The sequence below is a fragment of the Aeromonas sp. s7(2024) genome (assembly GCF_040907825.1).
GTDB lineage: Bacteria > Pseudomonadota > Gammaproteobacteria > Enterobacterales > Aeromonadaceae > Aeromonas > Aeromonas veronii.
The window spans coordinates 1-57671 of record NZ_JBFOCM010000018.1 but is presented as its reverse complement, the minus strand read 5'-3'; the positions used below and the strand labels follow the sequence as shown (position 1 = coordinate 57671).

General features: G+C 58.6%; 48 protein-coding genes (1 of these 48 running past the window's edge). 21 read left to right on the top strand and 27 right to left on the bottom strand.

Translation table 11 applies throughout. The features are described from left to right. The 3 genes from AB5Y73_RS07955 to AB5Y73_RS07945 all read left to right on the top strand — a co-directional run. On the top strand, window positions 1-196 hold the 3' end of the coding sequence (locus tag AB5Y73_RS07955) for an alpha/beta hydrolase (protein WP_107683607.1). Its footprint begins 725 nt before the window's first position; only the last 196 of its 921 coding nucleotides appear in the window; its start codon lies off the left edge, out of view; its stop codon occupies window positions 194-196. A 75-nt stretch (window positions 197-271) separates the two neighbouring features. Beyond that, on the top strand, window positions 272-1021 hold the full coding sequence (locus tag AB5Y73_RS07950; RefSeq protein ID WP_076491287.1) for a DUF1266 domain-containing protein: 750 nt from the start codon (window positions 272-274) through the stop codon (window positions 1019-1021). Between the two features lie 3 nt (window positions 1022-1024). Further along, window positions 1025-3796 carry a hypothetical protein gene (locus AB5Y73_RS07945; protein ID WP_107683606.1) on the top strand — a complete coding sequence of 924 codons (2772 nt, stop codon included), beginning with the start codon at window positions 1025-1027 and terminating at the stop codon, window positions 3794-3796. Here the strand turns inward: AB5Y73_RS07945 and AB5Y73_RS07940 are convergent. Beyond that, a complete protein-coding gene (locus AB5Y73_RS07940) occupies window positions 3793-5466 on the bottom strand; it encodes an Hsp70 family protein (RefSeq protein WP_107683605.1) in 1674 nt (557 codons plus the stop codon). The two genes, AB5Y73_RS07945 and AB5Y73_RS07940, sit on opposite strands and share 4 nt — an antisense overlap. Before the next feature lie 189 nt (window positions 5467-5655). Here AB5Y73_RS07940 and AB5Y73_RS07935 point away from each other — a divergent pair, with 189 nt between their 5' ends. From AB5Y73_RS07935 to nifJ, 3 genes are all read left to right on the top strand, one after another. Beyond that, window positions 5656-6036: a DUF1622 domain-containing protein gene (locus tag AB5Y73_RS07935; protein WP_107683604.1), complete on the top strand. Its 381-nt coding sequence runs from the start codon at window positions 5656-5658 to the stop codon at window positions 6034-6036. Between the two features lie 205 nt (window positions 6037-6241). Then, on the top strand, window positions 6242-7882 hold the full coding sequence (locus AB5Y73_RS07930; protein ID WP_181294888.1) for an alpha-glucosidase: 1641 nt from the start codon (window positions 6242-6244) through the stop codon (window positions 7880-7882). Window positions 7883-8111: 229 nt separating this feature from the next. Further along, on the top strand, window positions 8112-11657 hold the full coding sequence (gene nifJ, locus AB5Y73_RS07925; protein WP_181497119.1) for a pyruvate:ferredoxin (flavodoxin) oxidoreductase: 3546 nt from the start codon (window positions 8112-8114) through the stop codon (window positions 11655-11657). Between the two features lie 111 nt (window positions 11658-11768). Here the strand turns inward: nifJ and AB5Y73_RS07920 are convergent, their stop codons facing one another. Then, the gene (locus tag AB5Y73_RS07920) at window positions 11769-13145 is read right to left on the bottom strand and encodes an MDR family MFS transporter (protein WP_181294887.1); all 1377 of its coding nucleotides are present in this window, start codon (window positions 13143-13145) and stop codon (window positions 11769-11771) included. Window positions 13146-13318: 173 nt separating this feature from the next. On the opposite strand from AB5Y73_RS07920, the gene AB5Y73_RS07915 reads away from it, so the two are divergent. Continuing rightward, window positions 13319-13921: an HAD family phosphatase gene (locus tag AB5Y73_RS07915; RefSeq protein ID WP_064339627.1), complete on the top strand. Its 603-nt coding sequence runs from the start codon at window positions 13319-13321 to the stop codon at window positions 13919-13921. 84 nt (window positions 13922-14005) lie between these two features. Here AB5Y73_RS07915 and AB5Y73_RS07910 read toward each other — a convergent pair whose 3' ends face one another. The 19 genes from AB5Y73_RS07910 to tapM all read right to left on the bottom strand — a co-directional run bounded on the left by AB5Y73_RS07910 (window position 14006) and on the right by tapM (window position 32314). Then, window positions 14006-14266 (bottom strand): hypothetical protein, encoded by a 261-nt coding sequence (locus tag AB5Y73_RS07910; RefSeq protein WP_107683601.1) that lies wholly within the window; start codon window positions 14264-14266, stop codon window positions 14006-14008. A 234-nt stretch (window positions 14267-14500) separates the two neighbouring features. Beyond that, a complete protein-coding gene (locus tag AB5Y73_RS07905; RefSeq protein ID WP_005347890.1) occupies window positions 14501-15298 on the bottom strand; it encodes a DUF1338 domain-containing protein in 798 nt (265 codons plus the stop codon). A 59-nt stretch (window positions 15299-15357) separates the two neighbouring features. Continuing rightward, complete coding sequence (gene astD / locus AB5Y73_RS07900) at window positions 15358-16827, bottom strand: succinylglutamate-semialdehyde dehydrogenase (RefSeq protein ID WP_107683600.1); 1470 nt, start codon at window positions 16825-16827, stop codon at window positions 15358-15360. 72 nt (window positions 16828-16899) lie between these two features. Then, window positions 16900-17919 (bottom strand): arginine N-succinyltransferase, encoded by a 1020-nt coding sequence (gene astA / locus AB5Y73_RS07895; RefSeq protein ID WP_107683599.1) that lies wholly within the window; start codon window positions 17917-17919, stop codon window positions 16900-16902. A 76-nt stretch (window positions 17920-17995) separates the two neighbouring features. After that, window positions 17996-19213, bottom strand: a complete 1218-nt coding sequence (locus tag AB5Y73_RS07890) for an aspartate aminotransferase family protein (RefSeq protein ID WP_058055649.1) — start codon at window positions 19211-19213, stop codon at window positions 17996-17998. Between the two features lie 276 nt (window positions 19214-19489). Continuing rightward, window positions 19490-20071 (bottom strand): aminodeoxychorismate synthase component II, encoded by a 582-nt coding sequence (locus AB5Y73_RS07885; RefSeq protein WP_107683598.1) that lies wholly within the window; start codon window positions 20069-20071, stop codon window positions 19490-19492. Between the two features lie 21 nt (window positions 20072-20092). Continuing rightward, on the bottom strand, window positions 20093-20308 hold the full coding sequence (locus AB5Y73_RS07880) for a hypothetical protein (RefSeq protein WP_005334997.1): 216 nt from the start codon (window positions 20306-20308) through the stop codon (window positions 20093-20095). A gap of 118 nt (window positions 20309-20426) precedes the next feature. Beyond that, window positions 20427-21431, bottom strand: a complete 1005-nt coding sequence (gene trpS, locus AB5Y73_RS07875) for a tryptophan--tRNA ligase (RefSeq protein ID WP_107683597.1) — start codon at window positions 21429-21431, stop codon at window positions 20427-20429. A 42-nt stretch (window positions 21432-21473) separates the two neighbouring features. Next, window positions 21474-22142, bottom strand: coding sequence for a phosphoglycolate phosphatase (locus AB5Y73_RS07870; protein ID WP_107683596.1), 669 nt, complete (start codon window positions 22140-22142; stop codon window positions 21474-21476). Then, on the bottom strand, window positions 22129-22803 hold the full coding sequence (gene rpe / locus AB5Y73_RS07865) for a ribulose-phosphate 3-epimerase (RefSeq protein ID WP_107683595.1): 675 nt from the start codon (window positions 22801-22803) through the stop codon (window positions 22129-22131). The genes AB5Y73_RS07870 and rpe overlap by 14 nt, the downstream gene beginning before the upstream one ends. 189 nt (window positions 22804-22992) lie before the next feature. Continuing rightward, on the bottom strand, window positions 22993-23865 hold the full coding sequence (locus AB5Y73_RS07860) for a Dam family site-specific DNA-(adenine-N6)-methyltransferase (RefSeq protein WP_107683594.1): 873 nt from the start codon (window positions 23863-23865) through the stop codon (window positions 22993-22995). Window positions 23866-23935: 70 nt separating this feature from the next. Next, window positions 23936-25516 carry an SPOR domain-containing protein gene (locus tag AB5Y73_RS07855; protein WP_118854695.1) on the bottom strand — a complete coding sequence of 527 codons (1581 nt, stop codon included), beginning with the start codon at window positions 25514-25516 and terminating at the stop codon, window positions 23936-23938. Beyond that, window positions 25506-26588: a 3-dehydroquinate synthase gene (gene aroB / locus AB5Y73_RS07850; protein WP_107683592.1), complete on the bottom strand. Its 1083-nt coding sequence runs from the start codon at window positions 26586-26588 to the stop codon at window positions 25506-25508. Before aroB ends, AB5Y73_RS07855 begins: the two co-directional genes overlap by 11 nt. Window positions 26589-26602: 14 nt before the next feature. Next, window positions 26603-27121 carry a shikimate kinase AroK gene (gene aroK, locus AB5Y73_RS07845; RefSeq protein ID WP_005335014.1) on the bottom strand — a complete coding sequence of 173 codons (519 nt, stop codon included), beginning with the start codon at window positions 27119-27121 and terminating at the stop codon, window positions 26603-26605. A gap of 191 nt (window positions 27122-27312) precedes the next feature. Next, complete coding sequence (locus AB5Y73_RS07840; RefSeq protein ID WP_107683591.1) at window positions 27313-29544, bottom strand: type IV pilus secretin PilQ; 2232 nt, start codon at window positions 29542-29544, stop codon at window positions 27313-27315. A 16-nt stretch (window positions 29545-29560) separates the two neighbouring features. After that, window positions 29561-30094, bottom strand: a complete 534-nt coding sequence (locus tag AB5Y73_RS07835; protein ID WP_058055642.1) for a pilus assembly protein PilP — start codon at window positions 30092-30094, stop codon at window positions 29561-29563. Beyond that, complete coding sequence (tapO, locus tag AB5Y73_RS07830) at window positions 30091-30690, bottom strand: PilO family type IV pilus biogenesis protein TapO (RefSeq protein WP_019446350.1); 600 nt, start codon at window positions 30688-30690, stop codon at window positions 30091-30093. Before tapO ends, AB5Y73_RS07835 begins: the two co-directional genes overlap by 4 nt. Beyond that, a complete protein-coding gene (gene tapN / locus AB5Y73_RS07825; protein WP_005353997.1) occupies window positions 30687-31265 on the bottom strand; it encodes a PilN family type IV pilus biogenesis protein TapN in 579 nt (192 codons plus the stop codon). The genes tapO and tapN overlap by 4 nt, the downstream gene beginning before the upstream one ends. Then, a complete protein-coding gene (gene tapM / locus AB5Y73_RS07820) occupies window positions 31253-32314 on the bottom strand; it encodes a PilM family type IVa pilus assembly protein TapM (RefSeq protein ID WP_162516418.1) in 1062 nt (353 codons plus the stop codon). Before tapM ends, tapN begins: the two co-directional genes overlap by 13 nt. Window positions 32315-32614: 300 nt before the next feature. On the opposite strand from tapM, the gene AB5Y73_RS07815 reads away from it, so the two are divergent. Then, complete coding sequence (locus AB5Y73_RS07815) at window positions 32615-35086, top strand: penicillin-binding protein 1A (RefSeq protein ID WP_042054572.1); 2472 nt, start codon at window positions 32615-32617, stop codon at window positions 35084-35086. 49 nt (window positions 35087-35135) lie between these two features. Here the strand turns inward: AB5Y73_RS07815 and oxyR are convergent, their stop codons facing one another. From oxyR to AB5Y73_RS07795, 4 genes are all read right to left on the bottom strand, one after another. Further along, complete coding sequence (oxyR, locus tag AB5Y73_RS07810; RefSeq protein WP_021229787.1) at window positions 35136-36035, bottom strand: DNA-binding transcriptional regulator OxyR; 900 nt, start codon at window positions 36033-36035, stop codon at window positions 35136-35138. A 157-nt stretch (window positions 36036-36192) separates the two neighbouring features. Continuing rightward, window positions 36193-37830: a methyl-accepting chemotaxis protein gene (locus AB5Y73_RS07805; protein WP_021229786.1), complete on the bottom strand. Its 1638-nt coding sequence runs from the start codon at window positions 37828-37830 to the stop codon at window positions 36193-36195. 176 nt (window positions 37831-38006) lie between these two features. Next, window positions 38007-38651 (bottom strand): DsbA family protein, encoded by a 645-nt coding sequence (locus AB5Y73_RS07800; protein ID WP_107683589.1) that lies wholly within the window; start codon window positions 38649-38651, stop codon window positions 38007-38009. A 75-nt stretch (window positions 38652-38726) separates the two neighbouring features. Beyond that, complete coding sequence (locus tag AB5Y73_RS07795; RefSeq protein WP_005354006.1) at window positions 38727-39587, bottom strand: Vmh family MBL fold metallo-hydrolase; 861 nt, start codon at window positions 39585-39587, stop codon at window positions 38727-38729. Window positions 39588-39713: 126 nt separating this feature from the next. Between AB5Y73_RS07795 and AB5Y73_RS07790 the strand changes: the two genes are divergently transcribed. Continuing rightward, a complete protein-coding gene (locus tag AB5Y73_RS07790) occupies window positions 39714-40613 on the top strand; it encodes a LysR family transcriptional regulator (protein ID WP_005362277.1) in 900 nt (299 codons plus the stop codon). A gap of 66 nt (window positions 40614-40679) precedes the next feature. Here the strand turns inward: AB5Y73_RS07790 and AB5Y73_RS07785 are convergent, their stop codons facing one another. Then, on the bottom strand, window positions 40680-41459 hold the full coding sequence (locus tag AB5Y73_RS07785; RefSeq protein WP_005335041.1) for a BPSS1780 family membrane protein: 780 nt from the start codon (window positions 41457-41459) through the stop codon (window positions 40680-40682). Window positions 41460-41761: 302 nt separating this feature from the next. Here AB5Y73_RS07785 and AB5Y73_RS07780 point away from each other — a divergent pair, with 302 nt between their 5' ends. Continuing rightward, on the top strand, window positions 41762-42583 hold the full coding sequence (locus tag AB5Y73_RS07780) for a peptidoglycan DD-metalloendopeptidase family protein (protein ID WP_107683588.1): 822 nt from the start codon (window positions 41762-41764) through the stop codon (window positions 42581-42583). Between the two features lie 88 nt (window positions 42584-42671). On the opposite strand, the gene AB5Y73_RS07775 is transcribed toward AB5Y73_RS07780, so the two are convergent. After that, window positions 42672-44009, bottom strand: a complete 1338-nt coding sequence (locus AB5Y73_RS07775; protein WP_107683706.1) for an MATE family efflux transporter — start codon at window positions 44007-44009, stop codon at window positions 42672-42674. Window positions 44010-44164: 155 nt separating this feature from the next. On the opposite strand from AB5Y73_RS07775, the gene mscM reads away from it, so the two are divergent. From mscM to AB5Y73_RS07720, 11 genes are all read left to right on the top strand, one after another. Then, complete coding sequence (gene mscM / locus AB5Y73_RS07770) at window positions 44165-47446, top strand: miniconductance mechanosensitive channel MscM (RefSeq protein ID WP_107683587.1); 3282 nt, start codon at window positions 44165-44167, stop codon at window positions 47444-47446. 24 nt (window positions 47447-47470) lie between these two features. Next, window positions 47471-48154 (top strand): glycerophosphodiester phosphodiesterase, encoded by a 684-nt coding sequence (locus tag AB5Y73_RS07765; RefSeq protein ID WP_107683586.1) that lies wholly within the window; start codon window positions 47471-47473, stop codon window positions 48152-48154. Between the two features lie 154 nt (window positions 48155-48308). After that, window positions 48309-50186 carry a methyl-accepting chemotaxis protein gene (locus tag AB5Y73_RS07760; protein WP_106842805.1) on the top strand — a complete coding sequence of 626 codons (1878 nt, stop codon included), beginning with the start codon at window positions 48309-48311 and terminating at the stop codon, window positions 50184-50186. 509 nt (window positions 50187-50695) lie between these two features. Further along, entirely contained in the window at window positions 50696-52480 is a 1785-nt protein-coding gene (gene frdA, locus AB5Y73_RS07755) for a fumarate reductase (quinol) flavoprotein subunit (RefSeq protein WP_047437968.1), read from the top strand. After that, complete coding sequence (locus AB5Y73_RS07750; protein ID WP_005335057.1) at window positions 52473-53207, top strand: succinate dehydrogenase/fumarate reductase iron-sulfur subunit; 735 nt, start codon at window positions 52473-52475, stop codon at window positions 53205-53207. The genes frdA and AB5Y73_RS07750 overlap by 8 nt, the downstream gene beginning before the upstream one ends. A 16-nt stretch (window positions 53208-53223) precedes the next feature. Beyond that, window positions 53224-53622 carry a fumarate reductase subunit C gene (locus tag AB5Y73_RS07745; RefSeq protein WP_107683585.1) on the top strand — a complete coding sequence of 133 codons (399 nt, stop codon included), beginning with the start codon at window positions 53224-53226 and terminating at the stop codon, window positions 53620-53622. 10 nt (window positions 53623-53632) lie between these two features. Next, window positions 53633-53989: a fumarate reductase subunit FrdD gene (frdD, locus tag AB5Y73_RS07740; RefSeq protein WP_005335059.1), complete on the top strand. Its 357-nt coding sequence runs from the start codon at window positions 53633-53635 to the stop codon at window positions 53987-53989. Between the two features lie 251 nt (window positions 53990-54240). Continuing rightward, the gene (locus tag AB5Y73_RS07735) at window positions 54241-54969 is read left to right on the top strand and encodes a nucleoside recognition domain-containing protein (protein ID WP_005335061.1); all 729 of its coding nucleotides are present in this window, start codon (window positions 54241-54243) and stop codon (window positions 54967-54969) included. After that, entirely contained in the window at window positions 54966-55433 is a 468-nt protein-coding gene (locus AB5Y73_RS07730) for a YjiG family protein (protein ID WP_005335063.1), read from the top strand. The genes AB5Y73_RS07735 and AB5Y73_RS07730 overlap by 4 nt, the downstream gene beginning before the upstream one ends. 25 nt (window positions 55434-55458) lie before the next feature. Then, window positions 55459-56583 carry a M20 family metallopeptidase gene (locus tag AB5Y73_RS07725; protein WP_107683584.1) on the top strand — a complete coding sequence of 375 codons (1125 nt, stop codon included), beginning with the start codon at window positions 55459-55461 and terminating at the stop codon, window positions 56581-56583. A 122-nt stretch (window positions 56584-56705) separates the two neighbouring features. Continuing rightward, a complete protein-coding gene (locus AB5Y73_RS07720; RefSeq protein WP_279499216.1) occupies window positions 56706-57668 on the top strand; it encodes an IS1595 family transposase in 963 nt (320 codons plus the stop codon). Window positions 57669-57671: the final 3 nt, after the last annotated feature.

Here is a 57671-nt window from a genome sequence, read left to right as displayed (position 1 = left end):
CCATATCGTAACGGCGGAATATGATCCGCTGCGCGATGAGGGGGAAGCCTTCTATCGCAAACTGCTGCAAGTCGGTGTCACGGCTACCTGTCAGCGGCAACTGGGGGTTATACACGGCTTCTTCCAACTGGCCGGAGTCAGCCCCGCGGCGCGTCAGCTCATTGAACAACTCTCCGACTGGTTGCGTAACCAGTAACAGAGGATCAATTGCATCCATTTTCGCACGCCTTTATAGTTGCCAGCTGACTCAAACGCACCCTTGGTGAGCCCCATGTTAGATAGTACCAATCTTGCCCCACACGAACGATGGTGGCTGACTTTAACCTCCCCACAGATCGCCTTCCAGACCGAGTGGCGCGAGTATCTCAAACCCACCTCCCTGCGAGATGGCCTGGAGGAGAGGAATGCACTCGCCGACGACTGGGGCATTGAGAATCGCCTCGACTTGCACCGGCAGGTTCGTCAGCTGGCCTTTGGCGACTGCCACGGGCATCTCATGCTCGAGGAATACGGCGCCTTTCACTGCCTGCAACCGAGCCAGTGGCAAACCATGCGAGAGCGCGCAACCTCGCCGCGTCACCGCGCCTCACTCGACTTCGTGGCTCGTACCGCCCCCTATATCGGCCCCCATGGTGTGCAGGCATGGGACTATGGGCGCGCCTCGTACCTCACCCGGGAGGGGCTGCGTTTTGGCTGGGTCAGCGAGGAGGAGTTCGGCTTTATCCACAACCATCTCGCCCACCAGGCTCGTCGGCGTTACCATTCCTGGGAACAGTACACCCAAGCCTGGTATGCCGGCCGCTGCCTATGGAAATTCAGTCATGAAGAGGGGGAGCCGGAGCAAGCCGCCCAGGCTCTGCTACACGGCTGGATTGCCAGGGAGATGAGGACAATGCTGGCCGATGCGCTCAGGGATAAGGAGAACCCGATCCACGGACAGAGCTGGTACGAGGTCCCCCTACCCGACATAGATCAGCCCCAAAGCCTCATTGACCTCTTCAACAGCGATCCGCAGGAATAAAACATGGATATCTGGCAACGTCTCGGTCTTCAAGAGACCAACGATCTGGCCGCTATCAAACGCGCCTACCATATCAAATTGCGTGACTGCCACCCGGAAGACGATCCCGAAGGCTTCCGCCTGCTGCGTGAGGCTTATGAAGAGGCCAGCCGGCCGCGTCCAACCATGAGTGACGCCTCGAAGCCACAGACCGAGCTGGTTCGTCCGGCCGACGCCGCTGAACTGACCGCCCTGCTTGAACTGCTTGGCAATGCCAGCCGGCGATTTGTAATGACTGAATGGGATAAGTGGCAAACATCACTGCAGTCACTTTCGCTGGTTCAGCAGAGCCGGCTGTCGGACGAAGTGCTGCAACACATCTTTCAATGGCAATGGTTGCCAGCACCGGTGATCGAGCGTCTCTGGCAAGCGCTCGACTGGGCGTCACTGCTTCGCCTTTCCGGGGACATGCAAAAGAAGGGGGAATTTCTCGACTGGTGGCGTCAGACGCCGCTGGCAGCCCCTCTGAAGTGGCTTGCCACCCTTGATCATGCCCGTCAGCGCGCAGTGTTGGCCTTCTATCAGCCACTGCTGCTATCGCTCGAGGCAGGTGATCGCAATAGCGTGTTAGGGCTCATCTATCACTCAGCCCTCCCCATCGTCGGTGACCACCCGGACCTGCTTCGGCTGCAGTTGCGCGCGCTCCATGCCGCCGGTACTCACGGTGGTCCCACCCACCGTCTTGCGCTCACACTGGCTCTGCTGGAGCAGGATCACCTCAGTGAAGATGACTGGCACCTGCTCTCCGACGCCAGCCTGCGCTGCGGCAAGGAACAGCTGGTGATGCAGGTCGCCGAGGCACTGGAAGAGCAGGAATACGAGGCGCTGCTCGCCAATCACCTTATCCAGTGGCATCTAGACAGAGATCAGGAGCTGTCCCGCTGGCTACAGGCATTCGCCACAGCCCAGAAGTGGCCAACCTCACGCAGCGCCTATTGGGAACCCCAGTGGCTGATGCTGCCCTGGCAGCAGCCGGACCTGGTGGAAGAGTGGCTGCACGACCAGATGCTGGGGTTTGACAATATGCCGCTCACCGCCCTGGCGCTGGACGCGCTACCCGGCACACGTGGTGCCCTGGCACGCCTCTGGTGGCACAGCGAATATGGCACCTGGCAGGCACTGGAAGCAGCACTGACACAACCCGAGCTGGCCGAGGCCGAGGGCGGCTGGCGGTACCTCGCACACCTGCTGCAACGCCACGCTCGCCGCAAACTGGCCGAGCGGCCAGCACTGCCCCTGCTTGACGCACTGCTTGCCCGCTATGGCAGCGATGACTGGCTGAGTATCGCGCCCCCCAGTGCCGAGCAGATTGCCTGCGCCACGCCGGAGCAGTGGCTCGATTGCCTGCGCCGCTATCCGCTGCTGCCTGACTCCTGGTTCAAAGCAATCGCCCAGCGCGCAAGCAATGAAGGATGGGATGAGCGGATGATGCTGGGGATGCATCTGGGCGCTCGTCTCTCTCATCAACGCTTCTATAGCGATACGGCGCTCGCTGATGCCTGGCATGGCGAGAGCTGGCCAGGCTGTTTTCGCTGGGCGCAGTTCTACTATACCAGACCCTGGACGCCGAAACAGCATCTCGACGCCATTCGCCAGTCGGTGGGCTCACTGCCAACCAGTCAGGAGGACACACCGCTCTCCACCCTCCTGCGTCTCTGTGCCCAACCCACCCTATACCAAGCTGCCATCATGGACGCCTGCGCCCGCTGGCCGCAGCAGTACGTGTTGTCGCTGGAACTGCGCAACCAGGCAGAACTTCTTAAACACTCTGATGTCAGCGACGAGGTGCTTTTCGAACGAGCCCGCTTGAACGAACTACCCGCACTGGCAGCCCTGATCGATCGACGACTGGATAACGAACCGGATCTGGCCTGCACCATTGTGCTGTGGAACCTGCTGCTCAGCCACAAGGCAAGCAATGAGTCCTATGGCTATATTTTGACGCCACTGCGCGAACGGCTCGAAAAACTGCGCCAGGCACAGGGATTAGCATTGGAAGTCTACCCCTATGCCGAAGAGTCACTAATTTACGCTTACCTGCAACAGGACCCTGACAATATCACCACGCTGGAAGAACTTGAGAAATACCGCCCGAACGAAGCGGCAGCCAGGTTTGTCTATCCCGTTTGTTATGCCCTGGCCATGCTGGCTCATGATTTTGGCAAAAATGGCTTTCAGGCCCGTCAACTAGACCCGCTTTATAAGCAACAGGATGGCCTCACGCCAGCCCAGCAGGAGGTGCGATCTCTGGTACAGAGCTATCTGGAGGACAAGCTCAACGCCCAGCTTGAACATGACAGGGCACACGCTAAAAAGCGTTTCAGGCTACAAAGCGGTTCACAGCTGATGTTCGTCAGCATATTGTCCGCCATCCTGCCCTACTTCGCGTTTCCACTGGAACCATCCCTGCGCGAAGTCCTCGCCTCCGGCTCCCCCAACTGGATGGAATATTATTCCCTCGGTCTGGATATGGCAGCGATGCTGTTCATGAACCTCTATCTGATGTGGCATATCTGCCGGGCCCAGACACGTCCGCGCACCAGTCGGAACTATCTGGTCTGGAGTCTGATCTGGCTAGCCATCGCGTTCTACATCAATAACGCCTGGCTGGCGATCCCCCTGTGGCTCGGCCACCTAGTCATGAGCAGTCAGCTAAGGCCGGGCGCACTGCGCCGTGGCTGGCCCAGGGAGTTCTACAAACAGGGCCGGATGTCGCTGAGCGACATTCTCGACTAGTGCAACTGCTTGAGCAGAGCGTTCATCTCTTCTCGAAATGAGCGGATCAGCTGCGGGTCCTGGCCAGCCAGGACCCGTTCAAATTGCAGCAGCCACTGCTCTATCTGACGCCGCTCGTCACCGATGCTCTCTTCATAGAGTTGCTGTAATTGCTCGCTCAGGGTCAGATTGGGCAACGCATCGCGCGGATGTTGCTTGAGACGGGCCAGACGCTCTCGACTCTCGTGCTTGCCCTCTTCGGTCACGCCAGCCGGACTTCTGTCTATTACCTTCTGGAACTGCTCACCCGAATTCACCAGGGTAACGTCCACCTCCAGCATGCCGTTGATGTCATAACTGAAACGCACATCAACTTCCTGAATGCCCTTGCCGGTCGGCAACGGGATCTCGAGATCGTCCACATGCAGGTTGTCGCGCACCCAGAAGCGCTCCCCCTGATAGATGCTGATGCACACAGCACTCTGCTGTTCATGGCCACTGCGGTAACGCTCCACTCGTGAAGCTGGTACAACTGTATTGCGCTCGAGGATGGGACTAAAGATGCCGTGCTGGTCACCCTGGCTGACGGCGATGCCCAGCGTGAAAGGACAAACATCTGTCATGATGAGTTCTTCAACCGCACTGTCACGCAAACGGCAGGCAGCCTGGATAGCAGCTCCCATGGCGACCACCCGATCCGGATCCAGCTCGTGGCGGCCAAAGCGACCAAGCAGACGCACCGCCATTTGTTGCACCTCGCTCTGGCGGCTCGCTCCACCGACAAAGATCAGCTCATCAACCTCGTCGGGACGCAGGCGCGCATCGGAGAGCGCCTGACTCAAGGGTTTACGTAACCGGGTGAGGGTATCGCGCCAGGTCTCGGTCAGCTCGCTTTCGGAGAAACTGAATTTCCGGTTCCACTCTGCACCAAGCTCGACATCAAGGCCGCTACCACTGCGATGACGTTTAGCCCGCTCGCAGGACAAATAAACTTGCCCGAGTTGGGAGAGCGTCAGTTCACCGCGATCGGTGTTGAGCCTGCCAAGTACCGCATCGACCAAATCTTGGGTAAAGTCCTCGCCACCGAGCCGATTGTCTCCCGCCGAGGCTCGCACCTCCATGATGCCATCCTGATACTCCACCACGGTCACATCGAAGGTCCCCCCGCCCAAATCAAACACCAGAAAACGGCGGCTGTGCTGCTCATGCAGGCTGTAAGCCATGGCGGCTGCCGTCGGCTCGTTGATAAGGCGCACCGCATCAAGCCCGGCCAACTCGGCCGCCAGTCGCACCTGCTTGCGCTGCTGATCGCCAAAGTAGGCTGGCACCGAGATAACCACCTCGCGCACAGGGTGGCAGAGCCACACCTCGGCATCCGACTTCAGGCTCCCCAGTACCAATGCACAGAGCTCGGTCGGTGTGTACTGCTCCTTGCCCAGTCGATAACGCCGCTCACTACCCAGAAAACGCTTGAAGTGAGACGCTGTATTGGCCGGGTCCGTCAGCAGGCGGGTAGCAGCAGCCTGACCCACCAACAGGGTGTTGTCCTCACCAATGCTGACAATCGACGGCGTCAGATCCTCGCCATGGGCATTGGGTATGAGTTGAGCCTGGCCCTCACGCCATACTGCGATCGCGCTGTTGGTTGTTCCCAGATCAATGCCAATGGCTGGGTTCTGCGTCTGCGTCATGAAAATGCCTCTTCACCTTTTAACTACATGAAAGAGCAAGGATTGTGCTGTGCATACAAAAAGTGGTCAAGTGGAGCCCAACGTTAGATCATCAGCTCATTTCACCCACAAGCATTAAGTGGCTTCAATTTGGCCTTTGCCGAGCGATGTGTTAATAGTGTCCTCTTTTGAATCATGGAGGTGACCCGAGTGTTTGAGATAGCGAGCCTGAGAGAAGGGATGATGCACGGGGTCGAGCTGTTCCAGCTGCTGCTGGAGATCATCTCCATCGCCTGTGTGGTGATAGGGCTTGGCAAGACCCTCTGGCTGGCGGCACGGATGGAGGATCACGAACCGGGCTTTCCCCGCATTCGCCTCTGTTTTGGCAGCTGGCTCATTCTGGCTCTGGAGTTCCAGCTCGCCGCTGACATCCTGGCCACCACGGTCGCGCCAAGCAAGGAGGAGCTGATCCGCCTCGCCATCATCGCTGTGATCCGCACTTTCCTGAACTACTTCCTCGGCAAGGAGCTGGAAGCCCAGACCGAACGCCAGCAGGAGCAGCGCAGCGAGCAGGCCAAGACTGCTCAATAACCTGTATTCCTGCATAGCATCAACGCTAAGTGCCGCGCCGTGCCATCCCGACCACAGCCGTGGCTTGGGATGGCACCTTTGTGACCCTTCCCGCACTTTTGGCAATCAGCCAACTATGGAACCCTTTTCAAGGTTTCCCCTGCCCTGTCGAGTACCCGATCATCTGCGTAAGATAGAAAATCTTCTCCCCCAACCGGCCACGCTGATGAATACGCACTCCCTTCACACGCCCGATATCGACCTCGATAGCTGCATCATCTACCAGATCTACCCCATGAGTTTTCAGGACAGCGATGGCGACGGCATGGGCGATATCAACGGCATCCGTCAGCGCCTCGACTATCTGGCCACCCTCGGGGTCGATATGCTCTGGCTCACCCCCATCTATCGCTCCCCCAAGCGGGACAACGGCTATGACGTGGCGGACTACCGTGCCATCGACCCCGCCTTCGGCACTCTGGCCGAGATGGAGCTGCTGATAGCCGAAGCAGCCGCTCACGGCATCGGCATCATGATGGATATCGTCGCCAACCACACCTCCACCCAGCACGAGTGGTTTATGAAGGCACTGGCCGGGGACCCCTGCTATCAGGACTACTACGTATTCCGGGATCAAGCCTTTGTCGATGCTCACCCCATTACCTCGATTTTTGGCGGCAGCGGGTGGCAGTATGTGGCAGCGCTTGATCGCTACTACCTGCACAACTTCGATCCTAGTCAGGCCGATCTGAACTGGGACAACCCGGCGGTGCGGGCCGAAATGGCGGCGGTGATCAACTTCTGGCTGGGCAAAGGGATCAAGGGATTTCGCTTCGATGTGATAGACATGGTGAGCAAGGAGTGGGACCGACTGGCCATGAGCAATGGCCCGCGCCTGCACGACTATATCCGCGAGCTCAATGCCGCGAGCTTCGGCGGAAAGGGGATCATCACTGTGGGGGAGACCTGGGGAGCCGATCTCGCCCATATGCAGAACTATTCGAACCACGATGGCAGCGAGTTCAGCATGGTGTTCAACTTCGAGCATCTGGGGCTCGGCAGTGACAAGTGGTCATCCCGCTTTGATCCCCTCGCCTTCAAGCGAGCCATGGCCCGCCACCAGCAAGGGCTGCACGGTCAGGGCTGGAACAGCCTGTTTCTCGGCAACCACGACCTGCCTCGCGCTGTCTCCCGCTTTGGCGATGACAGGCCAGAGTGGCGGGAAACCAGTGCCAGGCTGTGGGCCATGGTGCTGCACCTGATGCAGGGCACTCCCTTCATCTATCAGGGGGAGGAGCTCGCCATGACCAACCGTCACTGGCAGCCGGACGAGCTACGCGATGTGGAGGCCATCAACTACTGCGCCAGCCACTCAGGGCTGGCGCCTGCCGAGCTGAGTCGGCGGCTCGATGCCATCAGCCGCGACAACGCCCGCACCCCGATGCAGTGGGACGCCGGCTCCCACGCCGGATTCAGCACGGCTACGCCCTGGATCGCCCTCAACGCCAATCATCTCGAGATAAATGCCGCCGAGCAGCTGGCCCGCCCCGACTCCCCGTTTCACTGCTATCGCCAGCTTATCGCCCTGCGCAAGGCTCACCCTGTCGTTCGCCACGGCAATTTCGAACTGCTGGATGGGGATGACCCAGATCGTATCAGCTATCGCCGCCACTGGCAGGATCCGGCCAGCGGAGATCGGCACACCCTGCTACTGCTCGCCAATCTCACGGCCAATCCCTTGCCGATGCCCCACTTCGACAAGGTGACAGACGAGATGCGGTTGCTGCTGGCCAATTACCCAAACGAACTGCAGCCACTCTTCGCCCCTTATCAGTGCGCCATCTGGCTGCGAGTGGATCAGGGTTAACCCCGTGTTGACGGACCATAGCAATGGCCCGTCAATCGCCACCCCACCGGCTACTAGCAGAAAATCACGTCCCCACGTAACGGGATTAAATTAACCACTATTACTGACTTATTAATTGATTATTTATCCCGTTTGATACGCTCTCATTGCCCCTCTTACTATGCCAGCGACCTATCCATTGCCGATGCAACTATCGGCCTTCAAACTGGCATAGCAAAGTGGAAAACACATGATCACCACAGACGGGAATAACGCAGTCGCCTCGGTGGCGTACCGCACCAGCGAAGTCATCGCCATCTACCCCATCACCCCCAGCTCGGCCATGGCTGAGCAGTCGTCGGCCTGGTCGAGCGAGCGGGGCAAGAACCTTTGGGGGGATGTGCCCCGGGTTGTCGAGATGCAGTCGGAAGGGGGTGCCATCGCCGCCGTCCACGGCGCCCTGCAGACCGGCGCGCTGGCGACCTCGTTTACCTCGTCGCAGGGTTTGCTTCTGATGATCCCCAACCTCTACAAGCTGGCGGGTCAGCTCATCCCCTTCGTACTGCATGTGGCGGCACGCACCGTGGCGACCCACGCGCTATCGATCTTTGGCGATCACTCGGACGTGATGGCGGTGCGCCAGACCGGCTGTGCCATGCTCTGTGCCAGCAATGTGCAGGAGGCGCAGGACTTTGCCCTGATCTCCCAGATAGCGAGCCTCAACAGCCGCCTCCCCTTTATCCACTTCTTCGACGGCTTTCGTACCTCTCACGAGATCGCCAAGATAACGCCGCTCGCTGATGACACCCTGCGCGCCCTGCTGCCCGCAGATGCCATCCGTGCTCATCGTGACCGGGCGCTCACCCCCGACAAACCGGTCATTCGCGGCACCGCGGCCAACCCGGACACCTATTTCCAGTGCCGGGAGGCGAGCAACCCCTGGTATGACGCTGCCTATGGCCATGTGAGCGAGGCGATGCAGGCTTTTGGCAAACAGACCGGCCGCCACTACCGACCGTTTGAATATGTCGGCCACCCGCAGGCGGAGCGAATTATGGTGCTGATGGGCTCAGCCATCGGCACCTGTGAAGAGGTGATCGAACGCCTGCTGGCCCAAGGGGAGAAGGTGGGGCTGGTGAAGGTGCGGCTGTTCCGCCCCTTCTCGGCCAAGCACCTGCTGGCCGCGATTCCCGAGAGTGCCCGCACCATCGCCGTGCTGGATCGCACCAAGGAGCCGGGCGCACAGGCCGAGCCCCTCTATCTCGACGTGATGACGGCGCTGGCCGAAGCGGTCAGCCGGGGCGAGCGGGCAAGCCTGCCGCGAGTTATCGGCGGTCGCTACGGCCTCTCCTCCAAAGAGTTCGGCCCCGCCTGCGCGCTGGCGGTGTTTGCCGAACTGGCGCAAGAGAACCCGCGTCCGCGTTTTACCGTCGGTATATTCGATGACATCACAGGTCTCTCGCTACCGCTGGCAGCGCTGGATTCGCAAAGCCCCATCCACAGCCAGCAACACAAGCTGGAGGCGCTCTTCTACGGCCTTGGCAGCGATGGCACCGTCTCGGCGGCAAAGAACAGCATCAAGATCCTCGGCAACCACACCGACCTCTATCCGCAGGGCTATTTCGTCTACGACTCCAAGAAGGCGGGCGGCCTCACCGTCTCTCACCTGCGGGTGGGCGAGCGGCCGCTGCAATCGGCCTATCTGGTGGAAGAGGCCGACTTTATCGGCTGCCATCAGTGGCAGTTTGTCGACAAGTACCGGATGGCGGAACGCTTGAAAGCGGGCGGCATCTTCCTGCTCAACACCCCCTACAGCGAAGCGGATATCTGGCAGCGCCTCCCCTGCGAGGTACAGCATGCCCTGCGCGAGAAAGAGGCGCGCTTCTACATCATCAACGCCGCCAAAATTGCCCGTGACTGCCAGCTCGGCAACCGCATCAATACCGTCATGCAGATGGCCTTCTTCCAGCTCAGCGCCATCATTCCCCCCGCAGAGGCGACCAGCCTGCTGAAGCAAGCCATCGCCACCAGCTATGTCAGCAAGGGACAAGCGCTGGTCGAACGCAACTGGCAGGCACTGGAGGCAACCTGCGCCGCCCTGACCCGGGTGCCACTTGGCGAGCTGGATCCCGCCAGCCGCCCCCGCCCGCCGGTGGTTTCGGCCAAGGCCCCCGACTTTGTCCAGACCGTCACCGCCGCCATGCTGGCGGGACTGGGTGACAGCCTGCCGGTCTCGGCCTTCCCGCCGGATGGCACCTGGCCGGTCGGAACCACCCGCTGGGAGAAGCGCAACATCGCCAAGGAGATCCCCATCTGGGAGGCGGAGCTCTGTACCCAGTGCAACTACTGCGTCGCCGCCTGTCCCCACTCGGCCATTCGCGCCAAGGTGGTAGAACCGGATGCGCTGGTCGCAGCTCCCGCCACTCTCGATGCGCTGGATGTGAAATCTCGTGACATGCGCGGCCAACAGTACGTGCTGCAGGTGGCGCCGGAGGATTGCACCGGCTGCAATCTCTGCGTCGAGGTGTGCCCGGCCAAGGATCGCAGCAACCCGGATCGCAAGGCGATCAATATGGCTTCACGCCTCGATCACCTCGACGCGCAGAAGGCTAACTACGACTTCTTCCTCGACCTGCCAGAGCGCAGCGCCGAGCAGCTGGAGCGCATCGACATCCGCACCTCCCAGCTCATCTCGCCGCTGTTTGAATACTCGGGCGCCTGCTCCGGCTGTGGCGAGACCCCCTATATCAAGCTGTTGACCCAGCTCTATGGCGATCGGCTGCTGATTGCCAACGCCACCGGCTGCTCGTCCATTTATGGCGGCAACCTGCCTACCACCCCCTACACCACCAACGCCGACGGGCGCGGGCCGGCCTGGGCCAACTCGTTGTTTGAAGACAACGCAGAGTTCGGACTGGGCTTCCGTCTCACCGTCGATCAGCACAGGGAGCGGGTGCGCCGTCTGCTGGCGAGCCTCGGCGACACCATACCGGCAGCGCTGCGCGAGGCGCTCGGCGATGCCACCCTGCCGATTTCCGAGCAGCGGGCCCATATCCAGCAGTTGCGAGCGCTGCTGCAGGAGAGCCAGACCCCGGCAGCCCAAGAGCTGGCTCGCGATGCGGACTATCTGGTGGAAAAATCGGTCTGGCTCATCGGCGGCGATGGCTGGGCCTACGACATCGGTTTTGGCGGGCTCGACCATGTGCTGAGTCTGGGGGAGAACATCAATGTGCTGGTGCTCGACACCCAGTGCTACTCCAACACCGGCGGCCAGCAGTCGAAGGCGACGCCACTCGGTGCCATCACCAAGTTTGGCGAGCAGGGCAAACGCAAGGCACGCAAAGATCTCGGGGCCAGCGTGATGATGTATGGCCACGTCTATGTGGCGCAGATCTCCCTCGGCGCCCAGATGAACCAGACTGTGAAGGCGATTCAGGAGGCGGAAGCCTATCCGGGGCCGTCGCTCATCATCGCCTACAGCCCCTGCGAGGAGCATGGCTACGACATGGCCGAGAGCCACGAGCAGATGAAGCAGCTGACTGCCACCGGCTTCTGGCCGCTCTACCGCTTCGATCCGCGCCGCGCTGACGAGGGTAAATTGCCGCTGGCACTCGACTCGCGGGCACCCAATGCCTCGCTGGCCGAGACCTTGCGCCACGAGCCCCGCTTCCAGCGGCTGGAGCGCCAGCTGCCTGAGGTGGCCAGCCAGCTCTATGAAGAGGCGGAGCAGGAGGCCAATCGCCGCTTCGCCTGGCTGAGCCAACTGGCGGGCAAGGAGAGCCCGGCGCAGGAGTAAGCCGCGTTCGGCTTGATGGCAGCAGCCACTCTGTTCACCAAATAACAATCAGGGCTCCCCGCGGGGAGCCCTGATGCTATCTATGGTGAGCCAATGTCGGCGCAGGCCAAATCAGGCGCTGATGGAGGCCAGCTCATGGCGCTTCAACGCCAACAGGGTGATGAGCAGCGCCAGCGTGGCGATCAGTGCCATGCCGATATAGGTCGCGCTGAAGCCCGGGGCCAGCAGATCGGGCGCGAGCCGGCTCAGATCGCCATCACTGCCGGCTGGCAGGCGGAAGTGGAACAGCATGGAGCAAATGGCCACGCCGACGGCACCGCCGAGCTCCCGTCCGAAGTTGAACAGCGACATGCCGATGCCGCGATCCTGCCGTGGCAGGGCATTTTGCACTACTACCGAGAGGGCGGGCAGCACCAGACCCAGACCGATACCGGCAAACCCGAGCGCCAGCCTGACCCAGGCATCGAAGTGGATCTGCCACAGCGCCACCGCCGCGAGGCCAAAGCCCACCGCAACAAAGCTCTTGTAGTGACCGGTACGACCAATCAGCTTGCCACCGACAAAGGCCCCGGCAGTGATGCAAATCATGAAGATAACCATGATGGCGCCGCTCTCGCTGGCGCTCATCCCCTTCTGCCACTGCATCTGCAACGGCAGATAGACCAGCACGGCAAACATCAGCAGCTGGGAGAGCATCACCAGCAGCACGCTCACCAGATAGCCGGGCAGCCGTGCCAGATGGGCGGGCAATATGGGGTCGTGGGCACGCCGTTCAATCAGAATGAGCAGCAGCAGTGCAACGCCCAGCGCCGCCGAGAGCCAGACGGCGGGCAGCGCCGCCTCCGGCGAGAGCAGCAACAGGGTGAGCGTGGTGACGGTAATCAGCAGAGCCGCCCCCTTCCAGTCGAAGCGACTGTGGCGACGCACGTTGAGCTGCTTGAGGTTGCGGTTGATGAGAAAGACTGCCAGCGCCCCGAGCGGCAGATTGATCCAGAAGATCCAGCGCCAGCTGAGCTGCTCGGTGAAGTAGCCGCCGAGCAAGGGGCCGGCGATGCTGGAGACCGCATAGACCGCCGAAATGTAGCCCTGATACTTGCCCACCTCCCGCGGCGGAATGGTGTCGGCAATCACGGTAAACGCGAGGGCAATCAGACCGCCGCCCCCCAGCCCTTGCAGCACACGCGCTGCCAGCAGGGTCTGCAGATCCTGGGAGAGGGCGCAGGCCACCGAGCCCGCCAGAAACAGGCCAATGCCGATATTGAGCATCCGCACCCGGCCAAAGAGATCGCTCAGCTTGCCGTAGAGGGGCAGCACGGCGGTAGCCGCCAGCAGATAGGCGGTCACCACCCAGGTGAGGGCGGCCCCAGCGTGCAGCTCGGCGCCAATCATGGGCAGCGGGGTGGTGACTATGCTCTTTTCCAGTGAACCGAGCGCGATCACCAGCGCCACACTGGAGAAAATGGTTTTGGGGGATATTTTCGAGGTCATAAGCGGACTCGCAGATCTGATATGCCAAAGTATCCGGCAATGAACGGATTATTGTCTCACAAATCAGCAAGAGATAGAAAAAACGGCGGCCACAATATGCCCAACCATGAGGCCGATCCCACAAAGTGCCGACCGTTTCTGCTAGCCTGCTCTATTTGATTCGAGGAGCCCCCATGAGCGAGCGTGAGCAGTACGGGTTTGATCACTACGATGCCCTGATTTTCGATATGGATGGCACTTTGGTAGATTCCATGCCCCTTCATCTGGATGCCTGGGAGCTCACCTGCGCCGAATTCGGCATCCCTTTCGAGCGGGAACAGCTCTATCAGTACGGCGGAATTCCCACCCGCAAGATCATCGCCATGCTGGCCGAGCAGCAGGGGCTGACGGTGGATGTCGAGGCTTTTACCCGTCGCAAGATTGCCCTCTATATGGAACATATCGACAAGGTCAGCGTCTTTCCCAAGATGTGGGAGCTGGTCAGGCACTATCACGGCAAGGTCAAGATGGGGATTGGCACCGGCTCACCGCGCAATCAGGCGGACTCCATCCTCAAAAGCACCGGGCTCGATGCCTATATCTCGGTGGTGGTCAGTGCCGATGATGTCACCAACCACAAACCGCACCCCGACACCTTTTTGCGGGTGGCCGAATTGCTCGGCGCCAATCCGGCCAACTGTCTGGTGTTTGAAGATACCCGCATCGGGCTTGAGGCTGGCAAGGCGGCAGGGATGGATACCGTGCTGGTTATCGAAGGTGACCTGCACCAGCGGTAAAGTACTCAGGGCAAGCAGGCAAACCGATAAAATGGTGTCACGACAGTGGCACCATTTTTTATTCAGGTGAGCATGGCGGCAGCGTCAGTGCCCGGACAGAGTTGCGATCGCAGCCGGAATAGTGGCAACCGTCAGACAAAGGGCGTTGGCGTTGGCCTCATCCTGTAGTGCCTGATGAGTGCGAAGCAGCTCAAGGGCTTCGGCCGGAGTATCTGCAAAGGTGGGGGCGGCGATGGCGGCAAATCCCTGTTCGACCAGTTGACGACGCTCATCGCTATAGCTGGGTGCATTGGCATCTAGATAGGTAAGCACCTGACCCTGCTTGAAAAAGTGATAGTTAGGCATCGATTGGCCCCGCAAAAATAAAGCGCCATTCTACTCCTTTTTGCTCCGCCGCCAGCGTCAATCTGTGTCGTCTCAAGTGATCTAGTTCACATTTTTATCAACAAACTTTCACCTATTGGGCGCCGTCCAAATCCCCTCTTCACGCGGCGTCAGACAACACCCGATACCGTCACTCGGCGCCAAACAAAACGCCTCCACAAAGGAGGCGTTGCGACTGAAACAGGGTGGTTCCCGTTACATGGCATTCGTCGATTCGAAGATCTTGTCCGCCGAGGCCTCGACAAAGCCCGGATAGAGCACACCATCTGGCTGCGGGTAGCGCAGAGCAAACTCGTAGAAGCAGCTCGGGATGGTACGCACCCCATCGCTGAACGGCACCTCTGCTTTGTCAGCCATGGTGGAGGATTGCTCCAGCATCACCTGCGGGTCCCCCTTCACCTCGCCACCCACACTGTTGAGCACGAAACCCGCCGCCTTGAGCGCCGCATTGACCTGATGGATGGTGTCGAAATCCTTCAACTTGTTGATATTGACCGTGAAGTGGTTGGCACGATAACCCCAGGCTGCCATCCAGGCCGCGTACTCGCTCTCAGCCAGCAGGGTCTGATAATCGGCATAGGAGACCTGCCAGGGGGCGCCGGTGTAGAGAAATGCCGGGGTATCTGTCAGATGATCGGGCACCTGATCCGCCAGCTTGTGGATGATGGCCTGCGCCGCTGGGGAGAGCTCTTCCACCTTCAGCTCGCTGATAAACACCTTGGGAGCATCCGGATCCTGATGCTCGAAGTGCTTGGCGTAGAGCTTCTTGGCCTTGAAGACGTACTCGCCCTTCTGCTCGTAACCGAGCGCCAGGAAGTGGGCAGCCAGCTTCTCCAGCCCCAGCTTGGGCAGGTTGTAGGTACGAAACGCCACGTGATCATTGACGATGGGCTCGCCGCCACCCAGCAGGGTGTGCACCTTGAGGGCGCTCGGGGTCACCTTGATGTAGTTGTCCCACAGATGGCTGAACAGGGTGTCGATATCCTTTTGCATCTCTCTTTCCTTTGATTGCGGGTACAGATGGGGGCACCGCTGGATGCCCCGTGTCGTTATTAGAAGCGCAGGCCGGGCGACAGTTGATCCGGCATGGCGGCTTTGCTGTCTTCGACAGAGGCAACCGGATATGCACAGTAGTCAGCAGCGTAGTAGGCGCTCGCCCTGTGGTTACCGGAAGCACCGATACCACCAAACGGCGCGGCACTGGAGGCTCCGGTGATGGGTTTGTTCCAGTTGACGATACCGGCGCGGATCCGCTTGAAGAAGTGGTGCCAGTCCGCCTCCTTGTCACCCAGCAGACCGGCCGAGAGACCATAACGGGTGGCATTGCCCTGATCGATGGCGGCATCGAAGTCGTCGTAGCGAATGAGTTGCAGCAGCGGGCCGAAGTACTCTTCGTCCGGCAGCGCGCTGACCGCCGTCACGTCGATAATGCCCGGGGAGACAAAGCCGGTGCCCGCTTCCAGATGCTTGAGGGTGAGCAGGCTTTCGCCGCCCAGCTGTTGCAGGTTGGCTTGTGCCTCGACCATGCCGAGCGCCGCCCGTTCGCTTATCATCGAACCCATGAAAGGCTGCTCGGCGGCGTCATAGAGGCCGACCTTGATCTGGCTGACCACCTTCACCAATCGCTTGATCAACGCATCGCCACGCTCACCGCGCTCGACAAACAGACGGCGGGAGCAGGTGCAGCGCTGACCGGAGGTGATGAACGCCGACTGGACGATGGCATGTACCGCGCCATCGATGTCACTCACATCTTTCACGATCAGCGGGTTGTTGCCGCCCATCTCGAGGGCCAGAATTTTGCCCGGCTGACCGGCAAACTGCTGATGGAGGAAATGCCCGGTGCGAGACGAGCCGGTAAAGAAGAGGCCGTCGATATCCGGGTTGCCAGCCAGCGCCTTGCCGGTATCGACCTCCCCTTGCACCAGATTGAGCACCCCTTTGGGCAGCCCGGCCTGCTGCCACACCTTGACCATGGCTTCGGCCACCATGGGGGTCAGCTCGGAGGGTTTGAACACCACGGCGTTACCCGCAATCAGCGCCGGGACTATATGGCCGTTGGGCAGATGGCCCGGGAAGTTGTAAGGGCCGAACACCGCCACCACACCGTGGGGCTTGTGACGGACAAACGCCTTGGCACCCGGCATGGCATTTTCAACGGTGCCGGTACGCTCGTCGTGCGCACGGATGGAGATGGCAATCTTGCCCTGCATGGCGGCCACTTCGGTACGGGTCTCCCACAGCGGTTTGCCGGTTTCGCGGGCGATGGTCAGGGCCAGTGCCTCTTTCTGCTCGCCGAGCAGGTCGGCATAACGACGCACTATGGCCAGACGATCCTCAAGGCTCATGTCCGCCCAGTGGTAAAAGGCGGCACGGGCGGCCTTGACGGCGGCATCCACTTGCGCCGCGCTGGCGGCAGCCCCCTGCCAGATCACCTCGTTCTTGGCCGGATCGGTTGACTCGAACGGCTTGCCTTCACCGGCAAGCCACTGACCGTCGATAAATTGCACTAACTGGCTCATCCATTCACTCCCTGTCGCTGGCAGGCAGCCTCGGCTGCCTGTCTGATAATCGGTTTGCTTGTCCTGTTTGCCTCAGTCGAGGTCAACCACCCGCACCATGTCGCCATCCTGCACCTTGAGTGCCGCCGCCATCTTGGGCGGGATGATGGCTTCGTGCTTGTCGAGATCGACCCGGATATTGCCGTAGCAGGCGCGGTAATGTTCGAAACGGCTGTTGCAGATAAGGTGGGTCTTGCCACCGATGGGCTCGCCCACCAGCACCCGCAGCTTCTTGCTGCGGCGCACGCTGCGGATATTCTTCACGTCGCACTCGACGGTGGGGCCCGCATCGAAAATATCGACGTAGCCACGGTTCACGAAGCCCTCGTCCTGCAGCATCTTGATGGCGGGACGGGTCTTCTCGTGGGTCTGACCGATAACGGCCCGCGCCTCTTTGCTCAGCAAATTGACGTAGATGGGGTACTTGGGCATCAACTCGGCGATAAAGCGCTTCTTGCCGATGCCGGTCAGATAGTCGACGGTGGGAAAATCCATCGAGAAAAAGTGAGTCTGCAGCCACTCGTAGAAGGGACTGTGGCCGTTGGCATCGGAGACGCCGCGCATCTCGGCGAAGACGGTCTCGTCAAACAACTCGGGGTGCTCGGCCATAAACAGAAAGCGGTGCTTGGAAAGCAGGCGGCCGTTGAGCCCCTCGCGGGCACATTCGCGCAAGAACAGGGTGCAGAGCTCGGAGTTGCCGGTGTAGTCGTTGGAGAGGGTCAGGGTTTCAACGACGTTGTAGATGCCGAGCTTGGGAGAAGAGTGCACCACCTTGCCGATGTGGTAGTTGTAAAACGGCTGGGAGAGGCCAACCGCGGCATCGATGGCACAGGTGCCCACCATCTCGCCACTCTCCAGATCCTCGGCCACGAAGAAGTAAAGGCAGTCCCCCTTGCCGGCGGGCTTGTCGGAAAAAGTCTGGGTAGAGGCGTCAATCTTGCGCTGCAGCAGCTCATCGTTGACGGGCAACGAGGTCATGCCGGTGCCGGACTCGATGGCGCAGGTCTTGAGCCCGGCAAAATCTTTTTGCTCGATGGGACGGATAACCAACATAAATGACAACTCCCTTTCATTGACGACAGGTGGGGTCCCGGCTCCTGCCGGGAGAGCTCCCCACCTCAATTTGGAATCAGGCGTTAACCACCTGGGCAACCGCCTTCTCGAAGCGGGCCAGCCCTTCCTTGATGTCCGCTTCCGGGATCACCAGTGAAGGGGCAAAACGAACCACGTTGGTACCGGCCACCAGTGCCATCAGCCCCTGATCGATGGAGGCCAGCAGGAAGTCGCGGGAACGCCCCTTGTAGGCATCGCTCAGGGCCGCGCCCAGCAGCAGACCCTTGCCGCGGATCTCGCTGAAGCAGTGGTATTTGGCATTGATGGCTTCAAGGCCATCGCGGAACAGCTGCTCGCGTTGCTTTATGCCAGCCAGCACCTCCGGGGTATTGATCACGTCGATCACCGCCTCGGCGACCGCACAGGCCAGCGGGTTGCCGCCGTAGGTAGAGCCGTGAGTGCCCACTTTCAGGTAAGAGGCGATTTCGTTGGTAGTCAGCATGGCGCCGATGGGGAAACCGCCCCCCAGCGCCTTGGCGCTGGTGAGGATGTCCGGCGTGACGCCCAGACCCATATAGGCATAGAGATCACCGGTCCGGCCGACGCCGGACTGCACTTCGTCATACACCAGCAGGGCATTGTGTTTGTCGCACAGCTCGCGTACCCCTTTGGCAAACTCGTCGGTAGGACGAATGATGCCCCCCTCCCCTTGCAACGGCTCCATCACCACGGCGCAGGTGTTGTCGGAGATCACCTCGGCCAGCGCCGCCAGATCGTTGTAGGGTACGTGGGTAATGTCACCGGGCTTGGGACCGAAGCCATCGGAGTAGGCTGCCTGGCCACCGACGCTGACGGTAAAGAAGGTACGACCGTGGAAGCCCTGATTGAAGGCGATGATCTGGGTCTTCTGCTCACCAAACTTCTCGATGGCGTAGCGGCGAGCCAGCTTGAGGGCCGCTTCATTTGCCTCGGCGCCGGAGTTGCAGAAGTAGACCTTGTCGGCAAAGGTGGCGGCGACCAGCTTCTTGGCCAGACGCAGGGCCGGCTCGTTGGTCATGACGTTGGAGAGGTGCCACAGCTTCTCGCCCTGGGTTTTCAGAGCCTCGACCAGCTTGGGATGACAGTGACCCAAACCGTTGACGGCGATGCCACCGGCGAAGTCGACATACTCGCGCCCTTCCTGATCCCAGACACGTGACCCTTCACCACGCACCGGGATGATCTTGGCGGGCGCATAGTTGGGAACCATCACTTCATCAAACACTTCACGTGTCACTGCCAACAACTCTGACATATAGCTCTCCTTCGATTCGGCGACAGAATAATCCACCGCCCAAAAGTTAAATCCGTGTAAACGTGACGGGATTATCACAGAAATAAAGTAAAAAGTCTGTAACAAGACGGCCTATAAGGAACAATGTTCGATTGCTCTTGAGATTTTAGGCAACCGCATTGCATAACGACTCAGGGGGGCTTGGCAAGAGATAATTTGGGCAGGAGAGGGGGTGAATAAAGTGTCAGGGAAATTTTTTTTGCCTTCTCTCAAACTTGAGAAGGCGATCACAACTTTTTATGAACGCGCCAGAAAGTTGGCCAGCAACTGATGGCCCTGCTCGCTCAAAATACTCTCCGGATGGAACTGAACACCCTCGACAGGGAGCGTCTTGTGGCGCAGCCCCATGATCTCGTCAAACGAGCCATCGGCATGCTCGCTCCAGGCGGTGACCTCGAAGCAGTCGGGCAGCGTGTCGCGCTCCACCACCAGCGAGTGGTAACGGGTCACCCGCAGCGGGTTGTTGAGCCCCTTGAACACCCCCTCATTGCGATGGCGGATAAGCGAGGTTTTGCCGTGCATTACCTGACGGGCACGGACTACGCGGGCGCCGAATGCCTGCGCCAACGACTGATGACCGAGACAGACGCCGAGAATGGGCAGCTTGCCAGCAAAGTGGCTGATGGCATCGAGAGAGATCCCCGCCTCATTGGGCGTACAGGGACCGGGAGAGATCACCAGAAAACGGGGGGAGAGCTGCGCTATGGTATCAAGCGTCAGTTCATCATTGCGCTTGACCACAACCTCTTGTCCCAGGGCGCCGAAATATTGCACCAGGTTCCAGGTAAAAGAGTCGTAGTTATCGATCAACAACAGCATGAGATAACCAACAGCGGAGAATTAACGATCGAGATAACGACCCTGTTCCATTTCCCGTTCACGCTGACACTCGGCCAGATAGATGGCGGCAGCAACGGCAGGGGTTTTATGGTGCTTGTCGATGGCATTGGAGACCATCAACTGCAGGGTATTGAGGTTTTTCGCCTTGCGAAATTTACGTAGCCAGTGACCTTTGTCACTCAGCTCTTCAGCAGAAATAGTTGGTTGAACAGGCATGCTTTCTCTTGGGGATATTACCCAGGTTGAAATAAAGAAATTAAACAAAATAGCCGGGCAGAAAATAAAGAAAGCCAGGCAAATACCCAGCTCTCTTCTACTACACCTTCCCAGTATGTCAGGCTCGAGGAACGAAGCCGACTACATCATATACGCTGGTCAGGTTTTTTTCAGCTCTTTCGCGCGCCTTTTGTGCGCCTTCTGCCAGAATCGCGATCAGATGGGCCTCATCCTGACGCAACTCGTGGAAACGGGCCTGGATTGGTTCCAGCAGCGCCACCACGGCTTCGGCGGTTTCGGTCTTGAGGTGACCGTACATCTTGCCTTCGAAGTGCTGCTCCAGCTCGGGGATGGAGCGACCCGTCACCCCGGACATCAGGGTCAGCAGGTTGGAGACACCCGGTTTGTTTTCCGGATCGAAACGCACCACCGCCGGCTCGTCGGAGTCGGTCACCGCACGCTTGATCTTCTTGACGATCTGCTTGGGATCTTCCAGCAGGCCGATGAAGTTGGCCTCGTTGTCATCCGACTTGGACATCTTCTTGGTCGGATCCTGCAGGCTCATCACCCGTGCCCCTTCAGTCGGAATGAAAGGCTCCGGCATGGTGAACACCTCACCATAGAGGTTGTTGAAACGGGTGCAGATGTCGCGGGTCAGCTCCAGATGCTGCTTCTGGTCGTTGCCGACCGGCACCTGATTGGCCTGATAGAGCAGAATATCAGCGGCCATCAGCACCGGATAACCGAACAGGCCGACGTTGACGTTGTTCTCGAAACGGGCGGACTTGTCCTTGAACTGGGTCATGCGCGACAGCTCACCCATCTGGGTGTAGCAGTTGAGGATCCAGCCCAGCTCGGCGTGCTGCGGCACGTGAGACTGGATGAAGACGGTGCTCTTCTTGGGATCGATACCGACCGCCAGATAGAGGGCGGCTGCGTCCAGACAAGCCTTGCGCAGGGCAGCAGGGTCCTGACGAGTGGTGATGGCGTGCAGGTCGACGATGCAGTAGAGGCAGTCGAACTCATCCTGCATGTTGACCCACTGACGCAGGGCCCCCATGTAGTTGCCGATGGTCAGTTGACCGGAGGGTTGCGCTCCGCTCAATACGATTGGTTTAGTCATGAGAGTGTTAATCCTTGTTATTCAGCCAGCCCAGCTGCGCTATTAGACCAAAAGTGCATCGAGCTGGGCAAACTGCTCGAATACCCAGTCTGGATGGGAGTCGGCGATGGGGCGGCCATAGTTGTAGCCGTATGCAAGACCCACCACCTTCATGCCAGCCGCCTTGGCCGCCAGCACGTCATTTTCGGAGTCGCCCACCATCAGGGTGCGAGCAGGGCTCACCCCCAACTCCTGGCACGCGTGCAGCAAGGGCTCCGGGCTCGGCTTCTTGACCGGCACACAGTTGCCGCCAAGCCAGAGTTCGAAACAATCGCTGATGCCAAGGGCATCGAGGATAGGGGCCACGAAGTCGCTCGGCTTGTTGGTAACGATCGCCTGCTTGTAGCCCAGGCTTTGCAGGCGACGCAGACTCTGCGCCACCCCTTCATACATCGCCAGCCCTTGCAGCAGGCAAGCGTTGTAGTGCTGGAAAAAGATCGGTCTGGCCTTGGCAAACAGCTCGGGATCGGCCTCGCGATAGGCGAGCGCCCGCTGGATCAGCTTGTCGGCGCCGTTGCCAACCCAGGTACGGATCACCGCTTCATCGGCCTGCGCCAGACCGAGGTCTGCCAGAGTCAGATTGACCGCCAGCGCCAGTTGGGCGGCGCTGTCAATCAGGGTGCCGTCCAGATCGAACAGCACCAAATCAAATGCGCGCTCAGCGTGTGACATGAGCCAGCTCCGCACGCATCTTGTCGATCACCGCCTTGTAGTCAGGCTGGCTGAAAATGGCCGAGCCGGCGACAAACATGTCGGCGCCCGCTTCGGCAATCTCGCGAATGTTGTCGACCTTCACCCCGCCATCGATCTCGAGGCGGATATCGCGGCCGCTCTCGTCGATCAGACGACGCACCTGACGCAGCTTGTCGAGGGTGCCGGGGATGAAGCTCTGACCACCGAAGCCCGGGTTGACCGACATCAGCAGGATCACATCCAGCTTGTCCATCACATACTCGAGGCAGGAGAGCGAGGTAGCAGGATTCAGCACCAGACCCGCCTGGCAGCCCATCTCCTTGATGAGGCCCAAAGAGCGATCAACGTGATCGGACGCTTCCGGATGGAAGGTGATGAGGGAAGCACCGGCCTTGGCAAAATCAGGAATGATGCGATCCACCGGCTTGACCATCAGGTGCACGTCGATGGGGGCCTTGATACCGTAGTCACGCAGCGCCTGACAGACCATGGGGCCAATGGTCAGGTTGGGGACATAGTGGTTGTCCATCACGTCGAAGTGAACCACGTCGGCACCGGCAGCCAGTACCTTGGCTACATCGTCACCCAGACGGGCAAAATCGGCAGAGAGGATCGAGGGGGCAATCAGAAAGTCTTTCATCAGCATCATCCATTGGCAGCCAGGGAGAAAAAGCGGCGCAATTTTAACGTAAAAGGCGGGCGAAAACGACTCGAATGCGGGGTAAATGGGGCAATCGCCTCCCCTCCCCCAGCAACCCGGGTTTTGGGGCATCGGCACGGGCACAGACTCGCCCATAAAAAACGGCGCCCTTGGGCGCCGCATGGTCTGTTACGTCAGTGGCAGTAGTTCACTGTCGCTGGGATAGTAGCCCTGCTCCGGCTCGATACCGGGGGGATAGAGCGCCAACAACTCGGCCACCTTGTTGCGGGTGCCGCCGTTGCGGCTGATAGTGCGCTTGACCAGGATCTCGTCGAGGCGGGCACCGCGATAAAGCTCACGAGTCAGCTCGATATCGTGGTTGCTGATCAGCACCGGCACCCCTTTGTGAGCGGCTGTGTGGCGGGCCAATCGCGCCAAGATCGCCTGATCATCCAGGGTAAACCCACCGGAGGCATAGGTGGTGAAGCTCGCCGTATTGGAGAGCGGCGCATAGGGTGGATCACAATAGATAACCCAATCCTCTTCGGCACGCTTGATGGCGTCGGCGTAGCTCTCGCAGATAAAGGTCGCCTTCTGCGCCTTTTCGGCAAAGGCCCACAGCTCTTTTTCCGGGAAATAGGGCTTCTTGTAGGAACCGAACGGCACGTTGAAGCCGCCCTTCTTGTTGTAGCGGCACAGTCCGTTGAAACCGTGACGGTTGAGAAACAGGAACAAGAGTGCCCGCTCGAAGGTGGTCTCGGTCTGATTGAACTGGGTACGCAGCCGATAATAGGCCGCCTTGTGGTTGTGCTCTGCCACAAACAGCTTGCGCGCCTCGGCAATGAAACTGTCCGGCGTCAGCTTGAGGTGGTTGTACAGGCAGATCAGATCCGGATTGATGTCGTTGAGCACATACGCGTCGTAGTCGGTGTTGAGAAACACAGACCCGGCCCCGACGAAGGGCTCCAGCAACACACGCCCGGCCGGCAGGCGCTCGGCAATCTCTTCAACCAGGGAGTATTTTCCCCCGGCCCATTTTAAAAAAGCGCGTGTTTTTTTCATGGAAATCCGGTGTGTAAGAAGGCAAGACCCAAAAAGGGGGACGATTCTACCCCCTTATCCGGTATCAAGGCTATTGCTTCAGCTCTTTTTGTACCTGTGCAAACGACTTGGGCCAGGGCTGACCTTTCAGCAAGGCTGGCGGAAGCTTGCGAATGGCACTCTTGGCTTGGGTCAAACCGGCATAATCCCCTTGCAGCACCACGTACCAAGGGCTGCCACGGAATTTGGTCTGATAGACCCATACCTTGCCCGCCAAACCATGCTCGGCGACAAATTGATCCACCGCCTTGGTGTTGCTCGCCCCCATCAGCTGAACGCTGTAGTGATTGCGCGGCTTCTTGTTCAAGGTGGCGACCGGTGTCAGGTCCACCTTGGGTGCTGGCGCGGCAACCGGCTCGTTGCTGGCTGTTTTGGTGGTGGCAGCAGGCGTTGCGGTTGTCACCGGATTCTGTACCTTGCTAGTGCTGGCTGGTGCTGTGGTTGCGACTGCACCACTGGGAGCTGTGCCACTCGGGTTCTTGCCGGTCAGCTCGTCCACCACATCAGTAGGCAGTGCGCCGCTCACCTTGGGTTCGGTCATCAGCTTTTGCACGACCTCGTCAGAGATCACCACCCGACGCCCTTCGTAATTGGTTGATTCGGTGGTCACGGTTTCGCTCTCCACCGATTTGGGCAGCACTTTCGCCTCCGGCTGCCAATCTTTCACAACCCCGTTTGGATTGCTGGCTGCATCGCTATTTTGCGCGCCTTGTGCAGCGGTATCGGTATTCGAACCGCCAGCGGTGAGGGGATCGCCTCCCGCTACCGGGATCGGCAATGCAGTGTTCTGCGCAGGATCCTGCAGCGCCGGTTTGCTTTCATTGTCAAACAGCGCAGGCAGCAGGTAGCTCAGCGCCAGCAGGCCGCCAGCGACCAGCGCGATAGCGGTGGCAATCTTCTTGACAGGCAACTCCGCCTGACGCTTCTTGGGCCTTCTGTCGGTCATGATATCCTCCAGTAACTGCATGATGGTGGACGGATGTCCGTTCGCCGTTTTCAGGATCTCCTCCACTTGCGGCTTGGGCAAGAGGGTCGCCGGGATCTTGAGCTCTTTGGCTTTCTCATACAAGAAGATGCGCTGCTCGGGCGGGCTCAGGGGCGGCACTTCCAGCTCAAGGGCTGGCATGGCACGCCCTTTGAGCTGCGGTCGTTGGGTACGACACCAGACGTCACTGCCCGAGACAATAATGGCCAGCTGATGGGGCGCCGCCAGGGTATCGTTATGACGGATGATCGCCCACAACTCTCCCAGCAATTCGGCTGGCAACTGATCAGCCCGCTCTATCAGCAGCAGCAGGGTGGCAGGCTTGCTCCCCTCCAGCATGCGAAAGAAGCTCTCCGCCAGCGCATCCTGTGGATTGAAGAGCGGGCGCGCCACTACCTGTGGCAATAACAGCTGACGCACATCCACCATCTTCATGGCAGGTGTACCAATCAGGCTTACCACCCGCACTTTTTCAGGCAACACGCCGAGCAGGGATTCGCACAGGGTACCGCGACCACAACCGGATTTACCGGAGAGAAAAATGAAAGGGTGATTGAATTCAATCAGATGCAGCAGCCGGTCAACCAGCTGCCGCTGGGAAGGAAGTTTTAGCAGTTTATTCGTCACGACCAGACTCGATCACCGCCAGCAACTCGGCATCGGACACATCCCCCACCACCTGCGCATGGCCGATGCCAACCGGCAACACCAGACGCAGCTTGCCTTCCAGCACCTTCTTGTCACGGCGCATATGGCGAATAAAGGCGGCGAAATCCATCTCGGCAGGCGCATGAATGGGCAGATTGGCGGCCAGCAGCAGAGCGCGCACACGCGCAACGTCCGCTTCGCTCATATCGCCACGGGCCTGCGCAGTCCTGGCTGCCAGCATGGTGCCGGCGGATACTGCTTCACCGTGCAGCCAGTTGCCATACCCCTGCTCGGCCTCGATGGCATGACCAAAGGTGTGACCCAGATTGAGCAGCGCACGGACGCCGTGCTCGGTCTCATCCTGACCGACCACATCGGCTTTGATCTCGCAGCAGCGTTTGATGGCGTAGGCCAGCGCGGCAGGTTCCAGCTGTTGCAGACGCACCATGTTCTGCTCCAGCCAGCTGAAGAAATCAGCATCCCAAATGATGCCGTACTTGATCACCTCGGCCATCCCTGCGGCAAATTCGCGGGCGGGCAAGGTACTCAGACATTCGGTATCGATAACAACTTGTTTGGGCTGATAAAAAGCCCCAATCATGTTCTTGCCGAGGGGGTGGTTGACAGCGGTTTTACCGCCAACAGAGGAGTCAACCTGGGAGAGCAGGGTGGTCGGGATCTGGATAAAAGGAATGCCACGTTGATAGCTTGCTGCCGCAAAGCCCACCACATCCCCGATCACGCCGCCCCCCAGAGCGATCAGTGTCGTATCGCGCCCATGGTTGGTTTCAAGCAGAGCAGACATGATCTGCTCAAAGGTCGCCAGGTTCTTGTATGCCTCACCGTCAGGCAGGAGCAGGTGTTCAACCTGAAAACCCGACAGCAGAGCGGTTACCCGTTCAAGATAAAGCGGAGCAACGACCGTGTTGGTCACTATCATCACCCGCTTGCCCTTGATGGTCGATACCAGCGCCTCGGGGCGCTGCAACAACCCTGCAGCTATCTCGATGGGATAGCTGCGTTCACCCAGTTCGACCTTCAACCGTTCCATGGACGTCCTCTAGATTACATACCGATCAGCTTTACAATTTGATTGGCAACGATTTTTGCGCTCTGGTCATCGGTGTGCACAACAAAGTCGGCAACCTCTTCATACAGAGCATTGCGCTCTTGTGCCAGACGTTCCAGCACTTCGCGTGCCGGTTCTTCGGTCTGTAGCAGAGGGCGGCGTTTGTCTCGCTGTGTGCGCGCCAGCTGCTTTTCGATAGTGGTTTCGAGGTAGACCACGATGCCGCGAGCAGACAACTTGTTGCGGGTTTCGCGACTCTTGATGGCACCGCCACCCGTCGCCAGCACGATACCCTGCTGCTCTGACAATTCGCCGATCACCTTCTCTTCGCGAATCCGGAAACCTTCTTCGCCTTCAACATCGAACACCCAGCCGATATCAGCACCACTGCGGCGCTCAATCTCATGATCTGAGTCGAAAAACTCCATATGCAGTTGTTCTGCCAGATGTCTACCTATGGTGCTCTTGCCCGCACCCATGGGACCTATCAGGAAAATATTGCGTTTCTCAGCCATGTCTTTTCGTTAGTAATTACAAACTGTACGACCCCGATGAATACTGGATCGGGGTACCTATGAACCTTATCTTGCGATGGATCAGGAGGGGGATTATCTCAATAGATATCGGGACTGGCAACCGCAGCCCTTACGCCCCAGCCTCATTGGGGCGTAAGGTTATATGTGTTTTACCCTCACATGTAAAGCATTCAGAAGGCGTCGGTAACTATCTTGGGCGTCACGAAAATCAGCAACTCCCGCTTTTTGTTCTCGCTGGTGGTCTTGCGGAACAAGGCCCCCAACCCGGGAATATCACCCAGCAGCGGCACCTTGGTCACATCGCTCTTGATGGTCTGCTGATAAATGCCGCCCAACACCAGTGTCTCGCCATTGTTCACCAGCACCTGAGTGGTGATGGACTGGGCGTTGATGGAAACCGCATCACCGGTACCGGTCGGTACCGTTTCACCCTTGGTATCCTGGGTCACGGTCAGGTCGAGAATCACCCGATTGTCAGGGGTGATCTGCGGGGTAACCTTCAGGCTCAATACCGCCTTCTTGAAGGTAACCGAGGTAGCGCCACTGGAAGAGGACTCCACATAGGGGATCTCGGTACCCTGTTCGATCAACGCCGGTTTCTGGTTCGCAGTGGTCACGCGCGGACTGGCTATAATCTCGGCTTTGCTCTCTTTTTCCAGCGCCGACAACTCGAGATCCAGCAAGGTGCCATCAGCCAGACGAGCGACCTGAAATGCCAGGGTGCCAGCAGCATTGGTTACCGGTAGATTGACATTGAGACGCTGATCCAACGCAGCCGGATCCCGGGTTATGGCAGAGTTACCATTATCATTACCAGATGAATCATTGCCTTCGATAGAACCGGACGTACTGTTGCCATGACCATCGTTTTTGGTCACTCCCCACCGCACCCCGAGCGCTTCATCAAAGCCGTCATCAATGGTCACCATCCGCGCCTCGATAACCACCTGCTTGACCGGAATATCGAGAATATCGAGCATCCGTTTGATGCTGCTGATGACATCGGCGGTATCCTTGACCACCAGCACGTTGGTTCGCTCGTCCACGCTCACCGCACCACGGGGTGACAGCAACTTGGTACTTTCGGAAGAGAGCAGTGCAGCCACTTCCGAGGCCTTGGCATAGTTTATCTGCAGATATTCGGTATAGAGCTGCGCCAAATCTGCAACCTGATTGCGGCTCTCAAGTTGCTGCTTCTCGCGTGTTGCGATCTCTTCCGCCGGTGCCACCAGCAGAATGTTGTTGTCCAGTCGTTTATCAAGACCCCGCACTTTCAAAATAATGTCGAGCGCCTGCTCCCACGGCACCCCATCCAGACGCAGGGTAATATTGCCTGCTACCGAATCTGTGGTTACCAAGTTAAGGTTGTTGAAATCGGCGATCAGCTGCAACACGGTACGGACTGGAATATCCTGGAAGTTCAATGAGATGGGCTTGCCCTGATACTGCTTGGATGCCGTGGCCGTCGTCCGCTTTTTCACCTCGATAATGAAGAGCTTGTCTGCCTGATCGTAACGGTAATCAAACTGACCATTGATCGACAGTTCAAACAGGGTATCGCTCCCCTGCCGGGATACTTCAACCTGTGAGACCGGCGTTGCAAAATCCTGCACATTGATCAGATTAAGCAAACCATCCGGTACCCGAGTGCCATGAAACTTGGCCAGTACGGTCTGGCCGCGGCTGCTCACATCAACAGCGGCCGAGCTGTTATCCAGTGTGACCAGAAACTCCCCCTGGCCATCTTTGCCACGACGAAAATCCACACCGGTAACCGAGTTGAAATAGGCGCCGCCCCCACTGCTTTGATAGTTGTTGAGCACCGGCTTACTGGCAGGCTGTGTGGCTACCGGCGTTGTCACGGGCGCAACAGGCATAGACCGGGCAATGACCTGAGGATTGAGCAGCGCCGAAGGAGAGGGTGTGGCCACCATCGCAGAGGGCGCTGGCACAGGAGTAGCCGAGGTTGCGGGTGCAATCAGCGCGCTCTCACCATTGATGAGCCCGGAAGAGGCCCCCTCGCCCAATGACACCAGTAATTTGTTCCCCTGTTGCTGAACCTGATAGGGGGCAAGCTGATCGAGTGCGATCTTGATATCCAGACCTGCGCCCTTACCCTCAACCTTGATATTATCTACCCCCAGGCGCTGGATCGGCAGCGGGTTCACTTTCAGCGCCCCTACCGCACCGGGAACATGCAACAACAGCTGATTGGGTTGGTAAGAGAGACGATCGGTAAAGCCCGTGACCGGCTCACTGAAACTGAGCTCCACCAGCAATTGATCGGCCAGCAGCGGATTGACCTTGATCTCCTGCAGGGTTGCCACTGCCCACGCCTGACTGAGGGCGCTGGCGCAAAACAGCAAAGCCACTTTGGATACACTCTCTATTGTTGTTCTCATTGCTGTTCGTCCCTGATTATTGTTTTTCTTGCACATTGGCCATCGCCAACTGGGTTTCTCTTGTTACCCAGCACCCCTTCCCGTCCGGAATGGTTTCCAGCAAATCCACGGCAGTGTCAGTGATCTTGATGACTCGGCCCTGATCAAGCCCCATATACTGGTTGAGCCCGACCCGCATCGATTTGCCATCCGGGGTGCTGATCAAGGCCCACAGCTGACCCGCCTTACCCAAAGAGCCATGCATCGACAGACTGGCCAGCGAATAATTTTCCAGCACCTCTTTCTCACGATCCATCAGGGTCTGAGCACAATCCGGCTGGGCCTTGGTAGTGCTTGTGCTTCCGACCGTCGCCTCAGGCTGGGGAACCATGAAGGGGCTGCGCAACTCGCGTTGCTGGTAGTGCATGGGGGCAAAAGGCTTCAGCTCGGGCAAGGGCTCGATAGGTATGGGCGGCCTTGCTTTGGTCTGGGCGACATAGCTATCCATGTCCTCCTGACCACCACACGCCGCCAGCAAGAGGGCAGGCAACAACCAGCAGATGCGTCTCATTGTTTCGGCTCCACTGTTTTACCGTTGTACTTGTAGGTCTTGGCCAGCATCGACATCGAAATCAGCTCCCCTTCATCCTTGCTCTGACCCAGAGTGAAGGAGTCAAGAATGACGATACGGGGCAAGGCGGCCATGTCAGCGGTGAACTTGCCAATTTCATGGTAAGTGCCTACTACCTCGATACGCATTGGTAGCTCGGTTGAAAACTCGTGCTTTACCTCTGGCTCCCAGTTGATCCGGTTCAATTTCAAGCCGTTGTCGGTAGCAATAAAGCTGATATCGTCCAGCAGCCCGGCGACCTCATGGGTATTGGGCAACTGCTTGAGCTGGGTATCAACCAGTTGCTCAAGCTGAACCATTTGCGCCTTGTATGCCCCCAGGTTGGCAGCCAGCATCGCCTTGCTTTCAAACTGGGCTTTCAGTTCGGTCTCCTTCCCCGCTTCCTGAGTCAAACTGGTCAGTGAGTTGGCAATCACGTAGTAGTAGATGGCGCCACCGGTCAACACGCAGCAGAAAAAGATGAAGACCCCTTTTGCCCATTTTGGCCAGCTTGCTATGTCATTGATATCCAGCTCGTTGAGTTGCTGAAGATTCATTGTTGCTCCTTGGCCACATTCCCTGCAGCCGCAGCATTGTTGGCGATCAGGAACATCATGGAAAACTGGCTCAATGACACTGGCGCAACATCAGCCGCAAAAATAGTGCTTATCTTTGCCTGACCCAACCAACCGGAACCATCAATCCGCCGCATCATGCTGGCCACCCGACCATAGGCTTCGGTCTTGCCATTAACATCGATAATATTGTTCTGCATCGAGAGGGTGTTGAGGTAAACCCCATTGGGTACCAATGAAGGCAGCTGATTGAAGAGGCGGACGGGCACATTGCGTCGCATCTGCAACTGCTCGATGAGCTGCATCCGATCGATCAGCTCCTTGCGACGCTCTTTGAGCAGACGGATCTCCCCCAGTTGGGCATCCAGAATAGTCATCTCCTGAACCAGCCTCTGGTTGCGCTGCTGCTGGGCGACGATCTGGCGATCAACCAGCCAGTTGGCAAAAAATCCCAGCGCGACCGTGGCCAGCACAAAAATCCCAAGCAAAGCCCCAAACTGTTTCTTTTGGCGCTGGGCACGGGCTTCACGCCAGGGCAGAAGGTTTATATTTGACATGGTGTGAAACTCCTCAGAGCCAACCCGAATGCCGTCATATATTTAGCACCATGTACCAGCTCGGCCTCCCCTTTCGGCTTGCCAAACAGGGCGAACAGATCCGGGTGCAACACCTCGCAATTGACCTCTTCTTTTACCTGTACCAACAAACCGGGTAGCAGACTGCCTCCCCCCGTCAGCACCAGTTTTGCGATGTCGCGATAACCGGATGAACTGCAAAACAGCTGGATATTGCGCCGCACTTGCTGCAACAGCGAGTTGATATGGGGCATCAGCACATCCAGCTCATGGTCAACAGGCAAGGTACCTTTGGTTTTAGCCTGCTCAGCCTCATCCAGCGTCATGCCATAAAAGGAGGAGAGCGCCTGGCTGTACTGATCGCCACCGAAGTTCTGCAAGCGGGAGTAGATCACCTCTCCCTTGACCAGCGCTGCAAAGGTCATGGCACTGGCACCGATGTCGATCACCCCGATTGGCCGTTCACTCTCCAGCAATTCGGGCAGACAGGCCACCACGGCACGGCCCAGCGCGTGGGCGCCCACATCCACCACCTTGACGGCAATACCGGCTTCGGCAAGGGCGCTGACCCGGCCGTTGACACTCTCGGTGCGGGCTGCGCTCAGCAGCACATCTTGACGATCTTCGCTATTGTTGGTGCTCAGCACCTCAAAATCGAGACTCACTTCATCGAGGGGGAAGGGAATGATCTGTTCGGCCTCCAGCTGCACCTGACTCTCCAGCTCCTTGTCGCTGAGGCGGGCATCAATCTGGATCACCTTGGTTATCACGTTGGACCCGGTCACCGCAGTGGCGGCATAGTCGCTGTGAGTTGGGATCAGGCGCTTGAGAGTCTTGAGAGATTGGCTGACGCGCTCGATATCCTGCAATTGATAGTCAACCAGCGTCCCTTTCGGGGTGGCAATATCGGCGACAGATTCGAGATGAAGCTTGCCGGGTCGGCCACTGAGGGTAACGGCCTTGATGGTCTGGCTGCCAAAATCAATGCCCACCAGAGGGAGGAGGGATCCCTTGTTAAAAAGCCCAAACATATACACATCCATGCGTTATTTGGTTTTATTCCTGAACAGAGTGTAGGACACCCGATCAGAGGAGTGCTTCACTCATCCTAAATGCTCTAACTATCAATGTCATAAAGTTTATGCCGAAAAGTGACCCATCTCGCTTTCTTCATGGCAAGTGGCCCTCCTTGGTTATTGCTCCCTGTAGTGCTAACCTCTCGCATCCTTTTGAGGTGGGTGGCTCGCCACAGGAAAACCTCGAATTCCCGATGGCAAAAGGGCTATACTCTGCGCCCGTTGGCTAATTTTAAGACGATTGGTAGTTCTTCCATGCTGAAATGGCTCGTTCGCCTGTTTATTGTCATGATGCTGGGTGCTGTGCTGGGTGTTGCCAGCCTCATCGGTATCTACTTCTATATCAAACCCCAACTGCCCGATGTCACCGCACTGCGTGACGTCAAGCTGGCAACCCCGATGCGGGTTTACAGCCGGGATGGGGAGTTGATCGCCCAATATGGCGAAATTCGTCGCATTCCGCTGCGTCTGGACGAAATTCCGCAACCCATGATCGATGCCGTACTGGCGACCGAAGATGCACGTTTCTATGAGCACCCGGGCATTGACCCGATAGGTATCATTCGAGCCGCTTCCGTCTGGGCTGTTTCCGGCCATGCCCGTCAGGGGGCCAGTACCATCACCCAGCAGGTTGCGCGCAACTTCTTCCTGAGCAATGAGAAGACCATCATCCGCAAGATCAAGGAGGTCTTCCTGGCTTGGCGGATCGAGCAGAATCTCTCAAAAGACGAGATCCTCGAACTGTACCTCAACAAGATCCCCCTCGGTTATCGCTCCTTCGGGATCGGTGCTGCGGCACAGGTTTACTTTGGTAAAGAGGTCAAGGATCTGGGACTGGACGAGATCGCCATCATTGCCGGTCTGCCGAAAGCTCCCTCCATGCTCAACCCCATCCGCTCCCCCGAACGGGCCTTTGCGCGCCGCAACGTCGTGCTGGGCCGGATGCTGGAAACCGGCAAGATCACCCAGGCCCAGTTTGACGAAGCGTCCAAGATGCCGATCAAGGCCCGTTTTCACGGCGCCGAAGTGACCCTGCACGCCCCCTATCTGGGGGAAATGGTGCGCCAGAAGATGGTCGAGCAGTTCGGTGAAGATGCCTATACCATGGGCCTGCACGTCTACACTACCGTCTCTGCCGAACGTCAGCGGGCGGCAAGACAGGCACTGCTCGATGGCGTTTTTGCCTATGACATGCGCCACGGCTATCGCGGCCCAACGGCTCAGTTATGGAAGGCTGGCGAGACAGCCTGGGATTACGAGCAGATTGTCGCTCACCTTGGCAAGCAGCCCACTTATGATCCGCTGATGGCGGCGGTCGTGACCAAGCTTGGTGATCGCAGCGCCACGCTGGTACTGAAGAATGGCAAGGAAGCAGAGCTCGGCTGGAACGGCATTAAATGGGCCCGCTCCTTTATTACCGACGACCGTCAGAGCTATGCCCCGAAATCGGCGCGCGATGTGCTGAAAGTCGGCGCCCAGATCTGGGTACGGGAAGAGGGCGAAGAGTTGCTGCTGGCCCAAATCCCGGACGTCAACGCCGCGCTGGTTGCCATGAACCCGAAAAATGGGGCACTGGAAGCACTGGTCGGTGGTTTCAGCTTCGAACTCTCCAAATTCAACCGGGTCGATCAGGCGCGTCGCCAGATCGGTTCCAATATCAAGCCCTTCCTCTATGCGACCGCGCTGGAGCATGGCTATACCCTGGCGTCGCTCATCAACGATGCGCCGATCAACCAGTGGGATCCGTCAAAAGGGCCCATGTGGCAGCCCAAGAACTCCCCGGCCGTTTATGATGGCCCCACCCCGCTGCGTCTGGGTCTGGCCAAGTCCAAGAACGTGATGTCGGTTCGACTGATGCGCGCCATCGGTCTGGATACCTATATCGACGGTCTGACCCGCTTTGGCTTCCCCCGCGACTTCATCTCTCCCCATGAGTCGCTGGCGCTGGGCGCTGCCGAATTCACCCCCCTCGAAGTGGTACGTGGTTACTCGGTACTGGCCAACGGTGGCTTCCTGGTTACCCCATACTTCATTGACAAAGTGACCGACAGTCTGGAGAACACCCTCTATCAGGCCAATCCTGCTATTGCTTGCACCACCTGCGAACAGCAGGCCGCACCCGAGCAGAGCACACTACCGGAGCCAACTGTTGATGGAGCCGCACAAGATGGCACGCAGACCCCGCTCGCGCCAACCATCGCCCCGCATACCATCAGTGCCCAGAGTGCGTTCCTGATCACCGACACCCTGAGCACAGCCATCTGGGGTGGCAACGGCTGGCGTGGTACCGGCTGGCGTGCAGCCCGCGACCTGAAACGTCACGATATCTCAGGCAAAACCGGTACCACCAACGAATCGCGGGATGCCTGGTTCTCCGGCTACACCCCGGACATCGTTGCCACCTCCTGGATCGGTTTTGACAACCACCAGCGTGGCCTTGGCCGTGCCGAGTTTGGCGGTGGCGCCGCGCAGCCTATCTGGATCGACTTCATGAAAGTCGCCCTCAAAAAGCTGCCGGAGCACAAAATGCCGGTTCCCGAAGGGATCATGACAGTGAAGATTGATAGCGAAACCGGCCTGCTGGCAACCAGTGGCGGCACCGACGAATACTTCAAGGAAGGGACCGAGCCGACCCGCTATGCAGCACCGAGCTCGGATGGCAATCAGGTCTACGGTGGTGACAACCCCGATGTGGAAGGGCCTGTCTCAACCGACGATATCTTCTAAGCTGCTCTCGCGGCAGAAGCAAAACCGGCAGCCTTGGCTGCCGGTTTTTTTATTGGGCCAACTGCTTGGTCATCAGCGTGGCAATCGAGGCTGCCAGCTCATTGAAACAGGGGCGACGCACCGAGTAGTGGCGATAGAGCAGCGAGATGGTACGCCCCGGCACAGGGTCAACCACAGGTCGATAGCTCACCCCTCCCTCATCATGATCAGCAGGTACGGCCAGCTTTGGCACCAGGGTCATGCCGCTACCGGCGGCCACCATGTTGCGCAGGGTCTCGAGACTGGTACCCTTGAAGCGTTGATCCTCACCAATCCCGCCAGCGAAACAGAATCCCATCGCCTGATCCCGCAAACAGTGGCCATCGGCCAGCATCAGCAATTTCTTGCCCTTGAGATTGCCAAGCGGCACCTGTCTGGCCTGTGCTTCGGGGTGATGGCAAGGCACCGCCAACCACATCGGCTCGTGGTAGAGCTGGATTGAACCAAACCCTTCCATCCCCGGCATCTCGGCCAGAATGACGCAATCCAGCTCCCCCTCTTCCAGCCGTTTGAGCAGGGTTTGAGTCTGCTCCTCATAAAGGTAAAACTCCAGCTGGGGAAAACGCTCACGCAGGGTCTGGATAATGCGGGGCAACAGGTAGGGGCCCACGGTCGGAATAAAACCGATATGGATCTCCCCGGACATCGGCTCGGAGAAGTGCTGACCGATGCTCTTGAGCTCGCGCACCTCCTTGAGCACCCGACGCGCCTGATGGGCCATGGCATCGCCAGCCGGAGTAAACAGCACCTTGCGCGAGGTACGTTCGATCAGAATGACCCCGAGTTCATCTTCCAGCTTGCGCAGCTGGCCGCTCAGGGTGGGTTGACTGACAAAGCAGCGTTCAGCAGCTTTGCGAAAATGTTTTTCCTCATCCAGCGCCACCAGATATTCGAGATCGCGAAGATTCATACAGCAAGAGTCCTGCCTGGAAAATGGGCCATCAGCATGCACAATATCGTCCGGCTGGACAAGTCATCCGCTCGCGGTGAACCTCTCCGGCTGCCCCTCCAAAACAGAAAAAGCCCGATCACCTTGCGGCAATCGGGCTGTTTGACTCACCGAGGGATTACACCCTGAAACGGCGCACCATATCTTGCAGTTGGGTAGCCAGATGGTTCAGCTCGTTGCACGCCTGAGCCATCTGGGTGGCACCGGCGGCCACCTCTTCGGAAGCGTGGCTGATATTGACCACGTTGCGGTTGAGCTCCTCGCTCACCGCGCCCTGCTCTTCGGTGGCCGTTGCAATCTGGATGTTCATGTGGGAGATGCTGCTGACCGAGCCACTGATCTGGGAGATAGACTCGCCCGCTTCCCGCGCGGTAGCAACCGTGGTGTTCATCAGCTCCTGACTCTGTTGCATGGTACTGCCCGCCTGTTCGGCACGCTGCTGCAACTCGGCAATGATGGTATTGATCTGGGAGGTGGAGTCCTGAGTGCGCTTGGCCAGAGTACGCACCTCATCCGCCACCACAGCAAACCCCCGTCCTTGCTCACCGGCACGGGCCGCTTCAATCGCCGCATTCAATGCCAGCAGGTTGGTCTGTTCGGCAATACCGCGGATCACCTCCAGCACCATGCCGATATTGCGGCTGTCATCGCCCAGTTGGCGGATCACCACCGCAGTACTCTCAATGGCACCGGCGACCCGTTCAATACGTTGAATGGAGTCATTCACCGTTTGCGCACCAAGTTCGGCCGTCTCACTGGCCGAGGTGGCAGCACTGGCCGCATCGCTGGTGTTGCGAGAGACCTCCTGCACCGTAGCCTGCATCTCGTTCATCGCCGTTGCCAGCTGGTTCAGCTCATGTTGCTGAGCATTCATATTGTTGGCTGACTGCCTTGCTACGGCACTGATCTCTTCTACCGCAGAGCTCATCTGTACAACAGAACCGGATACCTCCCCAACCAGTTTGCGCAAGTTTTCTTGCATCTGCGCAAAGCCTTTCGCCAGTTGTCCTAATTCATCCTGATTAAACGCATTCAACTCCACACGATGAGTCAAATCACCAGCCGCGACGCTACCAACAAGTTCCAGCAAGCGATTAACGGGTCGTTTGATTTGCTGACTCAAATACCATGCAATCAACACCACGAAAATGAGAGTCGCTGCGCCAGTCAAGATACTGAGGAATTTGGAGCTGGTGTATGCCTCTTCACCTTGGGCATCCATCTCCTTGCCAATACGCTCATTTATCTCACGCAAATCCATCGTTAATTTTGTTGCCTGCTCCAGCGTGGTTCTGAGATTCCCTTGCAAAATCTCTCTTGTCTTGTCACTACTCTGTTTCACCGCCTGATATAGCGGGTCATGCGCTGTAAAAAAGGCATTTCCGGCAGTCTTCAACGCGTTAAAGGTTTGCTCTTCATCAGCAGCATTAAAAGCCAATCCGCCGTAATTAGCCGCAGCCTGCTCAAAACGTGCCTTTGAATCCATCACACCTTGTTGGGTTCGTTCAATATCCGCACTGTCGTTGTAGCCCATCGCGATCACCATAGATAATTGGAAACGCCGAGCATCAAGCAGTGCGATATGCATCTGACTTGCATAGCGAACAGAAGGGATAAGATTCTCTGCCAATACAGTGTTTTGTTGATTGAGATACGACAGTCGTGAGACGCCATACCCGGCAAGCAGGCATACGCACAGTGCCAGCACTGCAAAGCCAGTACTCAACTTCTGGCCTATGGACATATTCTGGAGCATAGATTCATCCTTAACTGCGTGTCATCGTTTAATGTCGGTTTTGATAGGAGCTATGGGTTCATGTTTTTGTAATTGAGCATAGCCGTAGAGCTGTGCTTTTGTAGTTTGCATAAACACCATATATCGCTATCGACACGCAGAGAGGGGCACTTTAACTACCGCAGACTATTAACGGTTTACTCTATTGCACGCAACAGTCGTGGGATCAGCAACTCCGGCTCCCCCAGATACTGGTTGACCTCTATCCTTTCGAGTTTTCCCCCTCGCGCTATACCCAAAGTAGGATAACCCTGACCGCCCAGCCGTTTCATCCAGCCCTGGCTATCTGCCAGATGTTGCAGCAAGGGGGCCTGCAGATAAGCTTGCTGGAATACCTCGGCTGCAATCCCCTGCTCTGCCGCCAGCGTGGCGAGAAACGCTGGCTCACCAATCCAGATCCCGTCCCGATAGTGGGATTGCTGGATCCGGTGCAACATGACCAGCCCATCGCCCCCCAACGCAGTGACGGCCAAAACCGCACGGATCGGCGGCTCGGAGTCCAGCAGACACCCTTCCCGCAGCAGCAGTTCGTTAAAGTAGCGCTCGCCAAAATGCTGGCCGGTCAGCGCTTCGATCCGCTGATCATGGGGGCGCACATAATCACGCAATGCCTCGCCCATCGGCTGACGGCGACTACCCATCCAGAGACCGCCCGCATGCAGCTCGATCTTGAGTCCGGCCATGGTGGCTGCCGCCTGCAACAGGGGGGCGGCACCGTAGCACCAGCCACAGAGCGGGTCATAGACATAATGGAGGGTGGTTTGTTGTTCGCTCATCTTCATTCTCACTTCAATCTTGGATAAAAAACCGGGCCCTTAGGCCCGGTAAAAAAACACAGGGAAAGCAGGCTCAGTGGCTTACCACTTCATCTCGCCGGTATTGACCTTGGCACCGATGGCCAGACCATCGTCAACCGGCAGTGCCGGATAGGCCTTCTTCAGAGCTTCAATCAGCTCACCGGAATTTTTCGCCTTGGCCAGCTCCTGTTCGAAACGCTCTACATAGTCACGGGTAAAGCTCACAGCAGCAGTACCTTTGGGAGCCGTGCCCAGGAAGTGGCCCGGCACCACACGCTCGGGTTTCAGGGCCAGCAGGTTATCCAGCGCCTTGACCCAGTTACTGCGAGCCGCCTTGGTCTGGCTGTCGGCCATCCAGACATGCACCCCGTGGTAAACCGGCACACCGCCAAAAGCAGTCTTGATGGAAGGGGCCCAGAGGTAGGCATTCGGGGTATTCATCTCTTTGATTTCAATCTTCTCGCCATCCAGCGTCAGGTGGCTGGCGGTCATCACTTGCGGCACGGTCAGGCTCTTCGGTGCCCCCTTGCCGAGGATCGGGCTCCAGTAGCTCAGCTTGGCATCCTTGGTCTGGTTGATATGGTCAACCACATGCTGATCGGCCAGCACTTTGACATCCGGGAACGCCGCCATGACCGGCTCTAGACCGAAGTAGAAGTCGGGATCACCGGCACTGATATAGACAGTGGTCAGCTTCTTGCCGCTCTTCTTGATCATGTCGACCAGCGCCTGACCATTTTGCACATCGAATTGGGCATCGATCAGGATGGCCTCTTTGTCACCGGTCACCAGTGAGGAGGAGACCGGGAAGATCGCCTTCTCGCCAGGGTTGTAGACGGTCACGCTCAGGGGGGCGGCCAGTACGGCGCCACTCAACAGGGTGGTAGCCAGAGTCAGGTTGCGGATCAGGGTGTTGTTCATCATCTATTCCTCATTAAGTATTCGGGGGTTCATTTTATGGACACAGTGTATTGGATCACTTAAGGTGCAAATACAGCATAAAAAGCGCATCACTGTTGCACATATCGAACATATAGAGAGCCGTACATGGATCGACTGACCGCCTTGCGGGTCTTTGTCAGCGTAGTCGAACAAGGGAGCCTGAGCGGCGCCGGAGAGAAACTGGATATGTCGCGCGCTATGGTGTCGCGCTATCTGGCCGAGCTGGAGAGCTGGATGGGCGCCCGCCTGCTGCACCGTACTACCCGTCGTCTGAGTCTGACCGGGCCAGGAGAGGAGGCACTGAACCGGGCCCGCGCCATGCTGGCGCTCGGCGAAGAGATGGAGCAGATCGCCGTGAAGGGGGATGACGCCCCCAAGGGGCAACTGCGGATCACCAGCAGCTACTCCCTGTCAGAAGCGCTGCTGGTCGGGGCTGCCAACGACTATCTGGCGCAATACCCGGGGACGGCCATCGACATTCTGCTGCTCGACAGAACCGTCAATCTGGTGGAGGAGCGGATCGATCTGGCGGTGCGCATCACCAACGACCTCGACCCCAATCTGGTGGCGCGCCGTCTTGGCACCTGCCACTCGGTAGTCTGTGCCAGCCCGGCCTATCTGGCCCGTCATCCGATGCCACACAAGGTGCAGGATTTGGCGCTGCACAACTGCCTCACTTACACCTACTTTGGCAAGAGCCTGTGGGAGTTCAATGGACCGGACGGTCCCGAGTCAGTGCCGGTCAGCGGTAACCTGAGCGCCAATATCTCCAACCTGCTGCTGGAAGCAACGCTGGAAGGCGCAGGGATCAGCCTGCAACCCCGCTACTCGGCACAACCCTATCTGGAGCGCGGGGAACTGGTGCCCCTGCTGACCGACTGGCAGCCCAAGCGGCTCGGGGTCTACGGGGTGTATGCCACCCGCAAGCAGATGTCGCCGCTACTGCGCAGCTTCCTCGATTTTCTGCTGGCTCGCATGGCGGCGGATCCCATCTGGCAGGAGTGAACATACCTCAAACCCGATCATGAAGAAGGGGCCGCTGCGGGCCCCTTCTTCACTCTGATCCCTTGATCAGGCTTCAAATCCGAATGGTTCTGAGTGCGGCGCTTCCGGCTGCGCACTCTCGTCCAGGAAAATATCCCGATAAGCCACATAGATGGAGTAGTTGAGCGCCGGGATCACCACCAGCAGACCTACCAGCAACAGCACAGCGCCAAACAGCAACAAAATGGCTGAGAGCAGCCCCCACCAGAAGAAGGGAAAAAAATTGCGCCAGCAGCCGAAGAAGCTCAGCCGTACCGCCTGGATGATGCCGATATCGTGGTGGAAGATCAGCGCAGGAGCAAAGGTGACCCCCATCAGCACGGGAATGATGAGCAGCATCCCCACCAGCAATACCAGCAGCAGTTGTTGCAACTGGCTGGCTGAGACCACCATGCTCTCGGGATCCTGCGTCAGCAGCGGGAGCAGCCCCCACATGGAGAGCAGACCGAGACAGACGAGGCCCACCAGGCTAAACAGCAGCAACACCAGCAGACCACCTAGCATCAGCGGGGTCAGCTTGTGGCGAAAACCGGCGAAGAGATCGGCAAACTGCAGCGGCTCCCCCCGATAACCCCGAGCGGCGACCGCCACCCAACCCGCGCCCCACACCATGTAGAGCAGCTGGGAGATAAGGCCACCCGCCGGCAGCTGCTCCAGCAGCATGCCCACCATAAACCAGACCAGCACCATGGCCACGCTGATCCCCATCCCCTTGTTGAAGATATCGAACCCGCTGCGAACCCAGAGCCAGCCACGACCTGTCGTGTACCGGGCCGGAGTAGTGCGCAAAGGGGGTAATCCGTTCATATCGTCTCCTCGGAGTGTCGGTGGCATCAGTGCCGGAAGCCGATTCTAGAGCCAGGGCGGGGGCGACTCAATGGCGAAGCGGCCCGACCACGACATAAAACCTGACGCAGCTATGCACAAAAGGGGCGTCAGCCACGCCTCGCCTCTGGCTGCCCCGACTATAACGAGGCACAATCTGCTCCCTCCCCCAGCCGCGCCTATCATGGCCAGCATGTCGTGATCACCCTTTAGTGATCGGCGAATGCCGGACAAGGGGTTGTCATCCCGCCATCCCGGGCGCTTTAACATCGAGTGGTATCGTCATGAGAGTTGTTTGTTGTCTGTTGTTGTTACTGGCCAGCCAGTCGGCCCTGGCAGAGGGTTTTATCAGTCGCCTGCTCAACCATCCGGTGCCGGGTGGCGTTGCGGTGCTCCCTCTTGGCGCGTCACCCACTGCCCCCACGGCCCGCTATCACGACAAACCCGTGCTGGTAGTGCGCGAAGACAACCAGTGGATCGCCATCGTCGGCATCTCTCTCAAAAACCCGCCCGGTGCCCAGCAACTGAGCACAGGTGATGGCCGTACTCTCGGCTTCACCGTGACCCCCAAGCACTACCGCGAGCAGCACATCAAGCTCAAGAACAGCCGTCAGGTCAATCCGCTCGCCGAGGATATGACCCGTATCAACCGCGAGCTGGCGGAGCAGACCCGGGCTTACCAGACCTTCAGCCCCAACCAGCCGAGCAACCTGATGTTCGACAAGCCGGTCAACGGCCCCCTCTCCAGCCCGTTTGGCCTGCGTCGTTTCTTCAATGGCGAGGAGCGCAATCCCCACTCAGGCCTCGACTTCGCCGTGGGCGCCGGCACCCCGATCAAGTCCCCCGCCGCCGGCAAGGTGATCCTGATCGGCAACTACTTCTTCAACGGCAATACCGTCTTTGTCGACCACGGTCAGGGGCTCATCAGCATGTTCTGCCACATGTCGAAGATCGATGTGAAGCTCGGCCAGAGCCTGCCGCGTGGCGGCATCGTCGGGCGAGTCGGTTCGACCGGCCGCGCTACCGGCCCCCATATGCACTGGAACGTCAGCCTCAACGATACCCGGGTCGATCCCGCTATCTTTATCGGCGCCTTCAAGCCCTGAATCGGCAGAGCCCGTTAACAAAACATCCTCTAACAAAACAGGCAGCCCATGGCTGCCTGTCTGCTATCTGCACGTCGAACCTGATTACCTATCCGGCCAGCGCGTGGGCGCCGGACTCCCGACGCATCGCCCGCCACATCACCAACACCAGCAAGGAGCTGCACGTTGGCAATGCCAGCCAGACCCCGGGCACGCCCCACAGGGTCGAGAATCCCCACAAGAAACCGCCGATCAGCACCAGCTTGCCACCGGTGAGCAGGGAGGCGATGCGGGCCCGATTGATGGCCTGGAAGTAGGTGGCCCCCACCAGCAGCAAGCCCTCCATCGGCAGCCCCCAGAAGTAGAGCCAGATCCCGAGGCTCGCCACCGGCAGCAGGGTAGCGTTGTCCCCGGCAAACAGATAGACCGCCGCCTCCGGCCACAGATAAAGCGGGAACATGGCGCACAGGGCGATCCCCAGCGTCACTCCGAGTGCCAGATTGCGGATCCGCAGCACCCGCCGCCAGTGACCGGCGCCCGCATTAAAGCTGGCGATGGGCTGGATACCCATGGCGATCCCCTCGAACACCAGATAGAAGAAGGCCTCGGTGTAACTGATCACCCCGTAGGCCGCCACATGCAGCGAAGTGCCGACCGCCAGCAACGCCTTGTTGTGCAGCGCCAGCACTACCGAGAGATAGAGGTACATCAGAAAACTGGAGATCCCGAGGCGCACCGTCTCGCCCATCAGCCGCAGCTCTGGGCGCAAGGTGTCCCAGCTTATCCGCAGCTGGCTGCGCGGTGTGAAGAAGTGCCACAGGCAGGCGAGGCCCGTCACTGCCTGGGAAAGCATAGTGGCCGTCGCCACCCCGGCCAGTCCGAACGGAAACACCACCATCAGCAGATAGTCGAGCAGCACGTTGAGCAGCCCCCCGACTACCATGATGAGGGTGACAAATCCGGGGCGGCCATCGTTGCGCAGCAGCGAGCTGAACGCCATCGACAGCACCGCAAAGACGCCGAGCCAGGCGTAGGCCTGCAGGTAGGAGAGTCCGGCGGTGAAGATCTCCCCCTCCGCCCCCATCCAGGCCAGCATGGGCTCGCCATAGCGGATCCCGATAAAACTGAGCAGTGCCGAGGCCAGCAACACCATCACCAGCGCATTGCCGACGATATGGCGGGCTTTGGCCGGGTTGCCCTGCCCCAAATAGAAGGAGACCAGCGACGAGGCCCCCATGCCGATCAGCGCCCCCACCGCATAAAGCACGGCGCAGATGGGATAAGCCAGCATCAGACCGGCCATGCCATCCTGACCCAGCACATGGCCAACGAAGATGCCATCGATGGTGACATAGATGCCGGTGATCAGCATGGCCGCCACGGTCGGGGTTACGTAACGCCAGAAAAGGCGAGATAGCGGGGCTGTGCCCAGATCAACAGCTGACATATTCGACTCGGTGGAGAGAAAGCGGCCGGGATCATAGCGAAACGGCAGCACGACTTCCTGTTATTTGTGTTATGAATCATTAATATAGACTGCTTTACCCGCCTCCCTGCCCTGTTTTAGGCTAGGGCCACCTCTTCTGAACGGAAACGAGCCTCATGTTGCAACGCCTGCTCACCCTCTTGCTGCTCTCCCTTATCCTGTTGCCGCCAGCCGTGCGCGCCGACGATGCCATTGCCCAGGCCGAATCCCTGTTGCAGAGCGTGCCCAAGAGCGATACCCCGGAAAACCAGAAGCTGCGGGAGAGCTACCAGCAGGCGCTGCAATTTGCCAGAGAGGCCGAGCGTTACCGGGAGCAGAGTAAAGCCTATCAGCAGATCCTTATCGATTACCCCAAGGAGTCGGCACGGCTCAAGGAGAGCCTGCACAACTATCAGCCCGCCGCTCGCCCGCCGCTGGCGAGCCTCAAGGAGGAGGCGCTGCGCCAGGCCATTGGCCTGAGCAGCAACCGCCAGCTCAACCTGCGCAAGGAGCGGCAGGGGGTGATGGACAGCCTCAACCAGCTGGAGAGCACCGGGCAGGAGTATCACCTGCGGGTGGATGATCTGCGCAAGCAGCTGCAACTGACCCGCAGCCAGCTGGAGCGACTTAGCTTCAGCAGCGAATCGGATCGCCAGCAGGAGGCACAACTGCTGCTGACCAGAATGAAAGAGCAGAGCCTCTCCGACCGGATCCAGATGCTGGAGCTGGAGCAGCTCTCGGCCCAGCAGCGTAACGATCTCGGCAAGCTGAAGCTGCAGGAGCTCAATCTGGCCATCGCCGACGAGGATGAGTGGCAAGCCGGCCTGCTGACCCAGCAGAACCAACTGCGGCGGGAGAAGACCGAGCAGGCGCTGGAGGAGAGCGAGCGGCTGCGCAAACAACTCACCACCGACATGCCGCTGCTGCTGGAGCAGCAACAGCAGAATCAGGCGCTCTCCATCCAGCTCGGCACACTGGAAGATCAGATTGAGCGGGTGCAGGACGAGCAGCGCAGCGTCGACAAGAATCTGTTTGAACTGAATGAGCTGGTCAACTCGGTGCGCGAACAGCTGGAGTGGCTGCAGATCAGTAATGCCTACGGCGAGAACCTGCGCAGTAAACTCTCCGATCTGCCCCCCCAGTTCCCCCTCGACAAGCTGGAGTCCGCCATCGTCAGCGCCCGCATGGCCAAGTACCAGTACGAGAGCGAGCAGGATGGGCTCAAGGATACCCGCCAGCTGCGCGACAAGCTGATGGCCGAAGAGGAGGTGACGCTCGATCGGCCACAGCAAGCGGTGCTCGACAACCTGCTCAGGGCCCGGCGCCAACTGCTGACCCGGCTCAACGACGCCTCCGACACCCTCATTCAGGAGCAGACCCGTCTCAAGCTGCTCTACAGCCGCCAGAACAGCAAGATCGACGAGATCCGCGAAATAAGCGCCAGCCACCTGTTCTGGATGCCCGATGTGCGCCCCTTTACCCCACAGGTGATGCTCGGTATTCCTGCCGCGCTGACCCTGGCCTTCAACCCGGACAACTGGTTGCAACTGCCCTACGCCATCGCCGAAAATAGCCCGCTGAGCCTCACTCTGGCCGGTATTGGTCTGCTGGTGCTGGCCTGGAGCTGGTTCAAGCTGGCCCGTCATCTGAGCCTCTATTGCGACCATATTGCGCCGCGGATCGGCAAGGTAACTCAGGACAAATTCAGCCTCACCAGCCGCTTGCTGCTGCGATCCCTGCTTGCCGCCCTCCCCTTGCCCGCCATGGTGCTGATGGTGCGCGGCCTGCTCGAAGGGGCCTGGCAATACCCGTTTGCAGTGGCGGTGGCGCGTGGTCTTGGCGAGATCTGGTTTCTGCTGCTGGCACTGGTGATGGCCCGCCACCTGACGCTGGAGCGGGGGATTTTGATCCACCACTTCCGCTGGCCCCGGGAACAGGTGCAAAAGGTGTGGGGGCAGTTTCGCACCCTGCTGCTGGTGCTGATCCCGAGTTTCTTTGTGCAGGGGATGGCCAACAGCTATCAGGAGCACGCCTTCTACGACTCCCTCGGCCGGATGGCCTTCATGATCGGTGCACTCTGGCTGTTGCTCTTCTTTGCCCGCCTCAACCGGGAGCGGCTGCCACTCACCTGGGGCCAGACCGACATGACCAAGCCCCATCTGCTGCACCACTTCATCTGGAACAGCCTGATGCTGGCGCCGCTGCTGGCGGTGATTGGCGCCCTGTTTGGCTACTTCTATACCTCGCGCACCCTGCTGCGCCAGCTGGAGCTTAGCCTGCTGATGGGGCTGGGTTGCCTGCTGGTCTACTATCTGGCCAGACGCTGGATGCTGATCCAGCGCCGCCGCCTCGCCTTCGAGCGTGCCAAGAGCAAGCGGGCCGAGATCCTGGCCCAGCGCGGCCGGGAAGAGGGGCATGACGAGCTCAGCTCCGAGACCCCGGACGTGGTGGAAGAGACTGAACTGGATCTCGATACCATCAGCGCACAGTCGCTGGGGCTGGTGCGCACCCTGCTGATGCTGGGCTTCACCATGCTGGTGGTGGTGCAATGGTCGGATCTCAACTCCGCCTTCAGCTTCCTCAGCAATATCGAGGTATGGCAGGTGAGCAGCAAGATTGGCGGCATCGAGCAGCTCTCGGCCATCACCTTGCAGGATCTGATGCTGACCGCCTTCGTCTTCATTCTGACCGTGGTGACAGCCCGCAACCTGCCGGGGCTGATGGAGCTGACCCTGCTGCAACACCTCAGCCTCTCCCCGGGTACCGGCTTTGCCCTCACGACCACCAGCAAGTATCTGGTGATCCTGATCGGCGCCCTCACCGGCTTCTCCATGCTCGGCATCGACTGGTCGAAGACCCAGTGGCTGGTCGCCGCTCTCTCGGTGGGGCTGGGTTTCGGTCTGCAGGAGATCTTCGCCAACTTTGTCTCCGGCCTCATCATCCTGTTCGAGAAGCCGATCCGGCTCGGTGACACCGTCACCATCCGCGATCTCACCGGCACCGTCACCAAGATCAAAACCCGGGCCACCACCATAGTGGATTGGGATCGCAAGGAGATAATCGTGCCCAACAAGGCCTTCATCACCGAACAGTTCATCAACTGGTCGCTCTCCGATGCCATCACCCGGGTCAAACTGCGGATCCGGATCGGCCTGACCCGGGATCCAAAACTGGTGCAGCGCATTCTGGAGGAGTCCATCCAGGCATCGACCCTGGTATTGGAGACGCCGACGCCAGAGATCTTCCTGATCGAATTCACCGACTCGGCACTGATCTACGAGATCCGCCTCTACGTCAACAACATGGATCACCGGATGCCCATCACTCACGAGGTTCACTCGCTGGTGCTGGAGAAGATGCAGCAGCAGGGACTTACCCTGCCCCATCAACAGATCGACATTCACCTGAGCCGCGGCTGATCCGCGAGGTAAAAGGAGCAGAACATGCAGATTATTGCCCACCGTGGAGCCAGCGGTCTGGCACCGGAGAACACCCTCAAGGCGATGGCCAAAGCGCTGGAACTGGGAGCATCAGCCATCGAGATCGACGTGCAGGCGGCCGATGGCGAGTTGTGGGTCTTCCACGACCGGCGGCTGGAGCGCTGCACCAATGGCAAGGGGGTGCTGACCGAACAATCCCGCTCCTATCTGGAGCAGCTCGATGCCGGTGAAGGAGAGGTGATCCCGACCCTGTGGCAGGTGATGGAGATCATCGCCGGACGCTGCGAGCTGCATATCGAGCTCAAGGGGACTCATACCGCCGATGCGGTGGCAGCCCTGACCCGACGGGCAGAGGCCGAGCTGGGCTTTACTCCCGGCCAGTGGGTGGTCTCCTCCTTCCATCACCCGGAGCTGGCCCGATTTGCCGCCTTGCGGCCCGATATCCGCCTCGGCGCCCTGACCGCCAACCTGCCGCTCAACCTGGCGCAGTTTGCCGACGAGCTGGGGGCTTGGTCCATCAATTGCGATGTTGATTTCATCGACGCCGCGCTAGTCGATGATGCACATCGCCGGGGGCTCAAAGTTCTGGTTTATACCGTTGATTATCCCGAAGATTATGAAACGCTCTCTAGCATGGGGGTCGATGGAATCTTCACCAATCGACCAGATCGCTTTATCTCACCATGATGGGACGATACGCGTATGGATAAGCCCCCATTTAGGCACTAACTTTAATTTGTTGACCGGGGTAAAAAAAGTTCGACTACGGCCGATAGTAACAAGGCTATAACAATAATCAGATGCCACACACTTCAGACTGACGCTCATCAAGGATGTAACTATGAACTTATCCATTAAAAACAAGCTTGTTCTGGCTATCGGGGTCATCATTCTGGTGATCACCGGCCTGCAGGTCTGGTACAACACCTCGCAACTGCGCAGCGAGACCCAGCGACTGGTCTGGAACATCATCGACGAAAGCTCCATGGCCAACGTCAAGGGGATCTCCCGCTGGGTCGACGCCCGGATCAGCATGGTCAGCACCACCAAGGAAGCATTCGCCAAAGAAGATGAGCCCATCAGTCATCTGGCCCAGTCCATGAATGCCGGTGGCTTCGACCTGGTCTATGCCGGTACCGCTGACGGCAAAATGATCCAGAGCAAACCGACTGACTTGCCCGCCGGTTATGACCCCCGTCAACGCCCCTGGTACAAAGACGCAATGGCTGCTGGCAAGATGACCATCACCTCCCCTTATGCCGACATCTCCACCGGCCAGCTGATTGTCACCATTGCCGAGCCGTTCCAGCGTGGCAATACCCAGGGGGTCATCGCCGGTGACGTCTCCATCAGCTCACTGATCTCGGACATTCTTGCGGTCACCACCGAGGGCACCTACGCCATGCTGGTGGACAGCAATGGCACCATCATCGCGCACCCCGATGCCTCCCTGAGCCTGAAATCCGCCACCGCTCTGGCACCGGAGCTGACTGCGGCCTACATCAATCAGGTCGCCCATGACGGCATGATCAACGAGCTGGTGATCAGCGGCAAGAAAGAGGTTTACGACTTCAATGCCATTCCCAATACCAACTGGTATTACGGCATGATGGTGGATGAAGAGATCGCCTACCAATCGGTACGCCGTATGGTTACCTCCTCCCTCATTCAGGGGCTTATCACCATACTGATCGTGGCAGGCTTCTCCTATGTCGCCATCAACGGCTCGCTGGCCCCTCTGAAAACCCTGGGCGAAGCGATTGCCGATCTCTCCCGTGGCAACGGCGATCTGACCCGCCGCATCAAGATTGAACGTGAGGATGAAGTAGGCGCGGTTGCCAAACACGTCAACACCTTCATCGAGCGGATCCATGTGATGGTGCAGGATATCTCCAACTCCTCCGGCCAGCTCAACCAGCAGGCCAAGTCCTCCCACAGCATGGCGGAGAAGGCCAATCAGGGGCTGGCACGCCAGCAAAACGAGATCTCCCAGATCGCCACTGCGGTACACGAGATGTCGGCCACCGCGGTCGAGGTCGCCAGCAACGCCGAGCAGACCGCCGAAGCGGCCCGCAGCTCCTCCAGCAGTTGCGAGCATGGCAAACAGGTGATCGCCCGCAACCAGCGCTCCATCACCGATCTGGCCACCCAGGTGGAACAAGCCTCCAACATCATTCAGGAACTGGAGAAAAACGCTCAGGAGATCAACACCATCCTCTCCACCATTCAGGGCATCGCCGAGCAGACCAACCTGCTGGCACTCAACGCCGCCATCGAAGCGGCACGTGCCGGTGAACAGGGCCGCGGCTTTGCGGTGGTTGCCGACGAGGTGCGCGTCCTGTCACAGCGTACCCACAGCTCCACCGTCGAGATCCGCAATATGATCGAAACCCTGCAACGCAATACCCAGGGGGCGGTCAGCACCATGCACGAAGGCCAGCTGCTGGCCCAGAACAGCGTGGATGACGCCAACAACGCCACCCATGCGCTGGAGCAGATCACCACCTCGATCAACCAGATCTCCGACATGGCGACCCAGATCTCCAGCGCGGCTGAAGAGCAGCGGGCCGTCACCGACGAGGTAAGCCGCAACATTCAGGCAGTGAAAGATGTCTCGGACGAACTGGCAGTGGATGCAGACAGCTCACGCCATCTCTCTGAACAACTTAAAAATATTTCGGGTGAACTGAGCAATCAGGTCGGCATGTTCCGCATTTGAGCATGAGCAAAAGGGGCCGTACAGGCCCCTTTTATTTTTCTAAATAGCGCTTAATTTTCAGTGAGTAATCTCACATTACCCGCCAAATTCCCCGCCTTAAAATCCTTGTTATTCGTCTGGAATTATCAAATCACCGCCGTGGTCATTGCCGAATTTCGGATTACATAATCTTATTCGAACAAATGAATGCCAATAATTCTCATTAAAAAATTGCAATAAAAAACTTAAAATTTTTTTCGCGAGTACCTAAAAAGAGAGGTGATTCGCATTTTATTGAAAGAAAACTACGTACAATCCAGAAGTTAAAGTGCTCGTAGCTAGGTGTTCAACTGCTCAGTAACACCAAAAAATGACGATAATAACGACTTTTTCATCCAGGGATTTGGGTGTTTTATAGAAAAATAACCAATAAAAAGGGAATAAAACCTAGCAGTTTGACTTGCATCAAGCCTGAATTTTTTTCATAGAGCAAAATCGTGCCCAGCAAATCTATCCCTAAGGAGGCAGATGTGGATATTATCAAGACCGATGTGGCCATCATCGGTGCTGGCGGTACCGGCTTACGCGCCGCTATCGCTATAGCCGAATCACAGCCAGACCTGGACATCGCCCTGATTTCCAAGGTTTACCCGATGCGCAGCCACACGGTTGCTGCCGAAGGCGGCGCCGCCGGTGTCGTCCGTGATGACGACTCCCTCGAAAACCACTTCAACGACACCGTCTCCGGTGGTGACTGGCTGTGCGAGCAGGACGTAGTGGAATACTTCGTCAACAACGCGACCAAAGAGATGATCCAGCTGGAGCACTGGGGTTGCCCCTGGAGCCGCAAGCCGGATGGCAAAGCCAACGTGCGTCCGTTTGGTGGTATGAAGGTTCCGCGTACCTGGTTCGCCGCAGACAAGTCCGGTTTCCATATTCTGCACACCCTGTTCCAGACCTCCGTCAAATACCCGAGCATCAAGCGCTTCGACGAGCATTTCTGCCTTGATCTGATCGTGGACGACGGCCGCGTTCAGGGCGTACTGACCTTCGACATCCAGAACGGTATCACCCGCTTCATCCAGGCCAAATCCGTGATCGTGGCAACCGGCGGTGCTGGCCGTGTCTATCGCTACAACACCAACGGTGGCATCGTCACCGGCGACGGCATGGCGCTGGCCTACCGTCACGGCGTACCGCTGCGTGATATGGAGTTCGTCCAGTATCACCCGACCGGTCTGCCGGGCACCGGCATCCTGATGACCGAAGGTTGTCGTGGTGAGGGTGGCGTCCTGCTGAACAAGGATGGCTACCGCTACCTGCAAGACTACGGCTTGGGCCCGGAAACCCCGATTGGCCAGCCGAAGAGCAAATACATGGAACTGGGTCCGCGCGACCGCGTTTCCCAGGCATTCTGGCAAGAGCAGCAGAAAGGCCGCGTCATTCAGGGCCCGATGGGCGATGTGGTTCACCTCGACCTGCGTCACCTTGGCGAGAAGTACCTGAAAGAGCGTCTGCCGTTCATCTGCGAACTGGCCAAAGCCTACGTCAACGTGGATCCGGCCAAAGAGCCTATCCCGGTACGTCCGACTGCCCACTACACCATGGGTGGTATCGAGACTGACAATAAGTGTGCCACCCGTCTGCCTGGCCTCTACGCCGCGGGCGAATGTGCCTCCGTCGGTCTGCACGGTGCCAACCGTCTGGGTTCCAACTCCCTGTCAGAGATCGTGGTATTCGGCAAGCTGGCCGGTGAGCAGGCAGGTGAATTTGCCAAGACTCAGAAGCATGGCAATACCGAAGCGCTGGCCGCCAAGGCCGAGGCGCTCATCAAGCAGCACCTCTCCCTGATGGACATAGACGGTACCGAAAACCCGGCCGATATCCGCAACGAGCTGGGCATGTCCATGGAAGCCGGTGTCGGTATCTACCGTACCGAAGAGCTGATGCAGGGCACCATCGACAAGATCAACGAGCTGAAAGCCCGTTACAAAAAGGTCAAGATCAACGACAAGTCCTCTGTCTTCAACACCGATCTGCTGTACGCCATCGAACTGGGTTACATGCTGGACGTGGCTGAAGCCATGGCGCACTCCGCTATCAATCGTAAAGAGTCCCGCGGTTCCCACCAGCGTCTGGATGGTTACGAAGAGCGCGATGACGTGAACTTCCTCAAGCACACGCTCTCGTTCTACAAAAATGGCGAAACGCCCTCCATCGATTACTCCGATGTGAAGATCACTAAGTCCCAGCCGGCAAAACGCGTGTACGGCTCCGAGGGTGAGAAACAAGACGAGGCTAAGAAGAATGGCTGAGATGATTGAAATTGAGATCCTGCGCTACCGTCCGGAACAGGATAACGAGCCCTGGATGCAAACCTTCCAGGTGCCATACCAGAGAGAGATGTCTCTGCTGGACGCCCTGCAGTACATCAAGGATCACCTGGACTCTACCCTGAGCTTCCGCTGGTCCTGCCGGATGGCGATCTGCGGCTCCTGCGGCATGATGGTCAACGGTGTGCCCAAGCTGGGTTGCAAGGCGTTCCTGCGCGACTACCTGCCGGGCAAGATGACCGTAGAGCCGCTCAACAACTTCCCGATCGAGCGCGATCTGGTAGTCGACATGTCCGACTTCATCGAGAAGCTGGAGAGCATCAAGCCGTACATCATCCCGAGCGAGCCGCGCAGCCTGTGTGATGGCGAGTACATCCAGACTCCGGCCCAGATGGCGCAGTACAAGCAGTTCTCCCAGTGCATCAACTGTGGTCTCTGCTACGCGGCCTGCCCGCAGTACGGCATCAACAAGAAGTTCACCGGTCCGGCGGCACTGGCTCTGGCCTATCGCTACAACGTCGACAACCGTGATGCCGGCGCCAAAGAGCGTATGCGCATCATCAGCCAGGACGAAGGCGTCTGGGGCTGTACCTTCGTGGGCTACTGCTCCGAAGTGTGCCCGAAAGGCGTCGATCCGGCGGCGGCCATCCAGCTTGGCAAGGTCGAAAGCGCCAAGGACTACATGATCGCCATGTTCAAGCCAGATTGAGAGCAGGATTGAGACCATGAACAACACTGATAGCAAACGTAAACCTTACGTCCGCGAAATGAAGAAAGACTGGTGGCTGAAGAACGCCTTCTACACCGGTTACATGATCCGTGAAGGCACCAGTATCTTCGTCTCCATCTACGCCGTTGTGCTGATGTGGGGCCTGATGCGCCTGGTTCAGAGTCAGGAAGCGTTCAACGGCTGGCTGGAATCCCTGCAAAGCCCGATCGCCATCCTGTTCCATGTCGTCGCTCTGGCGGCGTGCCTGTTCCATGCCAAAACCTGGTTCGCCCTGGCGCCGAAAGCCATGCGTATCTTCCGTGGTGAAGACCTGGTACCGGAGAAGCCGATCGTTCTCGCCCAGTATGTGGCGCTGGCGGTGGTGTCCCTGCTTGTCCTGATCATCGTGGCCTGAGGAGAAAACAATGAGACGTTCTGACGAACCAATTTACTGGGGTCTGTTTGGTGCGGGTGGCATGGTCGTTGCCATGCTGCTGCCGGTCATTGTCCTCATCACCGGTCTGCTGGTGCCCATGGGCATCATGGACGTGGAAACCATGAGCTATGACCGCGTGCACGCGTTCGCCAGCTCTTGGTGGGGTGCCTGCATCCTGCTGGTGATCATCGCCCTGCCAGTCTGGCACGGTATGCACCGTATCTACCACGGTCTGCACGATCTGGGGATCCACACCACCAAGCTGCACCACTATGTGTTCTATGGCTTTGCCTTCCTGGTATCTGCCATTAGTGTCGGCCTGCTGATGGTGCTGGTACTCCAGTAATCACATCTGACTGATTGACCAAACCGGGCCTCGTGCCCGGTTTTTTTTGCCCCGCTACCCCGCCCCTGCTTTTTATTCACTCAAACAATTCGATAAAAACCAGATTATCGTCCAATCATATGGCGATCACAGTCACATAACCCCAATACATTCGTCATTTGCAGCAAACCATTTTGACCACCATCAATTTAGTGACATCCATATCAATTATAATTATTCAGATTAAATAATTATTCATATGGAGCTAGCTAATGACAGACAAAACACGCTCGGTGAGCATAGGCAGTTACCTGGCACTGGCCTTCGCCGTGGTCTTCTTCTCCGGACTGTTGCAATCCGGCGAGTGGTACGGGGTATTCGATTTCACCACGCTGAACGGCTCGTTCGGCACCATGGTCCAGAGCGTCAGCGAGAATGGTGACGGCATCAAGACCGCCATGACCGACATGCGCGGCAAGGGGGGCAACGGCGCTCGCGATGGCTTTTTGTTTGCCCTGACCCTGATCCCCACCGTGATGTTTGCCCTCGGTATGATCAATGTGCTGGAACACTACGGCGCGCTGGAAGCGGCCCGCAAGTTGCTGACCCCGCTGCTGCGTCCGCTGATGGGGATCCCGGGCAATACCGGCCTCGCCCTTATCGCCTCCCTGCAGAGTACCGATGCCGGCGCCGCCATGACCCGTCAGCTCAAGGATGAAGGGCTCATCACCAAGCGTGAAACCGACGTGTTCACCATGTTCCAGTTCTCCGCTGGTGCCACCATCGTCAACTTCTTCTCCTCCGGCGCCGTGCTGTTCACCCTGACGCTGGCGGATGGCAGCCCGGCGGTCAGCTCCTCCATCGGTCTGGCTGTCATCGTGATGTTCGCCTTCAAATTTGTCGGGGCCAACCTGTTCCGGGTCTACCTCAATATGAGCGAAGGCAAGCAGACCGATAACAACACCCAGCAGACCCTCAACACTCAGGAGCAAGCCAAATGAGCCAGGCCAACATCAAGAAACCCATCGTCACCGATATCTTCGTCGAAGGGGCCAAGAAGGGCTGGGTCATCGCCACCACCTCCACCGTACCCAACGTACTGATGGCCTTCGTCATCATCAAGGCGCTGCAGATCACCGGCGCGCTGGATGCCATGGGCGCCATCTTCTCCCCTGTCATGGCCATCTTCGGGTTGCCCGGTGAGGCGGCAGCCGTGCTGATCGGCGCCTGGATGTCGATGGGCGGCGCGGTCGGTGTGGTCATCACCCTGTTCGATCAGGGGATCCTCAACGGCACTCACATCGCCATTCTGGCGCCAGCCATCTACCTGATGGGCTCCCAGGTGCAGTACATGGGCCGCATCCTCGGCTGCATCGGCACCGAAGGGCGTTACATCCCCATCATGGTCGCCATCTCGGTACTCAACGCCTTCGGCGCCATGCTGGTGATGAACATACTTCTCTGACCCGAACCTGATAGTGGAGCAAGCAATGACTTTTTCTCTGGATCAATACCTGACCGAACTGGCACCGCTGATCAATCTGGATTGCGGATCCCTGCACCAGCCGGGCATTGCGGCAGTGGCCGACCTGATGGCCGCCAAATATGAGGCCATGGGCGGCTGGCAGATCAAGCGGGTCGACTGTGGCGCCGCCGGGGTGGGGCTGGAGATCCGCAACCAGCCTGATGCGGCGCAGATCGATGTAATGCTGATCGGCCATATGGATACCGTCTTCCCCCTCGGCACCGCCGCCGCCCGCCCGATGGGCATTGATGGTGAGCGCGCTTACGGCCCCGGTGTCTCCGACATGAAATCCGGCCTGCTCAACATCGTCTATGCCCTGCGTGAACTGCCCCGCGAGGTGCGCGATCGCCTGAGCATCTGCGTCTGCATGAACCCGGACGAGGAGATTGGTTCCCTGCACTCCAGCGACTGGTTGGCTGCGGTGGCTAAACAGGCAAAACAGGTGCTGGTGGCCGAAGCTGCCCGCGCAGATGGCTCGCTGGTCAAAGCGCGCAAGGGGATGGCCCGTTATCGCATCGACTTCACCGGCAAGGCGGCTCACGCGGGCAACGAACCGCAGAAGGGGCGTAGCGCCATCACCGAGCTGGGCCACTGGATCCTGGCTATCAACGCCCTGACCAACTTCGAGAGCGGCACCACCCTCAACATCGGCATTGTCGAGGGGGGCAACGGCGCCAACATAGTGCCGGCACATGCCAGCGCCGTGGTGGATGTCCGTTTCTGGGACAATCAGGAGTACCACCAGATCAACGATCATCTGCTGACCCTGGCCGAGCGGCCCCATCTGGACGGCGTCACCATCCAGCTGACCCGCGAGGCCCACAAACCGGCCATGGTGCCATCAGAAGGCACTTTGGCGCTGATGCAACTGGTGGAGGAGTGTGGCGCCGAACTGGGACTGCCAATCAGCTGGCAGGAGGTAGGTGGCGGCTCCGATGCCAACCTGACCGCCGCCCTCGGCATCCCCACTCTGGATGGTCTGGGCCCCATCGGTGCCGGTTTCCACAGTGACGAGGAGTATCTGGATCTGGCCAGCATTGCCCCGCGCATCGAGCTGCTGGTGAAGGTACTGACCCGTCTGGCGGCCTGACAGCCTCTCACGTAAAAAAGGGCCAGCCGGTTTACACCGGCTGGCCCTTTTTTATGGCTCTGTCCCAATTACGTGTTGAAAGGCTAATCTTGAAGTAGGCCATCACCTTGAGGTCTACCATCATGGATACCCCAGCCTTTCAACACCTGTTGTCCCTTTTTCCCCAGTTAACCCTGCGCCAGCGCCGTGTTGCTCAGCAGGAGCTTACTGCACCCCACACCATTACCTCGCTCAATACTCAGTTACCGGCATGCAGTGGCTGCCCCCATTGTCAGGCCGATGTTACCCAGCTGGCGCCTTGGGGATGGAGTCGGGGACTGCGCCGCTACCGTTGCAAACTGTGTCTGCGCACCAGCACCGTTCTGACCAAGACGCCCTTGGCCAGATTGCGTAAAGCACAGTGCTGGGAAGACTACGCGCAAGCTCTCATCGAAGGACTGACTGTCCGCCAGGCCGCGCGGCGCTGTGGGGTCAGCAAAAACACCGCGTTCCTCTGGCGTCACCGATTCTTGCGCGCGATGGCAACCCATCAGGCCACCCGGGAAGAGGGCATTGTTGAGGTGGATGAGACCTTCTTCCTTGAATCGTTCAAGGGGCAGCGGGGACTGCCGCGTCCACCACGTCATCGCGGTGGTAAAGGTCGAACTCGTGGAACCGGGCCAGATTACATCCCGGTGATGGTGGTACAAGACCGTGCAGGCCACCATGCGGATTTCCAGTTGGAGAAAATAAATGCCGATACGGTCATCGCAGTGTTGAAGCCGTTGGTGTCACCGGATGCGGTGCTGTGTAGCGATGGGGCGGGTGTGTATGCCTGTTTCAGCAAGGAACAGGGTATAACCCATCAGGTGGTGCGCAATCGTCAAGGCGAACGGGTAGTCGGTGCGTATCACATCCAGCATGTGAACGGATATCACCATCGGTTGAAAGAGTGGATGGAGCGGTTCCATGGCGTGGCGACGCACTACCTGAAGAACTACTTGGGTTGGCGCCGGATGCTGGAGCGTTACGGAAAAGGCGTAAATATCAAAACATGTTTGCATGAGGCGCTGGGGCGCCCCATGCAACACGTAATTGGGACATAACCT

Excerpts from the sequence above, each read along its gene's own strand:
- AB5Y73_RS07745 (WP_107683585.1), top strand. The coding sequence starts at position 53,224 with ATGAACAACACTGATAGCAAACGTAAACCTTACGTCCGCGAAATGAAG.
- trpS (WP_107683597.1), bottom strand. The coding sequence starts at position 21,431 with ATGACTAAACCAATCGTATTGAGCGGAGCGCAACCCTCCGGTCAACTG.
- AB5Y73_RS07950 (WP_076491287.1), top strand. The coding sequence starts at position 272 with ATGTTAGATAGTACCAATCTTGCCCCACACGAACGATGGTGGCTGACT.
- AB5Y73_RS07945 (WP_107683606.1), top strand. The coding sequence starts at position 1,025 with ATGGATATCTGGCAACGTCTCGGTCTTCAAGAGACCAACGATCTGGCC.
- AB5Y73_RS07805 (WP_021229786.1), bottom strand. The coding sequence starts at position 37,830 with ATGCTCCAGAATATGTCCATAGGCCAGAAGTTGAGTACTGGCTTTGCA.
- tapM (WP_162516418.1), bottom strand. The coding sequence starts at position 32,314 with ATGTTTGGGCTTTTTAACAAGGGATCCCTCCTCCCTCTGGTGGGCATT.
- AB5Y73_RS07790 (WP_005362277.1), top strand. The coding sequence starts at position 39,714 with ATGGATCGACTGACCGCCTTGCGGGTCTTTGTCAGCGTAGTCGAACAA.
- AB5Y73_RS07800 (WP_107683589.1), bottom strand. The coding sequence starts at position 38,651 with ATGAAGATGAGCGAACAACAAACCACCCTCCATTATGTCTATGACCCG.
- astD (WP_107683600.1), bottom strand. The coding sequence starts at position 16,827 with ATGAGCCAGTTAGTGCAATTTATCGACGGTCAGTGGCTTGCCGGTGAA.
- AB5Y73_RS07920 (WP_181294887.1), bottom strand. The coding sequence starts at position 13,145 with ATGACCTCGAAAATATCCCCCAAAACCATTTTCTCCAGTGTGGCGCTG.
- AB5Y73_RS07735 (WP_005335061.1), top strand. The coding sequence starts at position 54,241 with ATGACAGACAAAACACGCTCGGTGAGCATAGGCAGTTACCTGGCACTG.
- AB5Y73_RS07880 (WP_005334997.1), bottom strand. The coding sequence starts at position 20,308 with ATGCCTGTTCAACCAACTATTTCTGCTGAAGAGCTGAGTGACAAAGGT.
- AB5Y73_RS07885 (WP_107683598.1), bottom strand. The coding sequence starts at position 20,071 with ATGCTGTTGTTGATCGATAACTACGACTCTTTTACCTGGAACCTGGTG.
- tapN (WP_005353997.1), bottom strand. The coding sequence starts at position 31,265 with ATGTCAAATATAAACCTTCTGCCCTGGCGTGAAGCCCGTGCCCAGCGC.
- AB5Y73_RS07795 (WP_005354006.1), bottom strand. The coding sequence starts at position 39,587 with ATGAACAACACCCTGATCCGCAACCTGACTCTGGCTACCACCCTGTTG.
- AB5Y73_RS07765 (WP_107683586.1), top strand. The coding sequence starts at position 47,471 with ATGCAGATTATTGCCCACCGTGGAGCCAGCGGTCTGGCACCGGAGAAC.
- tapO (WP_019446350.1), bottom strand. The coding sequence starts at position 30,690 with ATGAATCTTCAGCAACTCAACGAGCTGGATATCAATGACATAGCAAGC.
- AB5Y73_RS07730 (WP_005335063.1), top strand. The coding sequence starts at position 54,966 with ATGAGCCAGGCCAACATCAAGAAACCCATCGTCACCGATATCTTCGTC.
- AB5Y73_RS07910 (WP_107683601.1), bottom strand. The coding sequence starts at position 14,266 with ATGCCTAACTATCACTTTTTCAAGCAGGGTCAGGTGCTTACCTATCTA.
- AB5Y73_RS07815 (WP_042054572.1), top strand. The coding sequence starts at position 32,615 with ATGCTGAAATGGCTCGTTCGCCTGTTTATTGTCATGATGCTGGGTGCT.
- AB5Y73_RS07860 (WP_107683594.1), bottom strand. The coding sequence starts at position 23,865 with ATGAAAAAAACACGCGCTTTTTTAAAATGGGCCGGGGGAAAATACTCC.
- AB5Y73_RS07915 (WP_064339627.1), top strand. The coding sequence starts at position 13,319 with ATGAGCGAGCGTGAGCAGTACGGGTTTGATCACTACGATGCCCTGATT.
- nifJ (WP_181497119.1), top strand. The coding sequence starts at position 8,112 with ATGATCACCACAGACGGGAATAACGCAGTCGCCTCGGTGGCGTACCGC.
- mscM (WP_107683587.1), top strand. The coding sequence starts at position 44,165 with ATGTTGCAACGCCTGCTCACCCTCTTGCTGCTCTCCCTTATCCTGTTG.
- oxyR (WP_021229787.1), bottom strand. The coding sequence starts at position 36,035 with ATGAATCTTCGCGATCTCGAATATCTGGTGGCGCTGGATGAGGAAAAA.
- AB5Y73_RS07840 (WP_107683591.1), bottom strand. The coding sequence starts at position 29,544 with ATGAGAACAACAATAGAGAGTGTATCCAAAGTGGCTTTGCTGTTTTGC.
- AB5Y73_RS07760 (WP_106842805.1), top strand. The coding sequence starts at position 48,309 with ATGAACTTATCCATTAAAAACAAGCTTGTTCTGGCTATCGGGGTCATC.
- rpe (WP_107683595.1), bottom strand. The coding sequence starts at position 22,803 with ATGAAAGACTTTCTGATTGCCCCCTCGATCCTCTCTGCCGATTTTGCC.
- astA (WP_107683599.1), bottom strand. The coding sequence starts at position 17,919 with ATGTTGGTTATCCGTCCCATCGAGCAAAAAGATTTTGCCGGGCTCAAG.
- AB5Y73_RS07930 (WP_181294888.1), top strand. The coding sequence starts at position 6,242 with ATGAATACGCACTCCCTTCACACGCCCGATATCGACCTCGATAGCTGC.
- aroK (WP_005335014.1), bottom strand. The coding sequence starts at position 27,121 with ATGGCTGAGAAACGCAATATTTTCCTGATAGGTCCCATGGGTGCGGGC.
- AB5Y73_RS07890 (WP_058055649.1), bottom strand. The coding sequence starts at position 19,213 with ATGTCAGAGTTGTTGGCAGTGACACGTGAAGTGTTTGATGAAGTGATG.
- AB5Y73_RS07775 (WP_107683706.1), bottom strand. The coding sequence starts at position 44,009 with ATGTCAGCTGTTGATCTGGGCACAGCCCCGCTATCTCGCCTTTTCTGG.
- frdD (WP_005335059.1), top strand. The coding sequence starts at position 53,633 with ATGAGACGTTCTGACGAACCAATTTACTGGGGTCTGTTTGGTGCGGGT.
- AB5Y73_RS07725 (WP_107683584.1), top strand. The coding sequence starts at position 55,459 with ATGACTTTTTCTCTGGATCAATACCTGACCGAACTGGCACCGCTGATC.
- AB5Y73_RS07785 (WP_005335041.1), bottom strand. The coding sequence starts at position 41,459 with ATGAACGGATTACCCCCTTTGCGCACTACTCCGGCCCGGTACACGACA.
- AB5Y73_RS07905 (WP_005347890.1), bottom strand. The coding sequence starts at position 15,298 with ATGCAAAAGGATATCGACACCCTGTTCAGCCATCTGTGGGACAACTAC.
- AB5Y73_RS07940 (WP_107683605.1), bottom strand. The coding sequence starts at position 5,466 with ATGACGCAGACGCAGAACCCAGCCATTGGCATTGATCTGGGAACAACC.
- aroB (WP_107683592.1), bottom strand. The coding sequence starts at position 26,588 with ATGGAACGGTTGAAGGTCGAACTGGGTGAACGCAGCTATCCCATCGAG.
- AB5Y73_RS07720 (WP_279499216.1), top strand. The coding sequence starts at position 56,706 with ATGGATACCCCAGCCTTTCAACACCTGTTGTCCCTTTTTCCCCAGTTA.
- AB5Y73_RS07870 (WP_107683596.1), bottom strand. The coding sequence starts at position 22,142 with ATGTCACACGCTGAGCGCGCATTTGATTTGGTGCTGTTCGATCTGGAC.
- AB5Y73_RS07835 (WP_058055642.1), bottom strand. The coding sequence starts at position 30,094 with ATGAGACGCATCTGCTGGTTGTTGCCTGCCCTCTTGCTGGCGGCGTGT.
- AB5Y73_RS07780 (WP_107683588.1), top strand. The coding sequence starts at position 41,762 with ATGAGAGTTGTTTGTTGTCTGTTGTTGTTACTGGCCAGCCAGTCGGCC.
- AB5Y73_RS07750 (WP_005335057.1), top strand. The coding sequence starts at position 52,473 with ATGGCTGAGATGATTGAAATTGAGATCCTGCGCTACCGTCCGGAACAG.